At 48.3% G+C, this 57671-nt stretch carries 47 protein-coding genes and 2 pseudogenes (1 of these 49 running past the window's edge); 25 read left to right on the top strand and 24 right to left on the bottom strand.

Annotated features, from left to right (window positions below; translation table 11 throughout):
- Both ACYVIY_RS25305 and ACYVIY_RS25300 read left to right on the top strand, forming a co-directional pair.
- Nucleotides 1-556, top strand: the 3' portion of a protein-coding gene (locus ACYVIY_RS25305; RefSeq protein ID WP_460979319.1) for a response regulator. The gene continues 461 nt to the left of window position 1, outside the view; the window shows 556 of its 1017 coding nt (coding positions 462-1017); the start codon falls outside the window, past its left edge; it ends in the stop codon at nt 554-556.
- Between the two features lie 367 nt (nt 557-923).
- Nucleotides 924-2984 carry a sigma 54-interacting transcriptional regulator gene (locus tag ACYVIY_RS25300; RefSeq protein ID WP_460979318.1) on the top strand — a complete coding sequence of 687 codons (2061 nt, stop codon included), beginning with the start codon at nt 924-926 and terminating at the stop codon, nt 2982-2984.
- Between the two features lie 68 nt (nt 2985-3052).
- Here ACYVIY_RS25300 and ACYVIY_RS25295 read toward each other — a convergent pair whose 3' ends face one another.
- Entirely contained in the window at nt 3053-5626 is a 2574-nt protein-coding gene (locus ACYVIY_RS25295; protein ID WP_460979317.1) for a tetratricopeptide repeat-containing sensor histidine kinase, read from the bottom strand.
- Nucleotides 5627-6502: 876 nt separating this feature from the next.
- On the opposite strand from ACYVIY_RS25295, the gene ACYVIY_RS25290 reads away from it, so the two are divergent.
- Entirely contained in the window at nt 6503-6901 is a 399-nt protein-coding gene (locus tag ACYVIY_RS25290) for a response regulator (RefSeq protein WP_460979316.1), read from the top strand.
- 274 nt (nt 6902-7175) lie between these two features.
- On the opposite strand, the gene ACYVIY_RS25285 is transcribed toward ACYVIY_RS25290, so the two are convergent.
- Nucleotides 7176-7415, bottom strand: a complete 240-nt coding sequence (locus ACYVIY_RS25285) for a hypothetical protein (protein ID WP_460979315.1) — start codon at nt 7413-7415, stop codon at nt 7176-7178.
- 214 nt (nt 7416-7629) lie between these two features.
- Here ACYVIY_RS25285 and ACYVIY_RS25280 point away from each other — a divergent pair, with 214 nt between their 5' ends.
- Nucleotides 7630-8613 (top strand): site-specific integrase, encoded by a 984-nt coding sequence (locus ACYVIY_RS25280; RefSeq protein ID WP_460979314.1) that lies wholly within the window; start codon nt 7630-7632, stop codon nt 8611-8613.
- A gap of 515 nt (nt 8614-9128) precedes the next feature.
- On the opposite strand, the gene ACYVIY_RS25275 is transcribed toward ACYVIY_RS25280, so the two are convergent.
- The 8 genes from ACYVIY_RS25275 to ACYVIY_RS25240 form a co-directional block, all read right to left on the bottom strand.
- A complete protein-coding gene (locus ACYVIY_RS25275) occupies nt 9129-9542 on the bottom strand; it encodes an ester cyclase (RefSeq protein ID WP_460979312.1) in 414 nt (137 codons plus the stop codon).
- 520 nt (nt 9543-10062) lie between these two features.
- Complete coding sequence (locus ACYVIY_RS25270; protein ID WP_460979311.1) at nt 10063-10275, bottom strand: hypothetical protein; 213 nt, start codon at nt 10273-10275, stop codon at nt 10063-10065.
- Nucleotides 10276-10339: 64 nt separating this feature from the next.
- The gene (locus ACYVIY_RS25265) at nt 10340-10612 is read right to left on the bottom strand and encodes a hypothetical protein (RefSeq protein ID WP_460979310.1); all 273 of its coding nucleotides are present in this window, start codon (nt 10610-10612) and stop codon (nt 10340-10342) included.
- Nucleotides 10613-11070: 458 nt separating this feature from the next.
- The gene (locus tag ACYVIY_RS25260; RefSeq protein ID WP_460979309.1) at nt 11071-11304 is read right to left on the bottom strand and encodes a hypothetical protein; all 234 of its coding nucleotides are present in this window, start codon (nt 11302-11304) and stop codon (nt 11071-11073) included.
- An 87-nt stretch (nt 11305-11391) separates the two neighbouring features.
- Nucleotides 11392-11586 carry a hypothetical protein gene (locus ACYVIY_RS25255; protein ID WP_460979308.1) on the bottom strand — a complete coding sequence of 65 codons (195 nt, stop codon included), beginning with the start codon at nt 11584-11586 and terminating at the stop codon, nt 11392-11394.
- 142 nt (nt 11587-11728) lie between these two features.
- Nucleotides 11729-11881 carry a hypothetical protein gene (locus ACYVIY_RS25250; protein ID WP_460979307.1) on the bottom strand — a complete coding sequence of 51 codons (153 nt, stop codon included), beginning with the start codon at nt 11879-11881 and terminating at the stop codon, nt 11729-11731.
- A gap of 63 nt (nt 11882-11944) precedes the next feature.
- Nucleotides 11945-12178 (bottom strand): hypothetical protein, encoded by a 234-nt coding sequence (locus ACYVIY_RS25245; protein WP_460979306.1) that lies wholly within the window; start codon nt 12176-12178, stop codon nt 11945-11947.
- A gap of 105 nt (nt 12179-12283) precedes the next feature.
- The gene (locus ACYVIY_RS25240) at nt 12284-12811 is read right to left on the bottom strand and encodes a hypothetical protein (protein ID WP_460979305.1); all 528 of its coding nucleotides are present in this window, start codon (nt 12809-12811) and stop codon (nt 12284-12286) included.
- Between the two features lie 270 nt (nt 12812-13081).
- On the opposite strand from ACYVIY_RS25240, the gene ACYVIY_RS25235 reads away from it, so the two are divergent.
- Nucleotides 13082-13228, top strand: a complete 147-nt coding sequence (locus ACYVIY_RS25235) for a hypothetical protein (protein WP_460979304.1) — start codon at nt 13082-13084, stop codon at nt 13226-13228.
- A 215-nt stretch (nt 13229-13443) separates the two neighbouring features.
- Here the strand turns inward: ACYVIY_RS25235 and ACYVIY_RS25230 are convergent, their stop codons facing one another.
- Complete coding sequence (locus ACYVIY_RS25230) at nt 13444-13812, bottom strand: hypothetical protein (RefSeq protein ID WP_460979303.1); 369 nt, start codon at nt 13810-13812, stop codon at nt 13444-13446.
- A 522-nt stretch (nt 13813-14334) separates the two neighbouring features.
- Between ACYVIY_RS25230 and ACYVIY_RS25225 the strand changes: the two are divergent.
- The 5 genes and pseudogenes from ACYVIY_RS25225 to ACYVIY_RS25205 all read left to right on the top strand — a co-directional run bounded on the left by ACYVIY_RS25225 (nt 14335) and on the right by ACYVIY_RS25205 (nt 16990).
- A pseudogene (locus tag ACYVIY_RS25225) lies at nt 14335-14781 on the top strand (plasmid pRiA4b ORF-3 family protein).
- A 48-nt stretch (nt 14782-14829) separates the two neighbouring features.
- Entirely contained in the window at nt 14830-15033 is a 204-nt protein-coding gene (locus ACYVIY_RS25220; RefSeq protein ID WP_460979302.1) for a hypothetical protein, read from the top strand.
- Nucleotides 15034-15099: 66 nt separating this feature from the next.
- Complete coding sequence (locus ACYVIY_RS25215; RefSeq protein ID WP_460979300.1) at nt 15100-15675, top strand: recombinase family protein; 576 nt, start codon at nt 15100-15102, stop codon at nt 15673-15675.
- Between the two features lie 59 nt (nt 15676-15734).
- Nucleotides 15735-16793 carry an ISKra4 family transposase gene (locus tag ACYVIY_RS25210; RefSeq protein ID WP_460979298.1) on the top strand — a complete coding sequence of 353 codons (1059 nt, stop codon included), beginning with the start codon at nt 15735-15737 and terminating at the stop codon, nt 16791-16793.
- Complete coding sequence (locus ACYVIY_RS25205) at nt 16790-16990, top strand: hypothetical protein (RefSeq protein ID WP_460979297.1); 201 nt, start codon at nt 16790-16792, stop codon at nt 16988-16990. Before ACYVIY_RS25210 ends, ACYVIY_RS25205 begins: the two co-directional genes overlap by 4 nt.
- Before the next feature lie 233 nt (nt 16991-17223).
- Here the strand turns inward: ACYVIY_RS25205 and ACYVIY_RS25200 are convergent, their stop codons facing one another.
- From ACYVIY_RS25200 to ACYVIY_RS25185, 4 genes are all read right to left on the bottom strand, one after another.
- Nucleotides 17224-22212, bottom strand: coding sequence for an immunoglobulin domain-containing protein (locus ACYVIY_RS25200; protein ID WP_460979295.1), 4989 nt, complete (start codon nt 22210-22212; stop codon nt 17224-17226).
- Between the two features lie 207 nt (nt 22213-22419).
- Complete coding sequence (locus tag ACYVIY_RS25195) at nt 22420-23298, bottom strand: helix-turn-helix domain-containing protein (protein ID WP_460979294.1); 879 nt, start codon at nt 23296-23298, stop codon at nt 22420-22422.
- A gap of 1151 nt (nt 23299-24449) precedes the next feature.
- Complete coding sequence (locus ACYVIY_RS25190) at nt 24450-25019, bottom strand: PIN domain-containing protein (RefSeq protein ID WP_460979293.1); 570 nt, start codon at nt 25017-25019, stop codon at nt 24450-24452.
- Nucleotides 25016-25465 carry a helix-turn-helix domain-containing protein gene (locus ACYVIY_RS25185; protein WP_460979292.1) on the bottom strand — a complete coding sequence of 150 codons (450 nt, stop codon included), beginning with the start codon at nt 25463-25465 and terminating at the stop codon, nt 25016-25018. Before ACYVIY_RS25185 ends, ACYVIY_RS25190 begins: the two co-directional genes overlap by 4 nt.
- A 674-nt stretch (nt 25466-26139) precedes the next feature.
- On the opposite strand from ACYVIY_RS25185, the gene ACYVIY_RS25180 reads away from it, so the two are divergent.
- Nucleotides 26140-27528 carry a serine hydrolase domain-containing protein gene (locus tag ACYVIY_RS25180; protein ID WP_460979291.1) on the top strand — a complete coding sequence of 463 codons (1389 nt, stop codon included), beginning with the start codon at nt 26140-26142 and terminating at the stop codon, nt 27526-27528.
- Between the two features lie 129 nt (nt 27529-27657).
- On the opposite strand, the gene ACYVIY_RS25175 is transcribed toward ACYVIY_RS25180, so the two are convergent.
- A complete protein-coding gene (locus tag ACYVIY_RS25175; RefSeq protein ID WP_460979375.1) occupies nt 27658-27789 on the bottom strand; it encodes a winged helix-turn-helix domain-containing protein in 132 nt (43 codons plus the stop codon).
- A gap of 360 nt (nt 27790-28149) precedes the next feature.
- Here ACYVIY_RS25175 and ACYVIY_RS25170 point away from each other — a divergent pair, with 360 nt between their 5' ends.
- On the top strand, nt 28150-28575 hold the full coding sequence (locus ACYVIY_RS25170; RefSeq protein WP_460979290.1) for a YybH family protein: 426 nt from the start codon (nt 28150-28152) through the stop codon (nt 28573-28575).
- A 465-nt stretch (nt 28576-29040) separates the two neighbouring features.
- On the opposite strand, the gene ACYVIY_RS25165 is transcribed toward ACYVIY_RS25170, so the two are convergent.
- The 4 genes from ACYVIY_RS25165 to ACYVIY_RS25150 all read right to left on the bottom strand — a co-directional run bounded on the left by ACYVIY_RS25165 (nt 29041) and on the right by ACYVIY_RS25150 (nt 30834).
- A complete protein-coding gene (locus ACYVIY_RS25165) occupies nt 29041-29244 on the bottom strand; it encodes a helix-turn-helix transcriptional regulator (protein ID WP_460979289.1) in 204 nt (67 codons plus the stop codon).
- Complete coding sequence (locus ACYVIY_RS25160; protein ID WP_460979288.1) at nt 29241-29639, bottom strand: hypothetical protein; 399 nt, start codon at nt 29637-29639, stop codon at nt 29241-29243. Before ACYVIY_RS25160 ends, ACYVIY_RS25165 begins: the two co-directional genes overlap by 4 nt.
- Before the next feature lie 295 nt (nt 29640-29934).
- Nucleotides 29935-30402 carry an RES family NAD+ phosphorylase gene (locus ACYVIY_RS25155; RefSeq protein ID WP_460979287.1) on the bottom strand — a complete coding sequence of 156 codons (468 nt, stop codon included), beginning with the start codon at nt 30400-30402 and terminating at the stop codon, nt 29935-29937.
- Nucleotides 30403-30405: 3 nt separating this feature from the next.
- Entirely contained in the window at nt 30406-30834 is a 429-nt protein-coding gene (locus tag ACYVIY_RS25150; RefSeq protein ID WP_460979286.1) for an antitoxin Xre/MbcA/ParS toxin-binding domain-containing protein, read from the bottom strand.
- A gap of 285 nt (nt 30835-31119) precedes the next feature.
- Between ACYVIY_RS25150 and ACYVIY_RS25145 the strand changes: the two genes are divergently transcribed.
- From ACYVIY_RS25145 to ACYVIY_RS25130, 4 genes are all read left to right on the top strand, one after another.
- Entirely contained in the window at nt 31120-32367 is a 1248-nt protein-coding gene (locus tag ACYVIY_RS25145; RefSeq protein ID WP_460979285.1) for an MFS transporter, read from the top strand.
- Nucleotides 32368-32706: 339 nt separating this feature from the next.
- Nucleotides 32707-34248, top strand: a complete 1542-nt coding sequence (locus tag ACYVIY_RS25140; protein WP_460979283.1) for a sensor histidine kinase — start codon at nt 32707-32709, stop codon at nt 34246-34248.
- Nucleotides 34249-34892: 644 nt separating this feature from the next.
- Nucleotides 34893-35480, top strand: a complete 588-nt coding sequence (locus ACYVIY_RS25135; protein WP_460979282.1) for a helix-turn-helix transcriptional regulator — start codon at nt 34893-34895, stop codon at nt 35478-35480.
- Between the two features lie 64 nt (nt 35481-35544).
- Nucleotides 35545-36723, top strand: coding sequence for a hypothetical protein (locus ACYVIY_RS25130; RefSeq protein ID WP_460979281.1), 1179 nt, complete (start codon nt 35545-35547; stop codon nt 36721-36723).
- Between the two features lie 675 nt (nt 36724-37398).
- On the opposite strand, the gene ACYVIY_RS25125 is transcribed toward ACYVIY_RS25130, so the two are convergent.
- A complete protein-coding gene (locus ACYVIY_RS25125; RefSeq protein WP_460979279.1) occupies nt 37399-37644 on the bottom strand; it encodes an HNH endonuclease in 246 nt (81 codons plus the stop codon).
- Nucleotides 37645-38544: 900 nt separating this feature from the next.
- Between ACYVIY_RS25125 and ACYVIY_RS25120 the strand changes: the two genes are divergently transcribed.
- The 6 genes and pseudogenes from ACYVIY_RS25120 to ACYVIY_RS25095 all read left to right on the top strand — a co-directional run bounded on the left by ACYVIY_RS25120 (nt 38545) and on the right by ACYVIY_RS25095 (nt 49303).
- On the top strand, nt 38545-42168 hold the full coding sequence (locus ACYVIY_RS25120; RefSeq protein ID WP_460979277.1) for a choice-of-anchor Q domain-containing protein: 3624 nt from the start codon (nt 38545-38547) through the stop codon (nt 42166-42168).
- 288 nt (nt 42169-42456) lie between these two features.
- A complete protein-coding gene (locus tag ACYVIY_RS25115) occupies nt 42457-44337 on the top strand; it encodes a hypothetical protein (RefSeq protein ID WP_460979276.1) in 1881 nt (626 codons plus the stop codon).
- Between the two features lie 372 nt (nt 44338-44709).
- Nucleotides 44710-47544: a choice-of-anchor Q domain-containing protein gene (locus tag ACYVIY_RS25110; protein WP_460979275.1), complete on the top strand. Its 2835-nt coding sequence runs from the start codon at nt 44710-44712 to the stop codon at nt 47542-47544.
- A gap of 381 nt (nt 47545-47925) precedes the next feature.
- A pseudogene (locus ACYVIY_RS25105) lies at nt 47926-48443 on the top strand (transposase); the annotation flags it as partial.
- On the top strand, nt 48442-48744 hold the full coding sequence (locus ACYVIY_RS25100; protein WP_460979376.1) for a helix-turn-helix domain-containing protein: 303 nt from the start codon (nt 48442-48444) through the stop codon (nt 48742-48744). The pseudogene ACYVIY_RS25105 and the gene ACYVIY_RS25100, both read left to right, overlap by 2 nt.
- The gene (locus tag ACYVIY_RS25095; protein ID WP_460979274.1) at nt 48731-49303 is read left to right on the top strand and encodes a glycosyltransferase; all 573 of its coding nucleotides are present in this window, start codon (nt 48731-48733) and stop codon (nt 49301-49303) included. The genes ACYVIY_RS25100 and ACYVIY_RS25095 overlap by 14 nt, the downstream gene beginning before the upstream one ends.
- Before the next feature lie 372 nt (nt 49304-49675).
- Here ACYVIY_RS25095 and ACYVIY_RS25090 read toward each other — a convergent pair whose 3' ends face one another.
- The 3 genes from ACYVIY_RS25090 to ACYVIY_RS25080 form a co-directional block, all read right to left on the bottom strand.
- Complete coding sequence (locus ACYVIY_RS25090; protein WP_460979273.1) at nt 49676-50647, bottom strand: site-specific integrase; 972 nt, start codon at nt 50645-50647, stop codon at nt 49676-49678.
- A gap of 122 nt (nt 50648-50769) precedes the next feature.
- Nucleotides 50770-51258 carry a DUF5004 domain-containing protein gene (locus ACYVIY_RS25085; protein WP_460979272.1) on the bottom strand — a complete coding sequence of 163 codons (489 nt, stop codon included), beginning with the start codon at nt 51256-51258 and terminating at the stop codon, nt 50770-50772.
- A 19-nt stretch (nt 51259-51277) separates the two neighbouring features.
- Entirely contained in the window at nt 51278-52249 is a 972-nt protein-coding gene (locus ACYVIY_RS25080) for a RepB family plasmid replication initiator protein (protein ID WP_460979271.1), read from the bottom strand.
- Nucleotides 52250-52904: 655 nt separating this feature from the next.
- Here ACYVIY_RS25080 and ACYVIY_RS25075 point away from each other — a divergent pair.
- The 3 genes from ACYVIY_RS25075 to ACYVIY_RS25065 all read left to right on the top strand — a co-directional run bounded on the left by ACYVIY_RS25075 (nt 52905) and on the right by ACYVIY_RS25065 (nt 57633).
- Nucleotides 52905-53747: a hypothetical protein gene (locus tag ACYVIY_RS25075; RefSeq protein ID WP_460979270.1), complete on the top strand. Its 843-nt coding sequence runs from the start codon at nt 52905-52907 to the stop codon at nt 53745-53747.
- An 871-nt stretch (nt 53748-54618) separates the two neighbouring features.
- Complete coding sequence (locus ACYVIY_RS25070) at nt 54619-56778, top strand: Eco57I restriction-modification methylase domain-containing protein (RefSeq protein WP_460979269.1); 2160 nt, start codon at nt 54619-54621, stop codon at nt 56776-56778.
- 81 nt (nt 56779-56859) lie between these two features.
- Nucleotides 56860-57633, top strand: coding sequence for an IS110 family transposase (locus tag ACYVIY_RS25065; RefSeq protein WP_460979268.1), 774 nt, complete (start codon nt 56860-56862; stop codon nt 57631-57633).
- The last annotated feature ends 38 nt before the right edge of the window (nt 57634-57671 follow it).

Genomic DNA, 57671 nt, shown 5'->3' with positions numbered 1-57671 from the left:
TCAGCCAGTTAATTGGAATAATTGGTTGATTAAGCTGCTAGCGTATTTTCAGACTCACATACCATTCGATTTCATTCAAATTACCGTTGACAGGAAGCAGCCTTCTAAAGCTCACAGATTAAATTGTTACCTGAGAATCGCACAAGACGAATTCCAGTGTGCTCCAATCGCTGATTTTACAGGAGAAAACAGCCAGAAATCCCTGTTACGACAAGACGATTGGATTGCCTCAACTAATTCCCCTGATAGCGATGGTGATAATGATGGTTATAGCCATCTATTAATTAAAGACCTTATTATCAACACCTACAAGTACAAATCAAATCTCAATACATCGGTTTATACAGCAAATAATGGTCAGTTTTTGCTCGATTTTTATAGTCAACATGATCAGCTTTACCATGAACACCATTGGACACTATTGGAACAGTTGAAACCTGCACTAACAGTCACAGTAAATCAAATGCTGGCATATGACCAACTTGTGCAACAGACCGCGCAGTTACACGATGAAAATGTGTCTCTACGCCAGCGGGTGAGTAAACTGATTGGCTAGGTATCTCTCAGATATCGATTGGTGATCAATAAAAATTCAATAGTTAGTAGCCTTTTCAGCCTGTTTTCAAAATGACCTATTCCAGAGACTATAACATTGGATTCAACAGTAGCTTCTAGGTACGACCTATTTGGAGAAATCCAGTTTTTTGGAGAATTATTGATTTTATGGAGTGTTTTTTTTGTGAATTTTCAGAGGAATGAAGGGAAAGTAGGGTATAGAATGGGGAGAATTAAAATTTTTTAATTGTGCTCTTCGTAAGGAAGGTATGCGATTTCCATAATTAAGACCTACTATATAATAAAAGGTATAGTTGTTGTCGTACTAACTTATCCTCTTTTCACAGTAACTCAAACTGTAACGTCTTATGCATACTTCCTCCATCGCAGGACAAAGCTCGTTAGAGCCTTATACTATATTAATTGTCGAGGACGAGTATATCATTGCCAACGATTTACAGCTCATACTTGAGCAGAATGGGTATGTTGTGCTTGGTATTGCAACATCAATGCGCAAAGCAATTGATATGATCAGCCAACATCAGCCGAAGTTGGTGTTGTTGGATATTTATCTAAAAGGCCGGGAAACAGGTATTGATTTAGCCCATCAGCTGGAAGAACTAGGCATTCCATTTATTTATATTTCGGCCAATGACAATCCAGGGGTATTAGAGGCCGTAAAAGCTACTCAACCGAGTGGGTACATTGTTAAACCGTTTAGGGAGCAGGATATTTTAACGGCTATTTCGATCAGTCGATACAAACAAGCTCATAGTGTTGAAGTAAAACTTCGGGAGGAAAAATTATTACAAATCGATCTTTCAGAAGCATTATCTCTTTCAGAAAGCTGGACCGATCGACTCACAAAAATTGCCCAGTTGTTTCAACCTTATATTCCCTTTGATTTTTTAACGGTTCGGTACCAACAGCGAGGGAGAAGTTCAAGTTTTCATTATTACCGAGTTGGCTATCAGGAATTTAATGTGCTGACGCTAGAGGATATCCTTCAGTTACCTAGCGATAAACGAACCGGGGAAATTCAGGATCAAATTACCTTCTTTCCTGAACAATTCTCTCGTTTTAACTTTGAGAGTTTTGATGAGTTAAATCGAAAAGATCCTTTTGTTCAAATCTTGGCAAAATCATTTCGTTTGGCAGGTGCTATGGTTGCCCCATTCCAATTGAGTAATGGTGATCGATTTTTGCTTTGCTTTCTAAGTCGAAACCAGGATGCGTTTAAAGTAACTCATCAGGCGCTGCTTGAACGTCTTGAGCAGCCGCTAGTCTTAACGCTTGAACGCGTTCTTGCCTATGAGGAAGTTGCCAGACTAAGTGAAAAACTGAAGCAGGAAAATTCCTATTTACAGCAAGAAGTTCAGAAATTCACTGAATTCGAGGAGATCATTGGCTCCAGTGAGCCATTACAAAATGTGTTCAGGCTGGTTAGTCAGGTCGCTCATATTGATACTACAGTTCTACTTTTAGGAGAAAGTGGAACGGGCAAAGAATTAATAGCCAGAGCAGTTCATCAATCATCTTCGCGTAAAGGGAAACTGTTAATAAAAGTAAATTGTGCTGCGCTTCCGGCCAATCTGATTGAGAGTGAGCTTTTTGGCCATGAAAAAGGGTCGTTTACCGGTGCCTTTGAAAAGCGAATTGGCAAGTTTGAACTGGCTCAAGGTGGGACTTTACTGCTGGATGAAATAGGTGAATTATCACTGGAATTACAGGCTAAACTTTTACGAGTTCTCCAGGAAAAAGAAATAGATCGAATTGGCGGTAAAACACCCATTAAAACGGATGTTCGGGTGATTGCAGCCACGAACCGAAATCTGGAAGATGAAGTACGAGCCGGTCGGTTCCGGTTAGACCTCTATTATCGGTTGTCCACCTATCCAATTATTATTCCTCCGCTCCGAGATCGTTTAACAGACTTGCCTTTATTGGCTACCTACTTCGCCCGAAAAATGGCCCAGAAACAGGGTAAGCCATTTCTTGGCTTTGCCGATAATGTAATGCCTTCCTTACTGAAATATAACTGGCCAGGTAATATTCGGGAGTTGGAAAATGTGATTGAACAAGCCGTGATTCTTAATTCTGGCCAAAGTCCTGTCGAGCTAGGTCGATCCCTTGGTAAATCACTAATGGGCGAACCTCATTCCTACTACCAGCCAACTAGTCAGCCTATGGCAATTCCACAGTCTAGTAGAACTGAAAGTTTGCCTGTTGATTTTGAATCCATGCTAAAGAGCCAACAGGAAGTGGAAAGGAATTATATATTGACCGTTTTACAACAAACTAATGGCCGAATTCGTGGCAGTGGTGGTGCCGCTGAACTGTTGAACCTAAAACCAACCACACTAGAATATCGAATGGAAAAAATGGGGATTCGTAAGGTATTAATCATGAATCCTCCTCCAACCGATTGATACTTTCCATAGAGATTCAACAAGGGCTACAAATGGTAAAGGGTGATTGAATTAGGGATAAATGTATTTTAGTTCTCCTCGGTAAATATCAGGCTAATCAGCACGCCGGTTTCACTTGTTATTGTCAATGAAGCATCCAATTGTTGACTAAATCCTTTTATTAGCGTCATTCCCAGCGTACGGCTTTGCGAAATGTCAAAGCCAGGAGGAAGTCCCACACCGTTGTCAGTAATTATAAGTTCGTAGGTATTTTCAGACAATCGCCTGAGCGTTAGTATAATCGTTCCAGGTGTATCTGCTGGGAATGCATATTTTAAAGAATTGGTGATCGCTTCATTGATGATTAGACCAACAGGTATTGCCTGGGTAACTTCTAAATCGATCGATTCTACGTGTAGCTCAAAAAAATGCTGTTGGTCGAGTTTGTATGAATTACGCAAGTAAACCACGACTTCTTGAATGAAGGCTCCCATGTCAATGCGGGCCATGCCTTCAGACTGATAAAGTTTCTGATGAATCATGGCCATTGTCTGCACCCTGTGTTGACTTTCCCGGATGGCGGTAATAGCTGCACTATCGACCAGGTAACTGGCCTGCGTGTTTAATAAGCTCATGACCACTTGCAGGTTATTTTTCACCCGGTGGTGGATTTCCTTCAATAACCATTCTTTCTCCGTTAGCAATTGTTGTAGGCTACTGTTCTTTTGATCGATTTCCTGCTGTCTTGCCTGAAGTTCGATATGTTGGGTTTGTAAGATTTTTTGTTGATCCAGGAGTTGTTTATGGTTGAGTTGCTTCAAACGATACCGATTATAGCATAAGCCTAATAAGGCTAAAAGTAAAATGCTTCCCAAAATGAACGCATTCCGTTGCGTCTGATGAGACCTGTTTTGAATTGTCAATAGATCTATATTTTTTTCCCGAAGGGCAATCGTTTGCTCCTTCTTTTGAGTTTCGTATTCTATAGTCAGCCGGGCAATCTGCTGGCTTTTTTTTTCATTAAAAATGGAATCGGTTAAAGTCTTAAACTTTTGGAAGTGTTTAATAGCTGCTTTATAATTTCCCTGTGCCGAATCTACTTTGAAACGCATTAATTGGATTTCAAGCTGCTGACTAGGAATGATCCGCTTTTGAGATATGGACAATAGCTGGTGAAGAAATGGATCTGCTTTTTTAAATTGCGCATTATCTACATAAAACTGACTAATTCGTTGCCAGGCAGAGCACTGAAATTGTAAGGCAACCTGTTTACTCCAGGCCACACTAGCGAGGTAATATTGTTCTGCTTTTTTATACTGTTTTAAGGCGCTGTAACAGTCCCCATAACTTTGATTGAGCAGAATATTATCTTCATACGTGACTGATTTAATTTTGCCTGAAATCGTCTGTAAAAATTGTAAGGCTTCCTGAGGCTTACCTAATTTCAGAAAGGTAATTACCATACGAGCAATAAGGCCGACTTGAATGACAAGTTCACCTTTCTGATGGCTAACGGCCAGTGATTTTTGATAATACGCTAAGCTTTTTTCATACTGGTTAAGTCCGAAATAAGCATTTCCTAATCTGAAATAGGCATAATCTAACTCAGCCGATTGCCCATTTTCCTCTTCGGCTTTTACAACCTGAAGTATGTAAAACAATTTTTGATTTAAATCGCCCTTGGCCTGACTTAAATCGGAGAGAAAGTAATTTGTATTGGAAAGATAGCCGTATTCGCCTGGTCGATTGTACACACTTGAAATCGCTAATTTTTGATAGGCTGTTGTTAATGCTCTGAAACCAATGGCATTTTGAATAGCTAGGGATTGAGCAGCCTTTTGATCGGCTCGCCCGGTTTCTCCGCCATCTAATTGGAAGTGCTCAAAACCCATTTCTAATAAAATCAACAGTTCCAGCGCCTTACTCCTGATTTGACGGGATAGCGATAATGCTTTTTCCAGCGCTTTCATATTTTCCCGGCAATCGTCGCAATAGGTAGTTGTTGCCATTCGCAGCCAGATCTTAACTTCTCCCAATCGGTCCCCAGCTATTTGCCGTGCATGGATCAGCTTCATAAAACTGTCCTTCGCTCTTGGCCAATCTTTGTCGAGGATATAGGCGATCCCCATTAAGTTCTGACTCTCCTCCGCCAAAGGCTTATGACCAATTGCATGACAAAGCCGTTCGGCCTGTAGGAAGAAATAAATAGCAGTGTCGCGCTTGGCATAGCGAAGTTGGGTCGGTCGAAGAAATCGTTTCCCCTGCTCAAGGAGTAATCTTATTTTGCTCGAATCACTTAGTTCCTGGGAGATGCGGGCAACTTCACCAGCATTTTGTCGCTCAAGTTGATAGATAGCCTTTAGATATAAAGATTTGTCAATCCCATGGTTGTAGTGGATCGTGCGACTTAAGAGTTCAGCTAATTCATAGAAGTGACGAGCACTGTCCGACAATGCTTTGTCCTTTATTGAGCTACTTAAATAGAATTCACTTAAACGGAGTAATGTCCGTACCTGATTTGTATCGGTTACGGTTTTAGTGACCGATCTGAGAAGTCGATCCACTTCTTCTCTTGAAGCAGAAGATTGAGCCTTACCAAAACTTGCAACTAGGAATAACCATGCTAAAGACAACAGAACACCTCTCGATCCATACGAAGGCATATAATTGGAAGATTATACAAATTAGTCTACTAGATGAACAGACAGAGTTTGGTGTTCAGGTATATACAGGCAAATAGGCCTGCAAGAATCAAGCCTTGACTAGAAACCGCTTTTCTAAGGGATTGAGGGGTGTGTTTGTCAAGGGTTGGTAATGCGCAACAGATTTCGAGAGAATACCGGTTGATGGCCTTATTAGGACTTTAAATAATCGTTTAAGGCTATTTAACTGATGAAATTATACTCTTGAAACGACCCAGGTAGTTTGAGAAAAGGACAATAAAATAAAGAGAATTCTCCGAACTAGACGAGAACCGGCAGGTTTTGAGCCTAATACTTACAAGGCAAAATTGGGCAAATCCAAATTATTGGATATTTCCAAATAACTGTAGGTCGAATAGATATTTTTTATGACTTAAAACTCAACTCTTCGACCAGATTTATGCGCGATCTGGATCTGGCATCCTGGCTCTTGACTGCTACTATTTTAATTCCTATTCGCGGAAAATTTTTATAAGGAATGATTTAGTAAATTGAGAACCTTAGCTTACCTATTATGGACGGAATTATGTAAAGTCTCACATTACTAACATTTTGGAGTTACGCCTATAATTTGGACTTATACGATGGACTAATTCATCGATATCCAAGATGAAATGCGGTTATAAGGTGTTTTAGGAGCATTTTGAATCTTTTCTTCGATGGCACATGCTTTGATTTAGTAAGACCATTTATGTTAGGATAGTCTATTTTTTCATCTCCTATACTAGTGAAGTAGTATTAAATAAATATCAATAGGGAAAGGTTGCCATTGATATCAATCATTTCACCAATTTTTAAGAATTGAAGAATAGTCCAATTTCGGCTAAAACTAAAAACATGAGGAACATTACGGATTGGATATTAATTGTAGAGGACGATGAAGACGATCGATTGATAATTAACCAGGCTTTCGAATCAGTTTGTCCAGATCTTCCTCGCGTATTTGCTGTAGACGGTGAAGAAGCTCAACTTTTCATACAAGCTCCACCTTTTCCCTTATTTGTATTGTCTGATTTAAATATGCCTCGTCGAAACGGTCTGGAGTTGCTTCAGCAATTTCGACTCCAATCCGTTTTTAAAACTATCCCATTCGTAATTTGCACTACTTCATCCTCTGAGGAGGATCGAGATAAATGCTATCATGCTGGCGCCAATGCTTTCGTTTACAAACCGGTTCAATTCAGTCATCTTACGAAATTGGTCCAAAGTTTGGTTAATCTTTGGGCTCCACACTGAGTTAATAGACTTCTACCAATAAAAAAAGGTTCTTCACTGTTTCATATACTTTCATTCGTATCCAGTATAAAGTAACAACGTTGCCGAAATGAGTATAGCGTAATGGTAAGGCTAGGAAATGTACAATTCTCGTACCTCAAATTCACGATAGATTCTTCGCATAAATTTATTGTTAAAGTTAAAGTGTTTATTCCTACCCAATCGTTCAGGAAAACGCTTTGATAACTGGGTGAAACTGGGTCTGGCCAAGAGTTCCGCTAGTGGGTGCTCTTGGTTACTCGGTAAATTTAAGTGGTGTTACTAATCGCCATTCTGACGCCGGATTTTTACGCTCAAACATGATGTTGAAGGCGAACTCTGTATTGTCTTCCTTAACCTCAGTCAGCTTATATACTTCTGGCTGCTCCTGATCAAGCTGCTTGTAAAGGGCGACTTTATACCGGGTACTTCGGATATACTTTTGGTTAAGACGCTGGGCTAATTCCTGGGTAAAGCGTAAGGAGATTGAATGCATGCTTATAATTTGATTTGTATAGGTACAACGAGCGAGAGTGCTGCAAAAGTCTTCCCATGAAAACTGATTCCTCTACGTAAAAATGAACTATAATACTAGTTACTCGTGATAAATCTTAATTATCACAACTAATCTTAATTTTGTTGAAACGAATACGTTTTGATCGAAATTAGTCGAAACGCTGAGCGCTGAACCTCTTATCCCTTTCCAACCCATGAGTGAAACCGACAGGTCTCTCCAAGCCGTAACAATTATTCCAACTCCCGAGCAAAGCTTGTCGCTGAGGGTCGATGAACAAATTCATCAAGAGGCTAGGGAGTATTTACGAGCAGGCCTGCAAGGTTCGGCCAATTCCCACCGAGCCTTTCTGACCGACCTCAAGCAGTACTCAGCCTGGTGCCAGCAGAACGGCTACGAGCCAACACCCTTATCAGCGGTTGCTCTGGTGGAATACGTGACCTACCTGGGACGAACGCGATCCTTCTTTACCATTCAACGCCACCTGGCCACCATCGCCAAACTTCACCGCCAGCACCGAGTGGACTCGCCGACTACCGATGAACAGTTCAAGGTTTTCATGAAAGGCTTTAAGCTCAAAAAGACCGTGCGCCAGAAACAGGCCCCTGACTTTTCCCTCAAACAGCTGCGCCAGGCTTTAGATGGGCTGCCGGCCACGCCAACCGGCCTACGTAACCGGGCCATTCTGCTGCTGGGCTTTACTGGTGCGTTTCGACGCAGTGAACTGGCCGAGTTGAATGTGGAAAACATCCTCATCGATGAGGCCGGGCTGGTCATTCGCCTGGAGCGGTCGAAAACCAATCAATTTGGGGAAGTGGAAGAAAAAGCGGTTTCCTTTGCCAGTGAGGCCGAGTACTGCCCTGTCGGTGCCCTCAAACAATGGCTGGCGCTCCTTCACTGGGAGCAGGGCCCGTTGTTTGTGCGGATTCGGAAAGGGGAACAACTGACCCATCAGCGGCTGTCGGATGAGTGGGTGAATCGACTGGTTCAGCAACATCTAGGCGAACACTTTACTGCTCACTCGCTGAGGGCCAGTTTTGTGACGATTGCCAAAGCGAATGGGGCTGACGATATGGAAGTGATGAACCAGACCAAGCATCGAACGACCACGATGATCCAGCGCTATGACCGGCGTCGCAACATTCGTAAGCATAATGCTTCGGGCAAACTAGGCCTGTAAAGATTATCGTTTTCCGAACGCACGTTTAGAAAATGTAAATTAACTAAAGTGACCTTTTATGCACAGTTAGGCAGATGATAAAATAGCTAAGTTTTTGCTTTTAGTTACTTATTCAAAAAGTGGGAGTAGACTCGTAAAGACCAAGTCCGTCTGGCTATTTATCTATGCCGGCGGCAATGCGTAATGCCCGTTGCACATCTTCTCAGTAGTAACCGCTGTCATAGCCAGTAGCTAGGCGATCACAGATCGTCAGAACATCATTAGCAGCATCGAAGCGCAGCTTTTCGGGAGCTGGTTGAGAGGGGAGTTGATCAGATACGGCTTGTATGCCAAAAACAGACAGTAGTAGAGACTACGAAAAACCCCACAGGTATGACCAGTGGGGCTGAAATAACGTACCAGTTTTAAAACGTCTGTCTAAGCGCTTTATTGTGTACCTCGAAACACCAGAGGCCTTATTTAGCACTTTATTTCTACAAGCTCGTTGGCTAACCGGGCACGAAGAAAACCCCAGCTCAACCCATCACACCCACTTGTTGCAAGAGACCAACCGTATCCATGATGATCCGGCTTTCAGAAAATAAGTTGTTTTTAACTACATCAATCACCACGCCCCACACTTCAACTCGTTTATGGGTGGCCGGTATGCCCATGAAATCCCCCTGATGGGTACCCGTCCAGCTAAATCGGGTAACCACCTTTTCCCCTTCGGCAATTTGCTCATGTACCGTCCAAGCCATGTCGGGAAATCCGATAAACATGGAATTAAGGGCAAATTTCAACCCTTCCCGGCCCGGTCCCTGGCCAGGAAAGGGCAGCTGTTCAATAAAATCTTCGGCGACCATCTTATCCGCTGCCGCCAAATTTTTCTGATTGATGACTTCTTCAATAAAGGCAGTCATAAACTGTTTGTTTTCTTCCAGACTCATAGTAATGGACTTGTTGATTGCTTGCGATCGGTCGAAATATAGGCCAATTCCTTTACTTGATTCCTATTGGTCGACCGTTTAGCGGGTTTATGGGGAACACCGAGCGGTTTACGGCGCGTAGCTCCTGAGGCTATATAGGGCACAGCCTAACAAACAGTGCAAATTCCCGACTTGTACCCAATAGATAAAATTTACGAACTTAATCTATGGCGTACTTACAGAAGTACTGTGCCAATAATTTGAATATTTTACAGCGGTATTTGGTCTCACAAACTCAGCTAAAATGGGAGACTTTTGGTTTGATTGGTGAGCTAACATTTTGAGACTTCATCTTAACTAGATTATCCTTTCAAAGCCAATCACCACCTCCATCGCCTAAAAGGGGCGATAAAGGAGACGGGCAACCAGTAAGAACCAAGCGGAAAAAGGTTAAGTGAAGTTGTGACCAATACACATACGCTGAGTGCCTTTTTATACTGTTTGCCAGTTAGTAGGAATAGCAGCTGTCCTCCAAACGGCATCACTTAACTACGCCCATAATTTTATGGATACCCTCTTCAATCGTTACGTTCAGACTCTTTCCAATCCAGTCCTGGAGATCAATGCCCCCGGCTTCACTACTTGTTGGGCTTGTTCCTTTACCGAGCACAGGACCCTCTAAAATGCGAACTGGAACCCGGCAAACAAACCCCGCATTGGTCTGGATGAAAAGGTAATTGAAAATAATCGTCATAGTGGGTAGGGGTTATTGGACTGAACAGACACTGGCTTTATAGTATGTAGTGAGTAGCTAAAATTCACCCAACTTGTGAAGGGGTATGGTAAGGGGCTACTAAAACGAAAAGGCTTTCTGTTAATTCGATCCGTTTTTTCTTGTAATACAGCAGAAGGTTGGCTGCCTTAGTATGCCTGCTTAGCACTACTTCTGAAGTTTCAGTTGACGAAAAGAAGGAAATCTCGTCAAACAACTCAGTGATAAACACATCGCATTGAGTAATTAAGGCTTCTAACAATTGCTTGTCGCGGACAAACTTGTTAAATTGGAATAACATCGCTTCTGAATCAGCCATTGTGATAGAGTTTATTCAAGTAGGGATTAAGTGTAGTTTTGCTTGTGGGCTATCTACCCAGCTAGTTTAGATCAAACACACCCTCAATCATCACCAAGATCTGAGTTGGGTTCTCGTCACAGAAAAAATCCCCTTGTACGGTAAAAACTTGGCTACCACCAGTCGATTTGGCAATCCTGACAATGTGATTCACATTAACCAAATAGTTATCGATGCCCCCATACTGGGACGAACGCCTTAGTTTGATAAATGGACTCATCGTATAAGAAAATTATTTATTGTTGACTAGCCAACGAAGTGGATAACGAGAGAACAATTGTAGTAACAATGAGGGCATAAAAAACCATCAATACTTTTTTATGCCCTCATTGTTACTTCCTATCTTGCCCGATTATAGGGGTTGATCTATTATTGAAAGCTCTTAGCCTGAGAACAGGTGTGCTATGCCTAAACTGACTCTACTCGCGAAATGTCAGATCCCGCTCTCGAACTAAGTCATTCGTCTCGGCAAACTCGAGCAACACACCGTAGTCTTCTTTCGAGCCAATGACGCCACCCCCTTCTTCAGCTGGATTGATGAAGACACACCGGCACCGGCGCTGGCCAAACGCATTCCTCCCAAAATCGAAATGAGCTATTTTGGGAGGATCATACACCACTTTTCCTAAAACTACTATCTGTCCTTTTCGCATCGTGTTGGGGTTTGAATGCCTCGACGGCTGACTAGTCCAGGGCGGGTGGCTGTCAGTAGACGCACCCGTCCAGCCCTCAATACCGACCTAGTAGCTGGAGCCTTTCTTCGCTTTTTTACTTAAGCTTGCCTGCTTGATGGCCCAGGCTTTGGCCTTCAGGGATTGGTGTAATGCTCGATCCCTGGGCAAAAAGGTGGTGCTGCGGTTCAGTGCGTTCTCAACGGCTAGCCAGTAGCCCGAATCAGACGTCTCGGGTATTTCTGAATAAACAGGTGGATTCATGACTGATTGCGTTAACGATCGGTTGGAAACAAACTAAGTTCAGGGAGGTATCCAGGAAAGCCCCAGGCCACTTGAAACCGCTGATCGATTCTAGCAACACCTCACGTTAGCCCAAATCGATCAGCGGTTTTTATCAGGCTGTTTATTTCTTCTTGGCTTTGGGTAGCAGACCCAAGACCGTTGGGCTGGCTAGGGGCTGCTGCTCGTACTTGGGAATTTTCGCCACGCCATGCTCCTTTGGCGCTTTGGTCGCGGCTTTCTTGTCGTTCCTGTTTTTTTTATCCTGATTAGCCATACAATAGAATTTAGAGGTTAATGCTCGTTCAAAGGGCCGTCATGACGGGGCCGGACTGCTGGGTTATTCGATGGCTAAGCCCCGAATATAATACTCCTGGCCCTTTGGCCCCTGGCGAAGATCGGCCAGCACATCTTTGCCCTGCCAGCTCACCGGATCAACCCCGTTGATCAGCAGGCTGCCCCGCATTAAGTGTAGTTCCGGTCCTCCTTTGATGACACTCATGATGTTGATGAGCACTTTGGGGATGACTACCTGATCGGTGACGGTGAAGAGTTCATTGAAATTGATTCGCATACGCTTGGTTGATTAAAAGATACTGCATTAGTATATAGGCGATGATAGTGGATAGACGAGTAAATCCAACAGTTGAGCGGGACTGGCCCAGGCTAGCCCAACCGTTTAGCGACTTGAGTTCGAATCGGGTCGTGAAATTAGGTAATGCCCGGCTTCCAGATAAGCGCGCATCAGATGCCGAAAGAAATAGATCCGATCCTGACCGATGAAAAAAGCTAGTTCATTCGGATGGGGACAGCAATACCATAAACCATTGGGAAAGTGGCCGCTACCTTTACCACGTACGTAGTTTAGATGGGGTGCCAAGACCAGCAAGTCCTGCTGCCGAAAAGGCGACGTGGTCGTGATCAGGAAGCTGCCCTGTCGCATCCGCTCTAACAGGCTGGTGATGTCCTCCCCCGAGGCACTGACCTCCTGGGTAAAGGTAATCCGTTGGCCAGCTTGTGCCGATTGGCGCAACAGATCGCTGACCGAGCGGATTAGTCTAAACCAGTGTATCTGACTTTGGCGACTAAAGGGGGTTGATGGCATAAATACCTTAGAGACAAACAGGCGAGCTAGCGTCTCCAGATGCGCAATGAGCTGCGGTTTCGTCCAAGCAGCGTCCGGGTAGTCGATCATCGATGGCGACATTTGACTGCCGGTTAGCACGCACGCAGCAAGGCTGTTAGTAACTCAACATGCGTAATCACCAAATGATTACGGAGCTGGACTTTATTTAGTCAGAATCAGGCCTTTTGTTCGGTAACGGACCTGCACGGCAGGAAACCTAGGGTTTACCCGCTGATTAGACCCACATCCGTTGGATGGATTGGGGATATACGACTGGTAAACCGGCGGTAGCCATCTGAACAAATTAAATCGTTTTGCGCTGGCCACCGTTCTGCTTTAAACTCTGTTGATATGGCACACGAAGAAAAAGGAAACAAAAACACCAAAAAGCCAGCCACCAAAGCGCCTAAGGTACAGGGTGTCCCCAGAATCCCCAAGTACGAGCAGACCGAATCCGGCATCAAACCGCCGGACCTGGCTCGTAAAGCGAAAAAATGATAAGTGGTTAACCGGGGTTTAGGTAAGTCGTTTAAAAGAGTACAGGGTTCTGTTGACACGGAATAAGCTGAGTCCTGAACTACGATCCTGGCTCACATTTTACTAGCTTACGCTGGCTGCCAATTACGGCGGTACGAAAAGGGGGAGTAACACATAATGCTACTCCCCCTTTTTCGTACCCTATCACTGAGGTAAGGTGTCCTGGTTAGCCTCCCTTATAAACGCTGAGCAGCCGGTTTGTCTAATGCCTTCATTGGCTCCTCAACCGACTTATCAATACGTATGGTAAACGGAACTTCCTTTGAGTCATCCAGCAGCCGTTTGCTGACCACAGGCACCAACTGGCTTTGCCCATGAACGTTAACGGCGGTCCAGTGCATGGCATCAAGGGATCGATTGGCTCCTTTCTGAGCTTCCGTGACTACCGGTTGATTGGTTTGTATTTCTTCGCCTAGCCGGTGAGCGTCCTGGCTGGCCTCTGGCTCCGTTGCAGGCCCAAGGCTATAGCTTTGCGCCCAGGAGTGGGTTGAGACAAATGTGAATGCAACTAAAAATAATACAAAAAATCTTGACTGTGTTTTCATAACGATGTCCACCAGTAGAGGTCGGATATAGAAGCAACGGAAGGAATAAAGATATAGTTGCAGTGACCTCATAATTAATAAATTGCACCAATATTTCTATAAAATGGCAGGATCGTCATCGTTCATAGTATCCTTATACATATTCAGCTTTTCTTGTTAGTCTCTGATGTTTTCAATGGGAAAAGTGCAATTTTATTGATTAAAAGTCTATTATCCTAACCGCATAAGAGCCTACTTTGAATACCTGTTCATTGACTAATTATTAATCAGTAGTTTTTGGCCAGTTAATGACTGCTGACTGATCAAACCGATCGCCCAACCGCTTAGCCGCAGCTGCGAGACCTTCCCGTTAATCGCTAATCGACGGGAAGTATATCCCATTTCATTGGAGAGGAGGATACATTGGGCATGTTCCGCACGACTGGGATTACTTCCCTTATAGGAGAGCATCAAAAAGTGTGGGGCAATCGATTCTTTGATAACTTGAGTAGGATCTAAAATCCTTGACGGCCCCACCTCGACATGAAAGCGAAAAATGTAGTCCAGCCGGCAACCCTTGACCCCAGAAGTGCAGTCTATCACTTGAAGGTACATATTCTGAATATTTCGCCAATGATCTACCGGCGCTTTATCGTTGACGGCAATACCCATATTGCCGAGCTACATCATTTGATACAGATGATAATGGGCTGGCAAAACCAGCATTTACACGTTTTTCATATCTGGGGAGTTGATTATGGAATTGCCTATGCTGGAGGTACCTATTATCGGGATGATCTTATTGAGATTTTTATTGGAAATTTAGGGTTGAGGGCTGGGGATCAATTTTTCTATGTTTATGATTTTGGCGATTACTGAAAACACGAAATTCGTGTCGAAAAGGTTGAGAATACCAGACCCGGGTATCGCCACCCGATTTGTACAGCTAGGCGAAGGGCATGTCCTCCGGAAGATGTCGGCGGGCCCTAAGCCTATCAGGCTGCTTTGATAGGTCAGTTCAGTTGGATTCAGGAAACCTTGTCAAACGTCTTCGAAAGTATCGAGAACGGGCAGGTTCCAGACCTTGACTTGGATAATGCGCCTTGGTGGTATCTTACGCATCGTAGTGAAGTGTTCGACAAGAAAAAAATGAACCGGGCCTTAGCCAAACTGTATCAAAAAAAGGGTGACGGTAAATTCTGGAAGACCTTGGGCGGTTACGATGCTTATTTTGATGAGTAAGGACAACACTTTCTGTATCAACATAACCAGATGGTTTAGTTGATACAGGCTGCGTACATTTAGCCTATGCAACAGGCCGTCATCTTCGTTCGGGTATCTAAAAAAGAACAGGACTACCACCGACAATTGGAAGACCTTCGCGCTGTTGCTCAAAACCAATCGGTACACGTCGTAGCTGAGGTTTCGGAAAAGATCAGCGGTGTCCGCACCAACCAGGAGCGGGGTGGGATACAGGAGTTGTTACAATTGTGTCGGCTGGGAGCCGTTCAGAAAGTGTTAGTTTGTGAGGTGTCCCGCCTGGGCCGGTCAACGGTCGAAGTCTTGCAAGTTGTGGACGAATTAACCCGACTCAACGTCAGTATTTACGTCCATAACTTCGGTATTGAGACGCTCAAAAATGGTAAGCGGAATCCGGTCGCTCAATTTATGTTTACCTTACTAGCTGAATTTGCCCGCCTAGAGCGGGAAACACTTCGGGAACGGATTCTATCAGGCATGGAAGAAGCCCGTCGGCAAGGCAAGAAAATTGGTCGGCCTGATGGGACAGTAGAAGAAAAAGCGACCTTTTTGAAAAAGTACGGTTCAGTAGCCCACAACCTACGCGCGGGCCTGAGTGTGCGCAAAACGGCTAAACTGTGCTAAGTGGCTGTCAACACCGTCCGCAAAGTAAAAGCACTTCTTTAACTCTTTCCTTTTTTGCCATGATCCTCAAACTGCAACTAGTGGCTTGCCCGTCGGACGAGCAGCCGCCTGCAACGGAAGCTATTTTTACCCTGAATCGGGACGAATTGACCTTAGGCAATCTGGGGCTAACGCTGGCTGAGTCCAAAGACTTGCTCAAAACGGTTCAGCAAAAGCTGATTGATACGCAGATTGCCAGCTATTTGCATGCTCATACACCCGTCAATTTACGTAAGAAAGGCACTTACCCCATTCGGCTAAAAACCTTGTTCGGCGATGTCACAGTCGATAGTCCTCGCTTCTATCGCCCATCCGAGGGAACCGGAGCCAAAACGTTTAGTCCCCTCAAAGATGTCTTCAGTCAGCACGTGACCCCTGAGCGGCTGTATTTGGAGACCAAATGGGCTAGCCTGATTCCCTATCAGAAAACCGCTGACCTGCTCAAAGAGGTGCTTCCAATGGATCAAAAACTCAATGCCACTACGATTCAGCACCATCTTCATGCCGTAGTGGAAGAGCAGGAAAAACAAATGGCTTCTGAAGCTACGTTTTTCAACAGTTGCTGTCAATTGGAACGGGAAGCGTTGCCACCTCCTGACCGCCCTCTGGTGGTGGGTATTGACGGTGGCTATGTTCGTCACTGGCACAAAAAAGCAAGTTTTGAAATCATTACAGGTAAGAGTATACCCGATGAAAAACCAGCTAAGTGCTTCGGCTTTGTGCAGGATTATGACACCAAACCCCGACGACGCGTGTTTGAGGTGCTGCGATCACAGGGACTACAAGCCAACCAATCGGTTGAATTCTTTACGGATGGTGCGCCGACGCTTCGCTCATTAACGGCTTATCTAAATCCCGAATCCACTCATATTCTGGACTGGTTTCACCTGACGATGCGAATTACTGTACTTCAGCAGTATGCCTTGGGCCTAACTATAGCGGATGAAAAACGGGGAAAGGAAGTAGCCGAAACGCTCACCAGCATTAAGTGGCATCTGTGGCATGGCAACACAGAACGGGCTTTGGAAAAATTGACAACCTTGATGTACCCCTGGCCAATCACAGAGCGGATAAGTTGATTGGCCACAAATACGACAAGCTGAAAGTGTTGACCCGTTACCTGTATGATTTCAGCACGTATGTGCGTCAAAATTCAGCCTCTATCGTCGACTATTCCGAGCGGCACCGTTATGGGGAACGCGTCTCGACTGGCTTTGTGGAGTCGACGGTTAATCAGGTGATTGCCAAACGCTTTGTGAAGCATCAGCAGATGTAATGGAGTAAGAAGGGCGCGCATCTGCTGTTACAGGCTCGCACGAAGGTTCTGAATGAGGAGTGGGATGAATGTTTCCGAACCCGCTTTCCCAGTTTTCGACCACCGGCTACTGTGGCTGTCCCGATAGCGGCTTGACCCTACTTACCCCACACTTTTTGATGCTCTCCTACATATAACAAGCCCGGCGTTGGTAGCGCCGGGCTGTTGGTTTGAGAAGGGAGCTTCATATTTTTTTACGGCTTTACTACCTTCACGCTTTGGCGCTGAGCGGGAGTACCATTCCCCGCTTCGCTAACGATCTGCAACAGATATAAGCCTGAGCCTTGTCGCTGCATATCCCAGTCAATCAGTTGTTGAGCATCTGCCTGCTGCCAACGCTGCTGACGAATGGGCTTACCACTCAGATCAACCAGTTCGACTTGCAATACACGGCCCTCAACACCGCGCACTACTGCCCGAAGTCGATCCTGCTGAATCGGGTTCGGGGCTAGCTCTACTTGCAAAGGCGTTTCCAGCTGGACTACTTCTCTGGCCCGACAACTCGCATCTACCGTCAAGCGATAGGGGCCGTAAATGGTCACTGTACCCGCCTGATCGGTCGTTTTTAGATAGAAATTACCTTGCGTATTGGTTTGAGCATTGATTAGGGTCAGGCTACTCGTCGCTGTTCCTCTGAACAGTTGGGGCGTCTCCATGAGCTTGGGTGTGGTCAGGCTATTCTTGAACCACTCGTACTTGACCGGAGCGCCACTCACGGCAACGCTAATCACCGCTGTACCTCCTCTGCATACAGTGGGGTTACTGCCGCCTGTTACCGTTGTTGACGCAATTGATGAACAGCCGTTGCTACCAGTTATCGTTACCGAGTAGACACCCGCCGTAGTTACCCTAGCCGTGTTAGAGGTACCCTGCTGAGCGGCCCCATTGCTAAAGCTATAGCTATAGGTATCGCTGGGGGTAGTGGTAGCTGTAAGAGTTACGCTGGCGTTGGTAAAAGATAAGGGACCTGAATTGGTCAAGGTGATACTAGATACGCTGGTGTTGCCTGCTACGGTGGTAGTTTGCACGGCCGCACACCCATTGGTGCCTGTTGCAGTCACCGAGTAGGTACCCGGTCGGCTGACGCTCACCGTTGACCCATTAGCGCTAAAGCCTTCCGGTCCGGCAACGCTATAGGTGACCCCTTCAGTTGTACTGCCTGCAAGTAGATTGACACTGGTTTGGGAGCAGGTCAGCGTGCCGCTACTGCTCAACGTGACGTTCTGGGGAGCTACCGTGTTGCTAAATACCTCCGTTATGGCCGTAGCGGTACACCCATTAACGCCCGTTACAGTCACCGAATACGTACCGCTGGCGGTCACCGAAGCGGTAGCAGTGGTACCGCTCTGCGCGAAAGAAGAGGGACCCGCGAAGGTGTAGCGGCTCTGCTGGGCGGGCTTGGCCGTCAAGGTCACGCTGGGATTGGCACAGGTGATGGTGGCCGAACTGGTCAGGTTGGCCTCAGGAGCTACCGTGTTACTAGCGACTTCTGTAGTAGCCGTAGCCGTGCAACCATTCGCGCCAGTCACAGTGAGGGAATAAAGACCCTCTACCGTGGCCATCGCCATGGAGCCTCCATTCTGGCCCGTAACGCCTGGTCCGGCATAGCTATAGCTGAGCGGACCCGTGGTGCTACTGGTAACACTGAGGGTGACACTAGTTTGCGCGCAGCTCAGCGGCCCGTTGTTGGTCAAGCTCACGTTCTGGGGAGCGGTGGTGTTACTTTCTACGGTGGTGGTGGCTACCGTTGAACAGCCGTTGGCCGATGTAACGGTGAGGGAGTAGAGACCACCTGCCGTTATAAGAGCTGTTGCAGAAGCACCACTCTGATTGAGTCCGGGGCCGGAAAAGACGTAACTGCTCTGGTCGGCGGGCGTAGCCGTTAGCGTCACGGTGGGGTTAGCACAGGTGACCGTACCCGAGCTGGCTAGGTTAGCCTCAGGAGCCGTGGTGTTACTTTCCACCGTGGTGGTGGCCGTAGCCGTACACCCGTTAGGCCCGGCTACCGTCACCGTGTAGGTACCGGGCCCGTTAGCTGTGGCGCTAGCGGTTCCGTCTTGGGTGAGGGCAAAGGGACCAGCGAAGCTAAAGCTTAATGAGCCGGTGGTGCTGCTGGCTGCGGTAAGTAACACGGTTGGCTTAGCGCAGGTGATTGCTCCGTCATTCACTAACGTTACGTTCTGGGGAGCCGAGGTGTTGCCCTCTACCACCGCTGACACCGAAGCTGTGCAGCCATTTGGAGCCCTCACGGTCACTAAGTAAGTGCCTGATTCATTGGCCGAAGCAACGGAGCTTCCAGTCTGGCTCGTAACACCAGGCCCGCTAAAGGTGTAGCTCAGTGTACCGGTAGTGCTGCTCGAAGCAGTCAGACTGACCGAGGTCTTGGCGCAGGTTAGGGGACCATCGTTGGTTAAGCTAAGGTTCTGGGGAGCCGTCGTGTTACTCAAGACCTGCGTCGTGGCGGCAGCGGTACAGCCATTTGGATTCGTCACCGTCACCGAGTAAGGGCCTTCCACATTTGCTAGCGCAATCGAGGAGGAAGCTGTCTGGCTGGTTACGCCCGGACCATTAAACAGGTAACTGCTCCCCTCTATTCCACCATTCGCTGCGAGTTGAACGCTGGTTTTGATACAAGTAAGCGGCCCATCGTTTAGTAAGGTTACGTTTTCGGGAGCAGCCGTGTTACGGGTGACCTGGGTGACTAGGCTGGCCGAACAGCCGTTGACTCCGGTGACTACCAGGGTATACGCACCCGACTGGCTGATGGTGGTGCTGCTGGCATTGACGAGTTGATTGGTTGGACCACTAATGACAAAGCTGACGTTACCGGTGCTGCTACTGGCGCTGAGCACCGCCGTTGGCTGGGCGCAGGTCAGTACGTTGCTTACGCTTAAATCAATACCCTGGGGTGAGACGGTGTTGCTGACCACTTCGGTGGTGGTGCTGGTCACGCAACCGTTGCTCCCCGTCACGGTAAGACTATAGATGCCGGGGAGCGTTACCGTGGCGGTAGCTCCATTGGCCTGAGTGAAGCCATCGGGTCCCGAAAAGGCAAACGTTACGCCGGGAGTCGTGCTGGCTGCCTGTAACTGGACGCTCGCTTGCGCGCAGGTGAGCGTACTACTGGCATTTAAGGTAACATCTCCAGGCAGAGCCGTGTTACTGGCCACCGTTGTTGTCTGAACCGCTGAACAGCCGTTGGCACCCGTAGCGGTGACGGAGTAAAGGCCTGATGCGTTAACGATCGCCGTGCCTGATTGAGGGTCCGAACTCACCAGACCCGGCCCCGAGAAGCGGTAGTTATTGCCTCCCTCCGCCGTCAGGGTCAGGCTGGTCTGCGTGCAGGTGAGCGTTCCCGAGCTTACTAAGTTAATGGTCGGGGATGCGACGGTCAAGACGAAATTTCGGGACTGAGCAGAGCCGCCAGACCCGGTAGCGATGACAAAGTAACAACCCGCATCCTCGACGGTTACACTGCTCAGCGATAAGGTGGATGTCGTTTGACCGGCTACCGGGGACGACGAATTGGTTTTGTACCATTGATAGGTCAGGGTACCAGGCCCTTCAGCGGTTACCGAAACGCTGACCGCACCCCCCGGACAAATCGTACTACTTGAAGCGGGTTCTCCGGTAATAACGGTGGGTGGTAACGGATTCGGAAACGCAGTATAACTGGCGATGAACGCGTCCCGGTCCCCTTTGGTTTGTAGTGAATTGGTAGCGGGGGAAGGATCGAAATCGATGGTCAATTGACCTGAATCCGTAGAAAGTCGCTGAAAAGCACCGACTACGGTGGCTTCCGAAGAGCTTCCTGGGGCGATACCACTCCCATAATCAAAATTCTTGGCCCCAAAATTTAGGGCGGCTAAATAACTCCCCGTAGAGCTAAGCTTAAGGGCAAACACATCGGCACTGCCGGACATAGACGTAAAATTAGTTTGCGCTGCCGGATCGGGGTTCAAATCGGCGGTCCCGCTAAAACTGCCCGTTAGATAAACTCCTTCATTTGCGTCAAGGGCAATGCTCCCTGAGGCGTCATCGGTGGTCCCACCAATCTGTTTGGCCCAGCGGAAGTTGCCCGAAGCATCCAGCTTCCAGACATAGATATCGGACAGACCCGCACTTGTTAAGTTGGTTGCAGAACAGGGATTAGGATCAAAGTCTAAAGTGCCTCTGAAGTGCCCTGTAGCATACACGCCAGTATTAGTAGCTGCAATCCCGTTTCCCGTCGTAAGTAAGACAAAGGCAGTAGACGCGCCGCTTGTTGCCTTTGCCCATTGGTAAACGCCAGCTGCGCTTAATTTCAGGATGAACGCGTCCTGCAGCGAAGTGGAGGTGACATTGGCGGTGCTCGTGGGCGATAGATCAAAATCGAGTGTACCCTGAAAAAAACCCGTCAAATACACCGAAGAGGCATCGGGTGATAAGGCAATGCCCGACGACGCCTCGCCACTTCCCACGACACTATTGCCGAACGTCCCCGCCCAGTTTGTGCTCCCATCCGCGTTCAGCTTAAGCACGAAAACGTCGTTTGTAGGCGCCGCATTCCTGAATTCACCGGTACCGAAATTGATAACTCCTGTCCCCGTAGAAGGCCCCGTAAAGCTCCCGGTAACATAGATACCCATTCCGGCTCCATCGACGGCAATGGCTTTTCCTTCTTCTTGGGTCGTACCTCCGCCCCCTTGTCTGACCCCTCCATAGCTTTTGACCCACACATAATTACCATCCGTGTTGAGCTTAAGCACAAAGATGTCATTGCCACCCGTGGTCGGCAAACTATTTATTACGTTCTGATCAGGGTTAAAGTCGGTTGGGCCACTGTAAGACCCCGTTGTGTAGACGTTACCGGCATTATCGACGGCGATAGCCGTAGTCTGGTTCGAGCCTGAATTGGTGGTAATTCGTTTGGCCCAAAGCGTTGTGCCCGTTGGGCCTATTTTGCAGATGAACGCGTTTGAGCTTGACGTACCCGGTAATATAAACCCGTCGCCAAAGTCAATTGAGGTTCGATAGTAACCCGTTACGTAGCTATTACCCCCCTGATCTTTTGCTATGGCTACCGCCCGATCGTCTAACGAGCTACCGGCAAGCTTGGCATAGTTAAAGGTCTGGGCAGTTGCCGTTGACAGAGCTAGTATACAAAGAACAAGCAGTCCTAAATAGGTAAAAGTTTTATTCATACGCCAGAGCTGTTTAAAGCAGGTGAAACAGAAAATAGAAGGACAGGAAATAATTAATCTGCCGCGTTCGAAATTTGGTGGCCACTGTGCGGTTCCTCGCGCGGCGAGCGGCCGAGGCACAGTCAATAGTATCCCAATCTACAGCCAACGAGCTGGGCGTAAACCTAAAGCGATTAGCGCAGCAGCAGTGGTATAAAATTGCTATAATTACAGTAACTGTCGAAAACGCATGGGGCCTAGCCCATGCTGCTTGCGAAAAAGTTTGGTGAAGGCCTGTACTTCGTCGAATCCGCAGGCTGCAGCGACTTCGCTTATCGACAAAGAGCTGGACTGAAGCAAGTTGACCGCTTTTTGCAGTCTATGACGAAGCACATACTGGTAGGGGGATTCGCCGAATACCGCTTTGAAGGAACGTAGAAAATGATAGTCTGACAGACAGGCCACGGCTGCCATATCGCTCAACCGAGTCGGTTCGGTCAGGGTATCATGCACGTACTCTCTGGCCAGCAGAAGCCGCCGGTATACCTCTTCGCGGGTTGTTCGCTTCTGGGCAGTTAAACGGGCCAGGTGCCGACAGTGGATCAGCTGCTGCTGACAGAGGTGGAGGGCAAATTCGTAAAATAAATCGTCCGTCAGCGCATTGATCGCCAGCGACTGGGTCGAAATTTGGCGGGCTAGCGTAGCCAGACGCTGGCCCAACAGGTCGCGCCCGGCCGTAAATACCTGCTCATAGAAAACGGGCAAGACATCGGTACTTGTGGGCCTATCCAACAGGAGGGCAGTATCCGTTTGCAGCGTATGCCAGACATCCTTTATCTGGTGAGTCGACAGAAACACACAGACGCCATGCACCGGTGTCCGGCTGTCGATTTCAACTTCTACCTCACTACCGTGACTAACGACTACGAATTGGTTAGGCTGTACGATTCGCGGCTGTCCATTAATACGGTATGGCTCCACACCCGAAAGAACATATTTCAACGAGTAGCCCTGCAAGGAGCTTCGGCGGTAAAATGCCGAATTCGTCGAGTAGTTGATATGCGCCTGGTTGGGCGGGCATGGGCTTGATACCTGCCCTTCAATCATGCGCGAAAAAAAGGTACTCGGTGAAACCGTCATCGTATCTAGCAAAAAAATGCCACTGGTTCGCTGGCAGCAGGCCTAGCTAGCTTCTGCCTTTATATACTATTGACACCACCAGAGGGCGGAGCTCGCAACAAAACCCTGGACAAGCCCCTAAGCTACATCTTGCGCCCGACGACGACTTGTTTATTAAAATAAAGAAAGAGCTACGAACGCACTTAGTGGCTGTTACAGAATTAGCCCACCTGGCTAGTGGCAGCTGTTCCCGGGGTAGTGGTGCCGATGTATTACATCTATCTACTTTATCCTGCTCTTTTACCTTTTGTCTAAATACGGATTCTCCATAGGGAGCCCTTTCCAGTAACCACCCAGAAAAGAGAAGGGGTTGGGCAGTGGAGTCAGGAACCAAGTAGACAATTTCGTCGACCAATTCATCGCGCTAACTGGATTGCCTATCTGGGCTGTCGTCTTACCGTAACTAGTATGCCATTAGTTAACCAAAAGATGCTACTTTCTCATACATAGTTTTCGCTAAGTTGGTTTTATCAGAAAGTGAATTGTATAAATTATCTATTAGAAGGTATTGAAAACATAATCGCTTTAACCGCCCAAAAGTCACATTCTTTCCCTAAGATGACTGTCAATTCCGTATCAAATCCTGTCAATCCTGTCTCAAAAAATGGATTGAGGACCCAAAACCGCTGTTTTTCAGCACAGCCTCCACCGAGTAGCTGCTAGCATACAAACGGCTCAAGCACCATTCGTGTGTCAGCAACGCAGGTGACGCTTTCTTCTGCTGTTCTGGGTTTGGCCGGTGAGTAACCTAGTCATATGAAAACAACCAGCCCATAGGGCCTTTTGGCTTTTGAGGGGGAATGGTTTGGTGGAGCTACCGATTGTGGGTTGAAGCAGACATAGACTTTTGAGCCATCCCGGCTGATGCCCTTTAGTGAAAGCCGGAGACAGGATCAACGAGCAAAGCCAGAGGTGTTGCTGCAAGTGTATCGCCTCCTTTATTCTCAAAAATCGCTCATGCTTGAGACGAAGAGGAGTTCATAAATATGCAGATCTGATTATCCAATGCTTATAGGCTATTGGTTGACAAGATATGAATCCGTGCTCAAGATATAGAGGTAAAGAAGAAGATCCTGGCTTTACAACAAGCTAGTTAAGCGGTTCGCCGTTACTTTAAGACCTACTTTTTTGAAGTTCTCCAGGACTTGTCTTGGTGTCATGGCTGGCTTCTTCAAGTTGGAAACCTGTTGCTCAAAGGCCATCATGGCTCTTCTCGAGTCCAGATCAATCAGGTTAGCGATGAACTCGTCAGGGTGCTGGACTTCCAAATCGAAAAGGCTCACTATGGCACTAGGGAAGTCCTTGAGATTAGCCGTCACCAGGACGTCGGCCTGGCAACGAATCGCTGCTGCCAGTACATGGCAATCATCTGGGTCAGGTAAAGCCAGTGAGTCAATCAAGGCTTCGTAGTGAACAACGGTTGCATCAGGAAAGGCGTTGTTCATGGCTTGAGTTGTCCGTTCCAACTGATCAGCCGTTAGTTCAGGTCTGTTCAACAGCAGATTCCGGGTCCACTCCTGATGAATTCGATCTGTCCACTTAGGGCTGTATAACTCGACATCCGCTAAGTTTAGCAACAGATCTCGAATCGGTGCCGGGTAGAGTACGCAAGCATCAAGTAAGGCAACAAACATAGACGAATGGGTCATTCGTAGCCCAGGTTGAGGTCTTGGGCTTGCTCAGCCAAAAACCGCAGGTTGGCTTTTCTGTTCGCTTTGTGCTGAGCTTCATAAGTCAGTAAGTCGTCGAGCAAGATTCGGCGATGGCTCCCTACCTTTTTATAGGGAATTACGCCTTTTTCCAGCAGCTTGACAATATGTGGCCTGGATACATTGAGCATATCGGCGGCCTGCTGGGTGGTAAGTTCAGCATCAGAGGGTACGAGCGAAATAGCTTTTCCCTCGGCCATGCTGGAGAGGATGAAGGAAAGCAGTTCGAGGGCTTTAGTGGGGATGGTAAACGATTGCTGGCTTTCCTGGATCTGGATGTTGATGCTATCGGAGGTTCTTTCCGCTAGGGCAGCGTTAAAACCAAAGAGCGATTCACGGGCTACGCGTTGCTCGTGTTGGGTAGGCTTCTCTAGCACAGCTTCCATTTGCTTTTTGTCTTAGGGTACAAAGTTACTAAACGAAATAAACGAAACAAAGTTCAAAAACGAAGCCTTGTATCGATCAGGTAAGCAACCATATAGAAAAACGGGGCGGTGGTCGGCTAGGCCAATACGCTTATCATTGAACGCTTCCTTAAACTGACTTTAGATGGCTGGTATGCTAGGGCTTTAGCCGCAGTGGCTGTCATCCGTAATTTGGCATTCCGGTGGGGGGGCACAGGACTGATAGTAAAAATAGCCTGATATTCTATAAATCACATTCTCATAAAAGGCTCCCATGTGAGACGATAGAGAGTTCTTGTATCTGCTGCTCAAATCGGGCGTTTATTGAGGTAAGATGAGTCTTACGGAGGAACTATCTTTTTCTCGCCCTTCGGAATACTCCATTCCCCTCCAGCTTATTCTTTACTGCGTCCTCCTATGCTCACTCTTTTGATCAGCAACCACCCAGATGCGTTAGAATTTGATTGCTCTTATAATGCGCCTACCCGCTAATGGTTTTATAGACTGGGATCGGCTATTTTTCATCTCAAATCCGGATTTGAATAGACTTGTCAGTTGTCTTTGATGTTTTTTACCGGGCGATCATGCATTTGTATGACCACCGGCAAGATCTAATTAGCTCTACCGCAACGCAATTTATTTACTGCACTCTTTCTATGTCAAAAAAAACACAGTTGCTCTTTTTTACGGTATGGATGATAGCGACAGTAGGCTTCGGACAGTCCAAACTCAACAAGCACGTAACTAAACAGATTAATGATTTGGTGACCAATCGGCTAAATGACATTGCACCGGGCTGCGCTATCCTTATCGCCCAAAATGGGCAAATCGTCTATAATAAGGCATTCGGCCACGCCAGTCTTGAACTCCAAGTTCCGGTCCGACCCACCATGGTTTTCCGAATTGGTTCTATAACCAAACAGTTTACAGCAGTTGCTCTCTTACAGTTAGTCGAGCAAGGGAAAATAGCGCTGACCGACAGTCTGCAAAAATTCATCAAAGGGTATCCCAAGAAGGGGCGCGTTATTACCATCGAACATTTGCTGACTCAGACTTCGGGCATAGCTGACTATCTTAACCTTGAATCGAATGTCCCAAATCCCTTCCGCATCGATTTTCCGACCCGTCAAATCGTTGATAGCATCCGCCACCAGCCTTTGTCGTTTGTGCCCGGTGCCAAATTTGAGTATAGTAACTCCAACTATTTTTTGATCGGTTACCTCATCGAGCAGGTCTCCGGCTTGTCCTACCCGGACTACCTTAAACAGAAGATATTTGACCCGATCGGGTTGACTCATACCTATTATGAAGTACCCGCTACCATCGTACCCAACCGGGTCCAGGGCTATGAGAAAATAGAAAATGAGTACCAGAATGCTGACTTTATCAGTATGGCGTTATTCTATAGTGCCGGCGGCTTGATAAGTACGACGGAAGACCTGTTCAGATGGAATGAAGCAATCAGGAAAGGGCTACTCCTGAAAAAAGAAACGCTGAAAAACGTGTTCCGACCTTATACGCTAGCGGACGGAACGCTTTCTGACTATGGCTACGGCTGGTTTATTCGAAAACTAGGGGGTAGCCAATCCATCGAACATGGTGGAAGTATATTCGGCTTCAGAAGTGAAGCCATCTTCTTACCCCAGGAAAACGTCTATGTGGTCGGATTATTCAATGGACGGCAACTGAATACGGATGAACAGGAGCTCTGTTATGACCTAACCAAACTTATGTTGGGGAAGTCAGCCTTTGCGGAAATGAGTCTAGAAGCTGAGATAGTGAACCGGTACGTGGGTACCTATAAAAACGCGCAGTACCGGGAGACGCTCAAAATAGAGAAAAGATCGGATGGGCGACTGGCTTGCACGCTCTCCAATGGATCCGGCACCAATATGGTGCTTTCGGCTCAATCGGAGACCAAGTTTGTGATACCTCAAGTAAGAAAGGTACCCACCACCATCGAGTTTGTAGTTGAAAATGGGCGAGCCGTTAAACTGATCTGGAAACAGGAAAATACAGGCGAATTCATTAGGGTTGAGGAGTGATCCCTACAATTGATTTTATGCAGCGACAAAGTATCGTCTCTTCATGACCTACTCTAGAAGACAGGGAGGTTTTTCCTGTCCGAAAATGGGGCGTTTTGTGAACCATCGTTAGTTATTTTAGTAGCTTGCTTAACAAACCAACCGGCAACCAACGCCCCGCAACGTAAGAATTTCAACCGACGGGTCTTCCTTCAAATACTTCCGTAATCTCGTGATGAATACGTCCAAGGTGCGCCCCTCAAAGTAACTGTCATCCCCCACAAACTGAGTAAAATGTGCCGACGCGCTAAAACCTCCTTGCTGAGACAAAAAGCTATTAATGTATATGCTGCTTAACTAAGGGATTAGTTAAAATTGTGAATCAGCAAGCTCTTGGCGGTTCACAAGCCTGGATGTACTCAGAACAAACGCACATTCAACTCAAACCTGCTCTAGTCTTTATGGGAACAAATAAGCTCATAATGAGTTGTTTATAAATGTAAAGGGTAAGGCAGGTCAGCGGCTTATTGCCAGCTTACGACCTCCCTGGCCGTTATTTATGAAGCAAGAGGGCTGTCTTCTCCCCTTTATTCGCTTGCTCAACATTTGTTTTTTCATTCGTGTCATTAAGCCAGTAAGACAATGAACACCGAAGAAGAAATTCGTCAGATTTACCAAGGGTGGTTTGCAGGAACGGCGGCAAAAGACATCAATGCGGTTATGGCCCATATTGCCCCCCATGTGGTTTCTTACGAACACGATTCCCCTTTACAATATGTAGGTATTGATGCGATTCGTCAGGTTTGCCAGCAGGGGTTTGATCTATCCAATGGCCAACTGCAGTGGGATATCCCGGATCTACAGATTCTGGTTCGGGATGATATGGCCGTTACCTGGGGCCTCAATCACATGCAAGCCAAAGCCCCCGATGGCACCACAATCGATAGCTACTCGCGGGGGACTCGAATCTTTCAGAAACTAAATGGGGCGTGGCAGCTGATCCACCAGCATGTATCCTATCCTTACGATGTTCAAACAGGCGAAGCGAAAACGGATTTGACACCGTAGCCCTACCCTGAGCAAAGGAATAGATGATTAACTCCCTATAATCTCCAGTCTACTCTTTGTTCTCAAATATGGCTCCAAAGTGAGACCCAGTTGCATTCATATCCGTGGCCATGAGCTTAAAACCAGACGATCCAACAACGGTTGTTTGTCGAAGCGGACACAACAAATCAACCCAGAAACTGCCAGGAGTTAAGCTTTCCCAGAACAACCCCGTATCCCTCTTTCACCGTTGACGATAGGCTTCAACTGCTTAGGAAGCCGTGAAATTGAACTGGATAAGGGAAACTTGTTGTTCACCACTACTTTCTTTTATCTATATGCAGACAATCAAGTCCGTATTTACCGATACTGGGCGCGGATTTGTGGGAAGTTAAGTTAATAAAATGGGTAGGCTCTACGAGCGGTTGATACATGTTGTAGTTTCAGTCGTTGATTCCTTTCTACCCTCATTCCGACTTGCCCCCATCACGACTCGGTATCATCCAGTTGAAACAACACTTCGACCGTCGTATCAAACGCTTTAGCCATCCGTAAGGCCAGGACCGTGGAGGGAATAAATTTCCCTGTTTCAATCGAATTTAACCCCTGTCGGGATATACCGATGTGTTTGGCTAAGTCAGCCTGTGTCCAGTTTTTCTTCGCTCGTTCCACCTTAAGCGTGTTTTTCATACCCCGTACTTTTTATTCGAAATAACCCAGCCAATAAAATAAAAGAGCCAGCAATACATAACCAGATACCCATAGCTGAACCAGTCGGGGTTGGCAATATCACACAGGCTCAGCAAAAACAACAGCATGATCAACATCACGGTCAATGAAAAACCAATCACCACGGCTTCTAATTGAACCCGTTGCTTGACTTCGTCCATGACCGAAAAGGCTTTGATAAATTTATAAATAAACAGGGCGAAGGTAATGATGGGCACAATTGCCAGTAGTAGTGAGACCGGCTGGTCAATGAGCCGATGTTTTAAGAGCCAGGTTGCGGGCAAATAGGTGGCAACATGCAGGAGAGCCAAGAGAACCGATTGTTGGTTAACGGTTGTTTTAGATTGTTCCATCATGGTCAATGATTTAGTTCTCTACAAAGATATGTAAGCATTTCTTTTTGTCAAGTATTATTGACAAAAAGTCATACAATATAGTTATTTATAGAACAATGATTTTGTCAAGTACTGAAGAGTGGCTCTCACTACGTGTCCTATATCCTGAAAGGGCTTGGTGAGTTGCGTTCTTGTATTGTCTACTTTACCCCGCGCCGATTGAGCTGGAGCGGATTCAAGCTTTACTGGCAGCTTGTCTTGACCTTTCTCTTAAAACGCTCCACAAAGAGACGAAGGGAATTACTGCTGCCTTGGCTTACTTCGACCACAGGCGGGGATCAATCACCAGAGGCTTCTCCTCAATTACCCGTATGGAGCCATAGCCACTATGGGCCGGATGCAGTAAGTAGTTAATCCCGGATGGCATCACCGAAGAGGGAACACCTAAGGCCAACACATCCGGCTTGGCGAGCCAATCGGCGAGAAGATGCTGACTCCGGTGGTAGGAGTTCTCCTGCCAGTAAGGTGGTAGGCGAGTCGCGTCCACGACTCGCTGGCTATCCTGGGGTAACTCCAGACTGAACAACCGGTAAGCGGGGAGTTCATCGTAGGGTACTTGGGGCATGTGTACCAGGATCTCGACTAAAGCTAAAGCGGGATGCTCAGCCGTATAGAGGATGCCAATACCCGGTGGATTCCAACGGCCTCCATTGAGCCACGTACCGGTAACATCCAGGGGACGGTCGGCATACTTCTGCCGCACTACGCGATAAACGATGGCCATACCTTATCCAAAGATACCATGGTCGATGCGGCCCAACACCCGGTCAACTAACGTATAGCCCGTGACGGTATCCAGAGCTTGTAAAGGGGTTTGGTAGTCCAACTCCCGTAAGGGTGAGCGTAGCCAGCCAAGAACGGTTTTGCTACGTTCTTCGAAGGTATCCAAAGCGTGCAGGAGCAGGTTCTCCAGCAGCAGCAGCCGCTCGGAGGCATCCTGACTGATGCGCTGATCAATCTTCAGCCGGTGCAGGTAAGAAGCCGATAAGCCCAGGGCCGCCGCCACTTCCTTATCGGTTAAGCCCACCAAACCGGCTACGCGGTCAGCCTCGGCGCGGAGCACCCCTTGTCGACTACGGGCGATGATTTCCTGCTCAGTCAAGAGCCGGGGCAATAAGGATGGGTTGGGGGCAATAAGCGGCAATGCAAGGGCCATAGCATGAAGTTTTAGACTAAGGTAACTACAAAAGTTCACTCCATCAAGTTCCTCATTCTAATTGATGTCGTCTCTGTGTTTAGCCTAATAGGGTAAGCTGATGGAGTAGAGTAGTATGTGTCTTTGTTAGAACGATACAAGCATGTGAGTCTGTGCCACAAAATGGGCGTTCAACGAAACACCAACTAAGTAAGATCATTTTGGTAAAACCAGCAAGATCCGGGTTTCTTGATCGGTCTAGCTGTCATTCTTTTGTAATCGTATAACACTACAGAAGATACTCAAATGACTAAAGTAAAAGGTGGATTCAAAAGGCTCGCTTGGTCAAATTTATCCGCTCAATTCTCCGAGCAACTGGCACTGGCTGCCGCCCCTTTGGTAGCCGTCTTGGTTTTAAAAGAGAATGCCGTCGGAACCGGCCTGCTTCAAACAGCGCAGACACTACCTTTTCTGTTGCTTTCCCTGCCGGCTGGATGGCTAGCTGATCAGTATTCGCATAAAAAGTTGATGGTGGGGGCTGAAGCCATGCGACTGTGTTCGCTTTTGCTGATCATCCTTTTACTTGCCTTATCCGCTATGACGCTTTGGTGGCTCGCCATGCTGGGTTTCTTAGGGGTGATCGGGACTGTGTGCTATAGTGTAGCCGCTCCGGCTCTGGTACCAACCTTGGTGAGTAGAAGCGAGTTACCCATAGCTAACCGTTGGCTAGAACTGGCCCGTAGCCTTGCTTATGCTGGAGGACCAGCTATCGGGGGTACTATTGTCGGTTGGTCCGGGGCACCGATTGCGTATGCACTAGCTGCCGTCTGCTCGCTGATAGCAATAAGTCTTTTATCTGGCCTAAGCAGCATTGCCGTTAAACAGAGTTCAAGCTCCTTGCCGACCAGCCTTAACGAAGCCGTAGCTTTCTGCTTTACCCACTCATTTCTACGCCCGATAATCGTTACCGGTATGGTATTTAGTGTTTCCTGGTTTATTCTCCAAGCGGTCTTTGTCTCTTGGGCAATAAGCCATCTTGGCATTACGGCCCAGGTGTTGGGGATGGTATTAGCTGGGTATGGAATAGGTATGATTACGGGGGCTATCGGTAGCCCTTTCCTGAGTAAGCATTTACCCTTGGGCTTTCAGATTTTAGCAGGACCGACCACGGCGTTTTTAGGATCGGTACTAATGCTGTTCACGGTGTGGTCAACGGAACCCCTATTGCCAGGAGCCGCCTATTTTTTGTTTGGCGCTGGGCCTGTTATCTGGTCGATTACCACGACTTCTCTGCGGCAAGCCGTTACCCCAATCCCAATACTGGGCCGAGTTTCGGGCGTGATGCTGTTAACGACTTTTGGTTGCCGACCGGTTGGCGCTTTACTCGGTGCCGTAACGGCTAGCCTTTTTAGTGTGCAAGCCTGCTTATTGCTTTCGGCTGTTGGTTTCCTATTGCAATTGCTAGTGATCAGGTTTTCTCCAATATTGGCCCTGCATCAATTATCCGATTTGGAGGAAGTAGCCATGGTTCCCCTGTTTGAAAGTGGAACATAATGGAACCAATCAACATTTAATTGCTCTGCACACTCTTTTGCTGATTTTCACACAACCTTCCTCAAGTTGAGACAAATAAATATTCATGTTTATAGATCAAGAGCGCCAGCAAATGAATAGGTTTATAAATTAGTTTTATCCTGGAAAATTACCTTACACGTTTCCCCTGGCAGACACGTAAGGCGACCCAGAGCCATTAAAGTCTACGGACACCCAATTACCTTCGCCAGGCGGTTATTTATCCAATTGAAGAGCTCTCCAAGATGGGGGCTTCTAGCCAACTGGGGACCCGAATATGCTCGAAATAAACGAACTTTGCGTCCTATAAAGCGTTCTATAATGCCCGCTGCTTTACCTGACCAAACTAAGTTAGACCAGCTCCTGCTCTTGGCCGACGATTTGCCCGTGATGGTTTGGGTCACCCAACCCGACGCTACCTGTGTGTTTCTCAACCAGCGTTGGTACGACTATACCGGGCAAAGCGCAACTGAAGCGTTAGGACTGGGATGGCTGGACGCTGTCCATCCCGACGATGCGAAGGCGTCAGGCGACATCTTCCTGGCTGCCAATCAGGCTCAGCAACCCTTCGTCCTGGACTATCGGCTGCGGGCCGCCGATGGCACCTACCGCTGGATGAACGATACGGGTCGCCCCCGCTTTGACGCCCGGGGAACCTTCATGGGCTTTGTCGGCTCGGTCACTGACATCCATGCCTTGAAAATCACCCAGCAGCGGTTACAAATGGCTATCGAATCGACCGAGTTGGGTACCTGGGATCTCAACCCCGCCACGGGCGAGCTGATCTGGTCGGATCAATGTAAAGCCCTCTTTGGCTTACCGCCCCAGGCCAGCGTCAGTTATCCGCTGTTTCTGCAAGGGGTGCATCCCGATGATCGGCAGCGAACCGACGCGGTGGTTCAGGCGGCCCTGCAAGGTCATCAGGACGGTTTTTATTCAATCGAGTACCGTACCATCGGTTTAACCGATGGCCAGTTACGCTGGGTTCGGGCGCAGGGGCAGACTTATTTTGACCAGCAGGGAGTGGCAACCCGCTTTGTGGGTATGGTGGTTGACATTACCCAGCATAAACTAACGAGTGACCTACTCGAACAACGCGTCGCTCAGCAAACACACCAGTTGCAGGTGGTCAATTATGACCTGCAACGCTCCAACGAGAACTTGCAACAGTTTGCCTTCATTGCCAGCCATGATTTGCAAGAACCCTTGCGCAAGATTCAGTCTTTTGGGGACTTGCTTCGGAAACAATATGCGGATCAGCCAACCGAGGGGCTACTGTATTTAGATCGAATGCAATCGGCGGCCAGTCGGATGTCCACGCTGATCAAGGATTTGCTGGACTTCTCTCGTCTCTCCACTCAACAGGAGGCCAGTGACCCCATCTCCCTGCAAACCGTAGTGGAGGGTGTGTTGACTACCCTGGAGTTTCAAGTAGAGGAGTTAGGCGCCCAAATCCGGGTTGATCTACTCCCTACTGTTGTCGGTAATGCCTCGCAGTACAACCAACTCTTTCAGAACCTGCTGAGTAACGCTTTAAAGTTCCGCCGTCCCGGCCAACGGCCCTTAATCGAAATTGAGGTGGGCTTACTGGCTGCTGAGAAGCTGCCTACTGGCGTCAAACCGGGCCGATCGTCAAGCACTTATCACCAAATAGCCGTCATTGATAATGGTATTGGTTTCGATGAAAAGTACGCCGACCGCATCTTCCAGGTGTTTCAGCGGCTACATGGCAAAAATGCGTATGCGGGTACGGGCATCGGCTTAGCCATCTGTGAAAAGATTGTCGCCAATCATGGGGGGGCTATTACGGCCACCAGCCAACCTGGTCAAGGGGCCACCTTCACCGTCTACCTGCCTGCTTAACTCCCTGGGTTATTCCCTGTTTTGTTGCTCATCCGGTCAGGTGGTCATTTTTGGATACACCAACCTCCTTCAGAGTCCATTCTCAAATAAGGCTCCTAACTGAGACGAGAGCGTGTCAATAATTCGGGCGTTTGGAGAGACAGTTTTTCGGACACATATTGTACGATTTTGGACAAAAAATCAACTAAACTATTTATAACCAACTCATTATTAGTGCTATATTTTGATGGCACAAATTTTGTCAAAGGCTATTGATATTGGGCAATAGCCAAGTATTATGAAAAAATTCTTGTTTTCACTGCTTTTCCTTTGGGTTCAATTCAGGTAAAATAAGCATGAGCTAGGTTAGGCGATGAGCGTTCTTAAGGAGGCCATTGCCCAGGATGCTAAAAATGAAAATGCAAAATCAAAGCTGTAGCGTATAAAGGCTAAGAGAGGGTAATGATATGCCGAAGGTTTTAACAGAGGGGGAATCCTCTGGGACAGTGAAAACCAGTTTTGTGCACAGCGGGCTGATCGCCAGTGCTGTACATTATTCGCCTTATGGATGCGATACCACTGTACATGCCCATCGCGACCCACATTTCAGCTTGGTCTTGAAAGGGGGAAGCAGCGAAAGGCTTGGCCAAAAGCATTACCAGCGGATGCCGGGGGACATTCATTTTTACCGATCGGGGGAATTGCACCAGACCATTCCTAAGGCCCTTTCTACCCATATCAACCTGGAACTCAACGAATCTTTTCTTAACCGGTACGGCCTGACAGAAGAGGACATGATAGGGGCTACGCGCAACCCAGCCCAGATGCGGGTCAGTTTGCTAAAGATCTATAATGAACTATCTGGACAGGAGCCCTACGTAAGCTCGGCGGTTCAGCTGATGCTGGGGAGCACGACTACAACTGGTAAGCTGGGAAAGACCCCGTCCTGGGTAGCTGTCATCCAGGTACTGCTTGAGGACCGTTGGAGCGAGTGGCCTTCTTTGGCTGATCTTTCTGCTGAGGTATCGGTGCACCCCGTCACGATATCCCGCTTTTTCCCGGTTTATTTCAAATGCACCTTGGGGGAGTATTTAAGGCGGCTGAAGATCGGCCGCAGTATTGGTTTGTTGTGCGATCCCTCGCATTCCCTTTGCACGGTAGCTCATGCCTGCGGATTTGCCGATCAGAGCCACTTTATCCGGACCTTTAAGGCCTATACCGGGGTGCTGCCCAAAAAGGTGCGTCTGCTTTAGGCTAATCTTGTTCTATTTTTGTCTGTTCTGGACCAGTAAGTTTGCCGAAAAAATTCAAACTTACATGAATAATCAAAGAGCATTTAGCCGTTTCGCCTCGATAATCCCATGGCTGATGGGTCTTTTTATCGTTCCTTTAGTTAGTTTCGCTCAGACCTTGCCAGTGATTCGCGCTAACACTAAGACCGTTACGATCGTTGACGGTACGCATCTAAAAAAGGACTATTGGTACCTGATGCCCGAGCGGAAGCCGGATTCTTATTACGTTGAATTTCCGGAGAATGCCCACCAGGTGAGCTTCATCACCGACCAGGATTCGATTTCCTTTGATGTGCGTTTTGGCCAAGAATATGATTTTGTGATTTTGTTGAATGGCCAAGACAGTTGCTATACCCGAATCCGCTCCGTCTATCGCAATAAGTCCAGTTATAAGCGGCTGGCTGTCCCTTCCAATCCTTCTACCGATACGCTAGAGTTCTCGGTGGGTGATAACGATAAGATCTATCTTCAAGGGCTGGTCAACGGAGCAAAGGTTCTGAATTTTCAGTTCGATCTGGGCGCGATGCCGCAAATCGTTAAAAAGAGCAGTGGCGTGAAGGCGAAGATGAAATTCGATGCTTCGGATGTGCTCACCAACAGCAAGGGTACCCATCGTATGCCGGCAAGTACGGGCAATACACTTAAAATTGGGAATTTGTACTGGGAGAAGGTAAGGTTTACCACCGCCGATAACCTTCGGGGCAAGGACGATGGTCTATTGGGCAACCTGTTCGGGGATAAGGTCATTGAGATCATCTATGACCAGAAGAAAATGGTCATCCATGACCAGCTGCCGGTCATAGGACCGGGGTACATAAAGCATGCGATGTTTCTTGAATATGGGATTGTACCGTTCATCAAAGCGGATGCCGTGGTGGATAAGGTGAGCTATTCGGATTGGTTCATGTACGACACCGGACATATGGGGAACGCAGGGGTAGCGGATTGGTTTGTTAACAAGATCGGACTGGGGCAGGCCAAAAAAAGAAAACAGGGTTCTCACCTTACGGTCGATCTGCCGGTATTGCAAGTGAGTGGTACGCGTTTTGAGAATGTACCTGTTTTTGTGGATAGGGCGGCTCCTGGGACCGGACATCAAAAGCTCGGGATAAAGATACTCAAGTACTATAATGTTATCATTGATAATCGAGGAGGTTTTATCTACATGCAGCCAAATGCGCTGATGGCTACCCGGTCGAAGTAGCAATTTAGGCAGTTGGAGAGTGGACTTGCTAACTTTTACTGGACAAAAAGATAAGTGACATTTGTCTGGAGAAGTAACAAGTCTCATCTCTCAAATCCTTCATTCGTGAGACATTTGATCTTGCTCAGAAAGGGCGTTTAGTAAACCTTTTAAGTTCAAACTAAACCATGCTGCCTTTATCTCAGAAAAGGTTCCTGCTTGAGACGAAGTGGTTTCTTTTCATTTTGTGTACTTATTTGGGTCGCCGACGATACTAAAAAATTGGGTTTGCTTCCAACCCATCTCCTAAAGAGGAGATCCTACTCCTAAACGTCTACCGCTATGAAACCACTCGTCCTCTTTTTTTCATGCTTTTAACCTTAGGAAGCTGCCGTACTGATCAGGTTGATGTCCGGGAAGAACAAGCAACGCTTTTGGGATATTGGTTCGCCACCGCCGAGAATGCCGCCGCCGCAGCTTGTGCAAGTGGCTACCGGATTCAAGCCGAGTCTGACCAGTACCGTACCCAAACCTTGCCTCCCCTTTGATAAGGCGACCTCTAGAGAGCTGACCGTCCGGATTCGGTATAAGCTTGTCGCTGGTGACTCGTGCCAAGGCAGTTCTCGATTGATAGAGGTCATCGCGATGCGAGAAAGGTAACGAAACGATACAGCTAGAACTGGCTCACTTAATGCTTCATTTCTTGATCAATATATGCTGTCTATGAAACGCTAAGTACCGTTTCTGCTGTACTGTAAAGGATCCTACATTCTTGGTGTAATCAAGGCCCCAAGCATCCATCACCTGCTTAATCGTTATATCGGAGACTACCACCTCGCCTTCATCCGAGAAAGATATCCAACCTTTGTCGAATAACTTATCCACGTGACGGGCTAGCAGAAGACCGTTGTATTTATCTAACTTCTCCTCATTGGGTTGCAACTACCAAAGCGGGCCAGATTTCAAATAGAAATGTAATGCCTTGATTGACAAGCATAAACGTCGCTTTTGCTTTGCCCTGTAGTCAAATGAAAACGTATGGTTAAAGTTGCCCAAAAAGACCATTTTAACACTTATTTACACCTATTTGGTTGACTCAAAGCGGGCTATTTGAAATCTGGCCCGCTTTGGTAGTTGCAACCATTACTAATTTCGCGATATGTGGCAGGGTTTCGCTGAAGAGTTTTTACATCCGTACGTGCCCGCGTGAACCGCCTAGATCAAACCGGCTCGTTTTGGTCAAAGTAACGGGAAGTAACGTGAGGAATACCCATTATGCACTTTGGAGATTTTGGGTAAATGATTTGATGAAATGCCAAAAATACGCCTCTCTGTCCAGGCTACTAAATGCCGTTTCTGGCGGTATTTCAAATACGGGCCAAAACCGTATTTAAACCTGAGCCACTGAGGGGGTGATGAATTGTCATCTCCTTAGCTATTTATAAGCTGTCGGATATCCGCGCTAAGCCCCGGCTTGTTATGCCCCCTGCCTCCGCTTATTCGTTCAGTTCATCACTGGTTAAGTTAACTTATTGAGACAGATGCAGCCCAGGCCACAAGGCTCCTTATGGGGCCTGCCCCCTCTGTTCCCTGAGGCCTACTTGAAGTAAAACTTTAAGATTGCGATCTGGAATAGCAGCCAAAAAATATGCTGTTTGACCTGAAATGCAACAATAGTACAAAAAATGGAACATTTGTGATAGACTTTGAGCATATCGCTACCCTACCTTTACCCGCACAATAAGCCTGCTTGCACCTGACGATCAATTGATGTAGAGTCGTGGGTGCACTAGTCAGGTTTAGCTTTTCTTCTTTCCCTTATTTATTCAACTCTGGTAGGATATGCGACATCTATTTACGTGTCTATTTGTCTTTATGACGGGCTTAGCCAGCCTGTTGGCTCAGGCCCAAACTCAACTCCCAGAGCGTGATGCGCGCCGGGATCGACCCCGCAGCCAGCCGGTACCTGCCCTGCTGAAGCGAGCTACTGCCCCAGCTAAAGCCACCATCACACGGCCAGTGCCTAATAGTCGGCTGGCCGCTGCCACAACGCAAACCTTTATCTACTCAGGGCAAATCGTCACCTGGACCGTACCCGCTGGGGTGACCTCCCTGACGATTGAAGCACGTGGGGCTCAAGGGGCAAATAATGGTAATTCAACCTACCCAGCTGGTAAAGGAGCCATCATCACCGGCACGGTAGCGGTTACCCCAGGTCAGCAGCTTAGCATTCTGGTAGGCCAGCAACCAGTTACTAGCGGCTTCAATGATGCTGGTGGCGGCACTTTCGTCGTTTCAGGCACTAACCAGCCGTTAATCATCGCAGGTGGCGGAGGGGGAGGGGGAAATGTTGATTCTGATCTAAAGCATGGACAGGCAGGCACCAGCGGAGGAGCGGGTGCTGGCGGAGGTGGCGCTGGCGGAACCGACGGACAGGGGGGCAAGTCGGTAAGCACTTATGGAGCGGGTGGAGGCTTGCTGACCGATGGAGAAGGAAATAATAATCGTGTTGGCAAGGCGTTCGTTAACGGCGGCGGTGGAAGCGGCGATGGATCTGCAGGTTTCGGCGGTGGTGGTTTTGGAAATAGATTCAATATTGGCGGTGGCGGAGGGGGCTACTCGGGTGGTGGTGCCGGAGGTACTCAAAGTGTTTATGGCGTTGGTGGGGGTGGCGGCTCGTTCAACGCGGGCACCAACCCAAGCAGCAAGACCGGTGCTACGGATGGCAACTCAGGCAGTGGGCTGGTGATTATTTCCTATGTCCAAACGCTGCCTATTTGCTACGTCAAGCAGGACGGCACGGGTGACGGCTCTTCGTGGGCCAATGCCTCAGGTGATTTACAGTCTATGATCAACGCCGAAGGTGTGGAGCAGGTCTGGGTGGCCGGGGGACGCTACCAGCCCGCTGCTGGAGCCAGCTTTGCCATGAAGACAGGGGTAGCCATCTATGGAGGCTTTGTAGGCACAGAGAGCAGCCTGGGTGAGCGTCCTTCGGTCAACCCCATTAGTAGCGGGCCTTCTTCCAGTACGCTGGCGGGCAACGGCTCCAGTGTCATCCGTAACCCTCAAGGGCTGACCAACAGTGCCCTCTTGGATGGCTTTGTCATTACCGGGGGCAACGCTACTGTACCGAGTAGCCTCCTTGACTATGGCGGGGGTATCTTCAACTTTAACAGCAGCCCCACTATAAGCAACTGTCTCTTTCAGGGTAATACGGCTAGAACAGGCGGGGCCCTCTTCAATAGCAACAACAGCAACCTTAGACTGATCAACTGTCTCTTTCAGGGCAATACGGCTGACAACGGCGGAGGTATCTACAATGATGGCGGCAACCATAGCTTGACCAACTGTATCTTTCATGGCAATACGGCGACTAACCAACGGGGCGGGGCCCTCTTCAATAGGAACAACAGCAGCCTGAGCTTAAGCAACTGTCTCTTTCAAGGCAATACGGCTGGAATAGGCGGGGGCATTTACAGTCAGGACAGCAGTGAACCTAGCTTGACCAACTGTACCCTGACCCGGAACCGAGCCACTCAAGGAGCCGCTCTGTATAACTCATCCAGCCAAGCAACTCTGACCAACACCATCCTATGGGACAATGAGGAAGCCACCGATAATGCCATTGTCAATTTCAACAACAACGGTATTATAGCCAACTACTGCCTGATTGGCCAAGGTGAGACTAGTTACTCAGGCACTGAGAACAAAGTAGCTACCCGCTCACCGTTCGTCTCCGAGACGGACCTGCGGCTCAACAGCTGCTCTCAGGCTCTTAACACCGGTGAACCGTCCAGCACCACCGCTACCAGCGGAGCCACCGATCTGGCCGGCCAGCCCCGCATCTACGGGCCTCGTATCGACATAGGCGCTTATGAGTACCAGAGCAATCCTACAGTTATTAACTTAACCAATCCTACAGTGACCACGGCTACGGTTGGTCAGTACTTCAGCCAATCCTTCTCAGCGAGTGGTGGACAAACTCCCTACAGCTATACGGTAGTGAGTGGCAACTTACCAGACGAGCTGAGCCTGTCTTCGGCTGGCCTGTTGGCGGGCACCCCTACCCAAAGTGGCAGTTACTCGGTTATCGTGCAAGCCCAGACGGAACAGGGTTGCACGGGCCTGAGTGCAGTCTACAGCCTGACTGTCAGCTACCCCATCCCGACCATTACGAGCTTTGGGGCTAGTCCCAACCCCGTCTGTGCGGGCAGTCCGCTGACCTTCACGGCTACGGTAGCCAACTACTCGGGCAGCTACAGCTACACCCTGACCAACGGGGTGGGCACCCCCATATCGGGTAGCTCGATTAGTGGCGCTTTCAGTCAGAGCTTGGTGGCTACTGGCTCAATCCCTCAGAACTATACGCTGCTGGTCAGCAGCCAGGGCCAGCAGGCTACGGCCACGACCAGTCCCAGTGTGAACCCACTACCACAAGTTTCTCTAACCAGCAGTGGTACGCTGACCTGCGCTCAAACCAGCGTCAACCTGCTGGCAACAGGAGGAGATCAGGGAGCCGGCTATCGCTTTAATGGGCCGGGGCAGTTCTCCCAAACCGGTTTTAGCCCCACCGCCAGCGTGACCAATGCCGGAATCTACTCGGTGACGGTAATCAACAGTACAGGCTGCTCAGCTACGGCCACTGCAGAGGTAACAGCCAACACAAGTGCCCCTGAGAATGTGACCTTGACCAACAACGGTCCTCTCTCCTTTACCAATGCCAGCGTAATGCTAACGGCTACGGGCGGTGAGGGCTACAGCTATAGCTTTAGCCAGGGCACTCAACAGGTCAATGGCAATACGGCCCGGGTAACCACAGCGGGTGTCTACTCAGTAACCGTTACTCGGCAAGACAACAACTGTGCAGCTACGGCTTCCACGACGGTACTAGGGGGCAATAACCCTACCGTGTGTAGAGGTGGAACGGCCGTAATCAGTGTAGCCGTTAGTGGTGCTCCGGTCAAGTACGAGTGGTACAAGAATACGCTTACCAGTCCTAAGCTGATGGAGACTCCTCAACTGTTCAGGGGTACAGCAACATCGAGCTTAACGCTGATCAATGCTCAGACTAACACGCAAGGCAACTTCTATCTGAAAACAACTGATCAATCTGGTACCGTGACCATCTACGGCCCGTATCGTTTAACGGTGGATGCGAGTTGCCGGGCTCGGGAAGTGGCTAGTCTGGAGACGCCTTTACAGGTCGAGCTAGCGCCTAACCCGATTCAACAGGATCGACTCAGAGCTATTGTACGCGGTGCTGAGGGGCGTTCGTTACAGATTGAGTTGGTTGATCTAAATGGTAAGTCAGTCCGTCAGCAGCACTGGCAGCAAGCCGAAAGCGGGCAGGTCATTGACTGGGATATGCAGGGGCAAGCTAGTGGAGTATATCTCTTGCAGGTGGTGATTGAAACGGGTAACGGTGTGCCAGCCCAACGACAGACCATGAAGGTGGTTAAACCCTAACTCAACAATCAATTATAAAAAGCCCGACCGGTCTGGTAGTCGGGCTTTTTTATGCACTTTACCTCCACTTAGTGTCTACGATGTTCTAATGCTTAGATGACTTGCTGAGCGGTAGAGTGCCTTAATTCTATAGCTTCTAATTCACAGTGAAGCTTTTTTAGGGTAGGTTGTGACACCTTTACATACAATCAATTACTACAGCTAGGCGAAACCACCACTCTATTGGGGCGTAATTTCCTGCTTCTTTAGTAAGTTTATACCTAAGAAACAGGTGTCTGCTAATAGACCATGTCCCGGTTTTTCTTGCTGTATATTCATAGAATACTTGTTCTTTTCTGCCTGTGGCCGCTGTTGACTCTGGCTCAATCGCCTAAAATCAAACAGGGATCAGCCCAGCGTGGCCAGCAGGACGCCTTTCTGCACCGCTTGGAACGAGCTATGCCCGCTAACCGGGTGATTAGCCTGTTCAACTATTTCGACACCTGCGCCGCCATCATCCACGACTCTACCCAGGCCGTTAGACTCTTAAATCGGGTCGATGCCCTGGCCGAACAGATCAACGATACCCAACTCAGCCGGTATGCCCGGCTGGTACGCAATACCCGCGCTAAACTTGACCCTAATCTCACGTACGGTCAGAAAGCCGAACTTTTTCTGGCAACGGGTCGACGGGCCGAGGCCGATGATGACCCGGAAATTGCGGCCGTCTGCCTACACTTTGCCGGGCAGTATTACTTTTTTAATGAAGAATACGGTCGGGCCTTTGAATACCTGCTGGCGGCTAACGGGGATTTTCAAAACGTGGGCTATAACAAGGTGCCTGGCATCAGCCGCTATCTTCATGAGCTTGCCGCCCGGTATTATCATTTCAAGGAGTACGATAAAGCGATTGCCTTACTGACCGAGACAGCCCGCTACCCTATCTATGACAACAGCACTGCGTTTCATACGTTCAACACGTTAGGCATGGTGTACATCAACCGGGGTCGGGAAACTAACCGCCCCGGCGACGGTCCGCTGTCCGAAAAGGCATTCCTGAAAGCCATTCGAGTCGCTTCTGCTCATAAAGATTCGTTATTGATTGGCATTGCAGCCGGTAATCTGGGTACGCAGTATACACTTCAGAACCGGTGGCCGGAAGCACTGCGTTCCTATAAACTGGCGTATGAGCTGACCCGCCGATTTGGCAATCGACGTGAATCGCCGGATGGTGAGGTTCGGCGAATCGCGAATGTGTTTTTTCAGCTGGGTCAGTTAGATAGCTGCCGGTTTTATCTCGCCTTATCAGAGAAATTCAGACGGCTGAATCGGCGAAATAATGTCCGTGACGGTCTGGACGATGAGTACAATCGGATGAATTACTACGATGTAGCCCGGCGCTATCATCAGGCCACGGGAAATTTAGCCCAGGCCTACCAGTACTCAGACAGTGTGATAACGCTGCGGGAGCGCATTAACAAGCGCTACAATGCCGACCGGATGTCACTGGTTAACCAAAAACTGCTGATTCAGCAGCACCAGGCGGAGGTAAGGGCCATTGAGCAGCAGAAAGCTACGCAGCGGAGGCAGTTCTGGTTTGTGGCGCTGGCGCTGGCACTGACGGCAGGGCTGTTTTTGCGACTCTATCAGTTGTCCCGACTCAAACGGCGGCAGGAAGCGGTCATCAATGCCGAACGCGAAAAGTCGCTGCGCTTGGAAAAACAGGTAGTTGAGCACCAGCTCCAGCAAGCCACGGCCAGCCTGTCTCAATTTATGGACAACCTGCGGGAGAAAAACACGCTTATCGATGCTATTTCCGCCGAACTTGCCCAACTCTCGGCTGCCGGCGACGCGGTGCAATCGGCTGAACCCTTACAGCAAACTCAGCAGCATCTACTCAATTCGAGCCTGCTCACTCACGACGACTGGCACGAGTTTCGACAGCGGTTTGACCGGGTACATCCTTACTTCTTTGCGCAGCTTCGTGAGCAATTTGCCGGTATCAGCCCGGCTGAAGAACGGTTGTTGGCCCTCTCGAAACTGCGGGTCGATACCCGACAAATGAGCCGGATGCTGGGCATATCGCCCGACTCGATCCGCAAAACCCGGTACCGGCTGCGCAAGAAGCTGACGCAGCATGGCCAGTCCTCGCTGCTGGAGTTGCTTAGCGAAACTCCGGGAGTCGCATGAAAATCTCTCATTATCAATTGGTTGATAATTTGTCCATGCGTTTGTCCACGCGTGTTTTTTTGTAAAAGGGAAGGGAAGCGCTTGCTTTAGGGCATCAACTCAAGCTCATGTTAATGAACCGCTTCTTTCTTTGTTCCCCAAGGCATACCAACCAGATTCTGTTCACATGGCTGCTTTAGGTTTGTCGCCCTACCTGGATCAGGATCAATGCCCACTATCAAATGACTTTGATCAGGTAGTCTAGCCTAACCAAGTCGATGTAAACATCTCCCCAGAGAAAGGTACCGGTTCAGCTGTAGATCCAGTCAGTAGTGGTGACGCTACCTCGTTCAGTTAATCTTCACTTAGTTCTTTACCCAACATTTAAATTGTATGCGACACGTTCTTACGGTTCTTTTCCTAGTCACATGCTGGCTCAGCCTATCGGCCCAAACCCGATTACCACAGCTAGAGCGTCGGAATGCAACACCAGCGACTACATCGGGTCAGCTGAAGCGAGTTACTGCCCCAGCTAAAGCCACCATCACACGGCCTCTGCCCAATGGTCGGCTAGCGGCTGCCACCTCGCAGACCTTTACCTACTTAGGGCAAATCGTCACCTGGACCGTGCCCGCTGGTGTGACCTCCCTGACCATTGAAGCCAGAGGGGCTGAGGGAGGGAAAAGTCCGGATTCAAATTTTCCCGCTGGCAAAGGAGCCATCATTACCGGCACCGTTTTGGTCACTCCCGGCCAGTCGCTGAGCATTCTGGTAGGGCAGAAACCAGTTAATGACGCCAATGGGGGTGGTGGTGGCACATTCGTCATTTCAGGCGCTAACCAGCCCCTAGTCATCGCGGGTGGCGGAGGGGGTGGTGGAGTTGATAACGATTCGGATCAAAAGCATGGACAGGCGGGCACCAGCGGAGGAGCGGGGGCTGGCGGGGGCGGTGCTGGCGGAACCGATGGACAGGGGGGTAAATCATTAAGCCTTTTGGGAGCTGGTGGCGGCTTGCGCACCGACGGAGGGAGTACCGGTAATTATGGTGGCAAGGCGTTCGTCAACGGGGGCGCCGGTGGCACCAATGGTAATGGTATTGGAGGTTTCGGCGGTGGTGGTTTTGGAGGTCTCATCGCTTATGGTGGTGGTGGTGGCGGCTACTCGGGTGGCGGTGCCGGGGGAACTAGAAAAACCCCTTCTGCCGGCGGTAGTGATTATGGCGTTGGTGGCGGTGGGGGTTCGTTCAATGGGGGCACTAATCCGAGCAGCAAGACCGGTGCTACGGATGGCAACTCGGGCAATGGGTTGGTGATCATCTCCTATGAAGTAATCTTGCCGATTCGCTACGTTAAGCAAGGTGGTACGGGTGACGGCTCTTCCTGGCAGCAGGCCAGTGGCAACTTGCAGGCCATGATCAACGCCGAAGGCGTACAACAGGTCTGGGTAGCTGGGGGGCGCTACCAGCCTGCTGCCAATAGCAGCTTTGCCATGAAGGAAGCCGTAGCCATCTATGGGGGCTTTGTCGGCACAGAGAGTAGTTTAAGTGAACGCCCTGCGGTCATTCCCGTCAGTGGTCAGCCCTCCTCCAGTACACTGGCCGGCAACGGCAACAGTGTCATTATCAATCCTACTGATCTGACGAACAGTGCCCGACTGGACGGCTTTGTTATCACTGGAGGTAACGCTGTCGATGGCGGAGGCATCTTTAATGCTTACAGCAACCCCATCATTAGTAACTGTGTCTTACAGGCCAATACAGCTTCGAGGTTTGGCGGGGGGATCGCCATTGCTTATAGCAACCCCAGCCTAGTCAACTGTGTCATACAGACTAATAACGCGGAGGGGGGCGGAGGCATCGCCAATATTAACAGCAATCCCAACCTAATCAACTGTGTCTTACAGGCCAATACGGCTATTGAGTATGGAGGGGGCGTCCTTAATGCTAGCAACAGCAGTCCTAGCTTGACTAACTGTGTCTTACAGGCCAATACGGCTAACTCTGGCGGAGGAATTTATAATTTTGAAAACAGTCCCAGCTTAATCAACTGCATCCTAAGCCAGAACCGGGCCGGTGCAGGAGCCGCTCTGTCCAACGAATTTAGTAGTCAGCCATCTATGATCAACACTATCCTGTGGGATAATCAGGAATCGATCGATAATGCCATTGTCAATACCAACAACAGCAGCGTAACAGCCAATTACTGCCTGATTGGAGAAGGCGAGAGGGACTACGCAGGCACAGGTAACCTAGTAGCCACCCGCTCGCCGTTCCTATCCGCGACGGATCTGCGGCTCAACCCTTGCTCTGAGGCCATCAACACGGGTGATCCAGCCAGCACCACTGCCACCAGCGGAGCCACTGATCTGGCCGGTCAGCCTCGTATCTTTGGGGGCCGCATCGACATCGGTGCTTATGAGTATCAGGCCAACCCCACTCAACTTGTGGTGAGCCTGGCCAACAGTGGACCTTTGTCCTTTACCAACGCCACCGTAACGCTAACGGCTACAGCTGGGCAAGGCTACAGTTACAGCTTTAGCCAGGGCACTCAACAGCCGACGGGCAACACGGCCAGGGTGACTACGCCGGGCATCTACTCGGTGACGGTTATCAGTAGTGAGGGCTGTACGGCAACGGCCTCCACAACGGTACTGGGCGGCAACAACCCAACGGTGTGTCGAGGTGGAACAGCGGTGATCATCGTAACTGTAGGAAGCGGTGTGGTGAAGTACGAGTGGTACAAGAACAGCCTGACCAGCCCCAAGCTGATGGAGACCCCCCAGCTGTTCCGGGGTACGGCAACGTCAAGCCTGACGCTCATCAACGCCCAATCGAATACCCAGGGCAACTTCTATCTGAAAACGACCGATCAATCAGGGACCGTCACTGTATACGGCCCCTATCGCTTGACGGTTGACGCCAACTGTCGGGCTCGGGAAGTGGCTCAGGTAGAGATCCCGTCACAAGTGGAGCTAGCTCCAAACCCGATTCAACAAGATCGACTGCGGGCTATCGTACGGGGTGCAGAAGGCCGTTCATTGCAGGTGGATTTGGTTGATTTGAGCGGCAAGCCGGTACGTCAGCAGCGCTGGCAGCAGGCCGAGGCTCATCACGTCATTGATTGGGATATGCAAACTCAAAGCTCAGGTATGTACTTGTTGCAGGTGGTCAGTGAAGCGGGGAACGGTGTTGCTGCTCAGCGGCAGAGTGTAAAGGTGGTCAAGCCGTAAGACTATAAAGATTATTAATTAAAGCCCTCTACCCGCGATCATACAGGTAGGGGGCTTTTTCTAGTTAGGCTACGTTGAGAATATAGCCAAAGCTAGGGTATCGTTGCTCTGTTTCTGGATGGATGGGTTTAAAAGTGTGTCAGGCCCACATTTAGAGCAGGATAGGCGAAGTTCTTTTTTCGGACTTCGTGTACGTCGTCAAATGAAAGTGGACAAAAGGGGTGAAAAGGGGAAGGGACAATTCAGTAATCGCACCGGCGACCCGGTTGTTTCACTCAAATCACCTTGGTTATGTCCAATTCAGTCAAAAAATCGCCTCCCAACCCTTCTAAAACGGCACAATCTGCTTCAACTACCTCCGAACGTAAGCCAGCTCTATCCATTATCAAAGACATTCAGCCGGACGCCGGCGCGGGACAAACCCGACGCCAATACTCCGCTGAGGAAAAAATTGGCACCGGCCACCCGGCGTATTGTTCTGGAAGGCTTGCAAGGAGAACAGTCGGTGGCCGAAATCTGTCGGCGGGACGGGCTCAACACCAATATCTACTACCGCTGGATCGGACTGCCGAAGCAGCAAGGAGTTTCTCGAAGCGGGTAAAAAGCGATTGGCCGGCGATACCACCCGAGACGCTACCGCGCCCGAAGTACAATCCATCAAGTCCGAAAATGAGGCTCTCAAACAACTGGTGGCCGAATTGAGCCTAGAAAATAGGGTATTAAAAAAAAGGTGGTCCGCCACCGCGGCTCAAGGCCGACGACTAATCGCTACCATCACATGACTCAGTCTGAGAAAATGCGGGGGCGCCCGTGCGGAAATCATTACACTGGTCGAGCAGTCGTCGTTGAGCGTTAAAGCCACCTTGAAGGAGTTAGGCATCAATCGATCTACCTTTTATGAGTGCCGGGCCGCCGGTGCGGTACAAACGATACTTACATGATGGCTTTGATGGCTTGGCCGATCCGACTTATCGTCGTACCAGTGCTTGGAACCAGTTACCACCCGCTGAAAAAGGGCGCGTTGTTGAACTAGCTTTCGAACGACCCGATCTGTCTTGCCGGGAATTGGCCTGCTATATTGATGATAATGAAGGCTGCGGGGCCGCCCGTGCGGTTTGTCTCGGAGTCTACGGTTTATCGTATCCTGAAAAGTCGGGGCTTAATCACAACCCCAGCTTATCGACTTATGGAAGCGGCTGACAGCCCTGATGTAACGGAATTTCTCCATCAGGGTTCCCCGCCCTTGCTGGTCACCTTCGGTAGCATGCCACTGGCTACCAAATTGAACATGCAGCAAGCCATAATCAAGTTGAGTAAGCAATTAAACACCCGGATAATCCTTATCAAAGGCTGGAGATTTGAAAGCACCACTGATTTGGAGCCGCATAAAACCATCAAAATCATTGAGTCTGCCCCGTATGAAAAATTACTTCCTTTGATGAAAGCAGCGGTTCATCATGGTGGAATTGGCACAATGGCGGAATGCCTGCGAGCGGGAATACCGTTCCTAACCTGTCCTGTGCTTTATCCGATGGGTGACCAACATTTCTGGGGCCAATTGGTTTATCAAAAAGGCTGCGCCCTCAAACCGATACCCCTAAAGAAACTTACCGAAAGTCAGTTAATTGCTGGCGTCAACGAACTGCTGACCAAAAAAAACCTTCATCGTAGCAGCCGACAAATGGCCGAACTGCTCCAAAGCGAGAATGGGATTGAGAACGCTATTACCCTGATTGAAATGCCAATTCTGCCTCTGTAATAACAAAACCTGATCCGGCCGATTCTAAAGTTTGTATTATCAGACGAAAGATAGCGTTCGCAGGAAAACACTTGTTTATCAAGTAACAAGATCAGAAATCATATAATGATGACGAATGGTCTTGCTACCTTTTACTGGACACAGTCATAAGCACGTTTTACAGTATTGCCCAGTAAAAAGCAGCTGGTTCAATCTTAGTAATATACTATTTTAGTAATAGAATTCTTGCTACTTATCTTAGCTATGTTTGTTGCTTTAGTGCAAAAGATGAATCAACTCTTATTCGTTCATGAAAACGCTTCATTAAGTGAACTGGTATAGCAATCTGATTTGATTATCAGCTTAAGGTGGTTGAATTGAAAACGGTCAGCGTTATAAGCCTAACTTCATGGCTGCGTTGTGTTTTATCACCTGCTGGACGCGGGTATAGCGGTCAATCATGGTCCGGGTGCGGTGCTTAGTCTGCTGCATGATCTGGGAGTCATCGGCCCCATTAATCTTGGCGATGGTCACAAACGAAGCTCGTAGGGAGTGGGCAGAATAGTCGTCACCCAGGTATAGCTTTACTGTACGGGCCACTTGTTTGTCTGACAGTCGGTTGGTGGTGACTTGTTCGCCTTTGCGGATGCGGACAAATAGAGGCCCCGTTGTTCGCTCCAGTATCTGCATATAATCCTGCAGGGCCCGCACCGGACAGGTATCAGGATCAGGACTAAAAAAGAGGGCTTTCTGCTCGATTTTTCCGTACTGGTTGGTTTTACTGCCCCGGTAGCTGAGGATCGCCCCCTGGCGGGTGAACTGAACCCCCTCGATATCGAGTGCTACTAGCTCTGAGCGCCGGAAGGCACCGGCGAAACCTACCAGCAGCAGGGCCCGGTCGCGCATACCCGTTGGCGTGGGCGGAATGGGCCGCACCTGGTCTTTATAATCGTGGATGTCAAAAGCGGGTGCCTGCGTGGCTTCGGTACCGATACTGCGCTTAATGCCTTCCAGGACTACGCGCACGGTCTCATCAGCTGACGGGTCGGGGTGTTTATGTAACCGGTGCCACTTGCGGATGGCGGCCAGCCGGCGTGACAGAGTAGCCCATTTGTGATTCGTGGCCTGATCGGATAAATAGGTGGCCAACGTAGCCGGGCTGATGGGCAAATCATCGATCCCTTGCTGGCTCAGCCAATGCCGCAACTGCTGGATGTCGGCGGAATAAGCGATGCGGGTGTTGGGGGCCCCTTCAATGCCCTTGCGAAAGTAGTTGGCCGTTTGCTGAGTAAGCTGCTCTGCTGAAGAGACCAAGGCCGTCTTCTGCTGACGGGGGCTGACACGAAGCATGGACGATTTCTTCATAAAGACTGTCGATTTTGACGCAATATACAGATCCACTGATTACGTCCAATAATATTAAATTATTGGACGTAATACATGAAAGTTAAATTGTAACACAACTCACGTCCGGAAAATCATTATACTTATTTCTTTGTCAGTGTGATCGTGTAAACGTAAGTATTACTATCTATGGAAGAATTGTACTCCGTGCGGTACCACGTCATCTGTCCAGATTGCTGATTTGTGACCGTGTAAAGAAGTGTATCATACAGCCCCTCGACATACAACTGCTGTCTGTCAACTCGCCAATTGGCGGTGGTAAAACCAAAGATCGTGGATACTGTCGTTTGACACGCTGACGAAGACGTAAGCCGGACTACGTGATCACTGGTAAATTCGTAACGAGTGGGTTCAACGCAATCTTTTCCAATGATCTGTTTGTACAGGTTTAAAACATCCGTTGTTGCCCCATATGTTGGCGACTGGACCGCCGGATCAGCTGTAATGCCTGTGATTTGCCAGCTACCCAGTAATTGAGCTGCATTAAGTATTGGTGCGGCATCCTCACTTGACTTATTACAACCAATAAGCCCGAACCATACCAGCACGTAGGCAGCAAAATACTTTTTCATGAAAACCTAACTAAGAAGACTATTCAGCTTTAGCCTTCTTATCTTTTTTGAATAGTACGCCGGCGATGTACCGAGTGGGTGTCGTTTTTACGTCAACCATCCCTTTTTGAATCATTACATCCAGTCGGATAAACTCCTGTAGCAAGAGTTCATTATTGATTATGTCGCGCATCTGAGCAGTGGTAAATCGATACTGTTGTAACATGATCTGCGAAGCTTTACTACGCAGATTTTCCGTGGGTTGGGCATATACACTATCTAGTTCTTCGTTGAACGCATCAAACGCCTTATTGTCTTTACGGGCCTGCCGCCGAATCGTAAAGATCAGATTCGCGATGAATCGTCCTTCACGTTTTTCGGTAACAAATACTTCTATATCAGTCTTTTGATTAATTTCATCGATTGACCTAGCGAGTACAGTCTGCTTAAAATTAGACCAGCGTGTGTATTGCTGCGCTTCCAGGTTATTCTTCAGTTCCTCAACACTAACTCGCCAGATACCAGTGTCAAGGTATTTGCACAGACGTGTATATAATAATTGCGAGTATTGACTATTTAAGGACAATGCAGCCTGCAACTGCAGCTTTGTATATCCTTTCGTTAAGTCAATCATGTAAGGAATCAGGTGCTTGTTGATTTCAACAGTCAACGTGCCACGTCTGTATCGGGCCATGGGAAATACAACTATCGAAATAAACTCATGCTGTGCAGGAGAGTCCAGATAAATCTGTCTCGACGTCAGTCGTTGTGCTACCCGTTTGTACGTAGAGTAGTTCACATCAGAGGACGAATTTGAAAGTTGAAGGTCTGCGATTGAAATCTCAAATGTCGGCGATTCATTAGGCGAAGGATCAGTCTGCCCCAGCCGCATAGTCTGAAGCTGCTTTAAATGCTTCAATATGATCCAGTAAACCCGACGTTCCAACAAATCAAAGTTGTTGCGTGAAAGCAACAGACGTAACGGCTCCTGAATATGAACAATTTCTGACATGGCTTGCACATGATTGTTAGGTAAAAATAGAGAATGAATCACGTAAAGCAAGATGGAAACTATCCATAATGTATATAATTTAATAAAAACCTACCTTTATCTTGCTTTTTTCAATAAAAGATCTGATAACCAATAATATACTAAAATAAGAAATTATACAGTTTAAATGTAATATAGTTAAAGATTTAAAAATGTATATAAAATATATTTAAAACTTATAAAAGCATTATGGCTTATATCTTACTTGCTTTAATTCTACTTTGTTCTTGCTCAGATCTACTTTCTTGATGCTTTAATAGTGTAATGTGGATACTTCTTTCTTGCTCGTATCTACTTTTTTAATGCTTAAGCCTACCTGTTTGATGCGTCAATCTACTTATAGCTTGCCTGAACCTACTTCTATATTGCTTTAGTAAATAGAGACACATTTTAGCAAATTGATTATCAGTCTATTATACACGACAAAAAAAGAGCACAAGTATCAATCTTCAAGTTTTCAATTTCAATACAAGTATTTGAAAATAACAAGTTGTAATTGATCAAGAGAGGTCATTAGAGTTAAAGAGATGCTAGACAGGTCAAAAGTTGAGGTCAAATGGTTGAAATTACAGATTAAAAGCATTTGTTTTACTCTGAGAGTAAAACAAATAACAAAATGAAGAAAAATGCTAAACTTTCTCCTGTCAGGTACGAATATCTGCTAACGAAACTGATGGAAGAAATCAATAGAACCCCAAAAATAGAACCTAATCGGGAGCAATGGGATATCGAAGGAAATTGGCAGGATTGCGGAGATATCAACTTTGTAGATAGTCAATACATGTCAAATTTTGCTTTGTGGAGAGACTTTGCTTGTAAGACAATCAAATTAATCAATTACAATAAGCCAGCGGTCCGGATGAGTTTTTTTAGTAAGCACAAATACTGGTTAAAAAAACCGCATGATCTGACCGATGAAGAGCGCTCAGATTATCTGACTGAGCATATCAGCAATTTATATGCTTCTATCCACAAATTACAGGAGTTTAGTGCTACCACTTCCCCATTAGGTCTCGCCGAGATGAACCAGCGGATCGACACTATGCGTCAGGAAATAGAACAATGGCAACTTATTAAGCAACAGCCAACTAGCTATGATTTATCTGTATCAACCTACCAACGAGGGTACGCTTATCTATACATAAACTACAAATTCATGCTTCCGAACGGGGATTATGACAATGAACAGGAACATCTGCTGCATCATACCCGTGATCGCCTGGGTAACGTGACCAAGCAAAAGCAAAACATTGTTTTTGTTAATATGGCTGAAATCAATAGGGTACACCCCCAGCAAAACAAAGAGATCGAGAATTACCTGAAGAAATTTTCGATCAAAAGTTCATTCGGTCCTAAATGGCTTTATGCCCGCCCGCGGATTGAGACAGATGGACAGGCTTCATTTGGATTGAATAATTCAGCAAATGATAATGCCCAGTTAGACCTCTTCAGTGAGTGAAGCACATACAAAAAACTATCTGAAAGCAAGAACAAAGTAGGTTTGCGAAAGGTCACAGTCTCAATACCTACTTCGTTCTTGCTTTACTGATCGTTTGTAAGCTGCAATTGGTAACACAGCTCTTTGTGCCCCAAAAAACCTACTTTTTTGATGCTTTAACTCATGAAGTCAGTTCAGCAACACAGAGGAAGATGCGTTAGTGGCCTTTAAAACGTAATCTAATAATCTATGTTATTCCTTACGAAGGCATAGTAAGCTGGATATACTCCACTATATAGTATTTTAAGGAGAAATAAGCAGCTGTTTTATCACTTTACCAATATGCACCCCTTCTAGTGAAGCATATATCACCTGATAAAGTTGCGTTTAAAACCCGACATTCGTCTTGCTTTAACAGTTATTGAGTCAGGGCATTTCTTAGATTCTTGGCCAAAACATTATGATTTTACCGGCATAGACGAAAGGGAGCGGGGTGCTTTCTTTAACTAGGGGTAGCCTTGTCATACCGCCCGTAAAGTGGTATCTTTATAGTGTTACTTCTGCGCGGCTCCGACGTGTTACTTCGGGCAAGATCAGGATGCGTCAACGCCGACATATCCCCGCTGACCGCATGCAGGTCAGCCAGCCGAACTGTGTTCAACTCACTTTGTTTGGCTCCGGTACAACCGCCCTTTTTTCCTCGCTCGTTACGCTGAGTTTGCCCCAGGTTACGGTAACTGACGCACCAAACTCTGACTGTATTAATACAGATTCGACGGACTCAGTTACTAAAAGGGTACTGAATAGCCGGAATTATCGACTTTCTGCTGAGTGGCTGACTATCAGGACCACGCCGGAACGGATACGAGCTAACATTACGGCAATTCGATTAATGAAGCAGCTTATCGGGCAGAATCGGGAAGCGACTACCAATGAGAAAAATCAGTTAGCAGAGTTTTCCGGCTGGGGCGGTCTGTCATCAGTTTTTGACAAAGAAAACCGGTACGCGTCAATCATTGATGAACTACTAACGACTGAAGAGCGGCAGGCTGCAGCAGCCTCCTGCCTGACTGCTTTCTACACACCGCCGGCTATTACTAAGGCAGTTTGGCAGGCCGTAAAGCAGTTTGGTTTTACAGGAGGCCGGGTACTGGAGCCGGGAGCAGGAATCGGGCATTTCATCGGACTGTCACCCATATCTATCAATGAGCAAACCTCTTGGGTTGGCGTTGAAAAAGATCTAATTGCCGGTCAGATTTTCCAACTACTTTACCCAGACGCTACCATTGAGATAGGCGGTTTGGAGCAGGCCGATTTAGCCTATAACTCATTTGATCTTGTCATCGGAAACGTACCATTCGGAGCATACAGCGTATATGACCGGCAGAATTCTGATTTATCAGCTTACCCGATTCACAACTATTTTATCGGAAAGTCGGCGCGATTAGTAAAGCCGGGTGGCCTACTTGCGCTGATTACATCATCCGGTACACTGGACCAGAGCGAGACAAAATTCCGGCAGTGGCTGAGCCGGGAGGCAGAAACCGAACTGATTGGGGCCATTCGCCTACCTTCCTGCGCTTTCGAGGATTATACCGGCACCAGCGTAACGGCCGATGTACTGTTTTTACGACGACGCAACGGAATAAACCGGCAGTTTGCTGGTCATTCTTTTGAACGTACTGCCAGCGTCCGCAGTCGTGAGGTCGAACAGGATGGAGAACTTTTGACCAACAATCTGACCATCAACGAATATTTTGTCAATCGGCCCGATATGATGCTTGGGCAGATGGTATGGGCGGATGAAGTCGGGAAGGGCGGATTATACCGAGCTGACCGTCCAACGCTCTATCTATCGCAACCCGATGAGCTAGCCGACCGGCTGGGCAAGGCCATCAACCAACTGCCGAAAAAATTTTTATCAGCCACTACCGCAGCGATTGAGCCAAGCTTGCCAAAGGCTGATCCAGAGGTTCAGTTTACGGGCGTCATACGCATTAAAGGACGGGCGTACAGCCAGACGACGATCATAAAGAAATATGTGCGGCTTCGTGATGCTTTAACGACCCTACTGACGGCCGAGCGGAGTCATCAGACCGATAGTGAAATCAGCGCATTACGCGGTCAACTCAATACGCTGTATGACGAATTTACAGCCTTCTTTGGGTTTCTGACCGGTAACCGCCATCTGTCATTCCTGGAAACGTTCGACCCTCAGTTTGCGCGTGTTCAGGCGTTAGAGATTCCCACCAAAAACGAAGGTAAAGTTCGGCTGCATAAAGCAATGATATTCTGCGAACGGGTAGCAACGCCACTCCCCTACCCTACGTCGGCGGCATCGATAGGCGACGCGGTAAATCTGTCAAACTGGTTTCATGGCAATTTGAATCTGTCGGCTATAGCAAAGTGGCTTTCCTTATCCGAAGAGGCTGTTACCGACCAGTTGCTGACCAACGGATTATCGTTTCTCGACCCTCTTACGAGCTGTCTGATTGAACGAAACGCGTATTTGTCAGGTAACGTGCGGCAGAAATTACGCGTAGCCGAAGAAAAGGTGCGCCACGACCCCCGCTACCAGGCAAACGTATACGCCCTACAGCAGGTTGTTCCGCCAACTGTACCGCTTGCCCTGATTTCCTTTGGGTTGGGGTCAGTCTGGTTACCGGATACCCTGATTACCAGCTTTGTGCGGGAAACGCTACAACTACCTGAATTAACAGCCCATTACAATCAGCGAAGCCAGCAGTATGAATTAGATACGCCTACGCACTTCTATTCGTCACTGAATCAGTCGTTGGGGACGTCGCACCGGACAGCTTTGCAACTGATCGAAGCCGCGCTAAACAGTCGCAGCGTTGTCATTACAAAAACCGTTACACAGGACGGCAAAGAACCGCCACGGCCTTTAGGTTTGAAGGCCGGTAAGATTTCCAGATTGGGTAGCTTGCCGATGAATGAAAAACAGAGCGGGCTACCCTATCGCACGGCAAGGTTCCTAGGCCTATGGTCCGATTCAGGCCCCCCTCTGTCTCTATCTGTCCGGCTCGAATAGAAATGTGGGACATCAGGCCCGTTAGTAAGGTATTGAGCGCAAAACAGGTAGGCTTTCGCTAACTCTAAGCTATAAAATCTCATGGACATTCGCTATTTTGTGGGTATCGATATTGCCAAAGCCACCCTGGATTGGGCGGTCTTCGACGGTAAGAAGATAGTACTACAAACCAGCACCGCTAACACCGTCGCAGGTATCAAAACGGCCTTACGGCTGCTGAAAGCCTTGCCCGAGTGGAGACCAGACCTGGGTGTGTTCTGCATGGAGCACACAGGTATTTACAATGCCCATCTGCTCGACTTTCTCCACAAACTCCGTTTGCCCATCTGGTTGGAAAGCAGTTTACAGATCAAGAAAGCCGGGGGGCTTCAACGAGGCAAAACCGATTCAATTGATGCCCAACGCATTGCAGAATACGCGTTTCGTTTTCGCGATCAGCTTCGGTTGTGGGAACCGCCCCGCCAGGTTGTCCAAAAGCTAGCCCTGTTAAGCGCTGTCCGTCAACGCCTTATCAGCGTGTACAACCAGTTGGCTGGCCCTTTGGCTGAACAACAGGGCTTTATCGACCCAGCCTTGCAAAAACAGCTCAGTAAGAGCTGCCAGATATCGCTAACCGCCCTGGAGAAAGATCGAAAGGCAATTGAAAAAGCCATCGGCGTACTTATTGAAGCCGATTCACGCCTGAGCCAACTTTTTGACCTGGTTACCTCGGTTCCCGGCATCGGCACGGCTACCGCTACGGAGATCGTCATTGCTACTAACGAAATGAAAGCCATTACTGACCCCAAGAAGATGGCCGCTTCGGCCTTTAGATTTAGGCCGTTGTACGATTCTAAGATGCGTCGTGTAACTTAGAGATACTCACAGAATGTGAGCGACCAACCCCGGCAGGA

The sequence above is a fragment of the Spirosoma knui genome (assembly GCF_054780635.1).
This window is presented reverse-complemented; position numbering and strand designations above follow the sequence as displayed.

Excerpts from the sequence above, each read along its gene's own strand:
- ACYVIY_RS25300 (WP_460979318.1), top strand. The coding sequence starts at position 924 with ATGCATACTTCCTCCATCGCAGGACAAAGCTCGTTAGAGCCTTATACT.
- ACYVIY_RS25295 (WP_460979317.1), bottom strand. The coding sequence starts at position 5,626 with ATGCCTTCGTATGGATCGAGAGGTGTTCTGTTGTCTTTAGCATGGTTA.
- ACYVIY_RS25290 (WP_460979316.1), top strand. The coding sequence starts at position 6,503 with ATGAGGAACATTACGGATTGGATATTAATTGTAGAGGACGATGAAGAC.
- ACYVIY_RS25285 (WP_460979315.1), bottom strand. The coding sequence starts at position 7,415 with ATGCATTCAATCTCCTTACGCTTTACCCAGGAATTAGCCCAGCGTCTT.
- ACYVIY_RS25280 (WP_460979314.1), top strand. The coding sequence starts at position 7,630 with ATGAGTGAAACCGACAGGTCTCTCCAAGCCGTAACAATTATTCCAACT.
- ACYVIY_RS25275 (WP_460979312.1), bottom strand. The coding sequence starts at position 9,542 with ATGAGTCTGGAAGAAAACAAACAGTTTATGACTGCCTTTATTGAAGAA.
- ACYVIY_RS25270 (WP_460979311.1), bottom strand. The coding sequence starts at position 10,275 with ATGACGATTATTTTCAATTACCTTTTCATCCAGACCAATGCGGGGTTT.
- ACYVIY_RS25265 (WP_460979310.1), bottom strand. The coding sequence starts at position 10,612 with ATGGCTGATTCAGAAGCGATGTTATTCCAATTTAACAAGTTTGTCCGC.
- ACYVIY_RS25260 (WP_460979309.1), bottom strand. The coding sequence starts at position 11,304 with ATGCGAAAAGGACAGATAGTAGTTTTAGGAAAAGTGGTGTATGATCCT.
- ACYVIY_RS25255 (WP_460979308.1), bottom strand. The coding sequence starts at position 11,586 with ATGAATCCACCTGTTTATTCAGAAATACCCGAGACGTCTGATTCGGGC.
- ACYVIY_RS25250 (WP_460979307.1), bottom strand. The coding sequence starts at position 11,881 with ATGGCTAATCAGGATAAAAAAAACAGGAACGACAAGAAAGCCGCGACC.
- ACYVIY_RS25245 (WP_460979306.1), bottom strand. The coding sequence starts at position 12,178 with ATGCGAATCAATTTCAATGAACTCTTCACCGTCACCGATCAGGTAGTC.
- ACYVIY_RS25240 (WP_460979305.1), bottom strand. The coding sequence starts at position 12,811 with ATGTCGCCATCGATGATCGACTACCCGGACGCTGCTTGGACGAAACCG.
- ACYVIY_RS25235 (WP_460979304.1), top strand. The coding sequence starts at position 13,082 with ATGGCACACGAAGAAAAAGGAAACAAAAACACCAAAAAGCCAGCCACC.
- ACYVIY_RS25230 (WP_460979303.1), bottom strand. The coding sequence starts at position 13,812 with ATGAAAACACAGTCAAGATTTTTTGTATTATTTTTAGTTGCATTCACA.
- ACYVIY_RS25215 (WP_460979300.1), top strand. The coding sequence starts at position 15,100 with ATGCAACAGGCCGTCATCTTCGTTCGGGTATCTAAAAAAGAACAGGAC.
- ACYVIY_RS25210 (WP_460979298.1), top strand. The coding sequence starts at position 15,735 with ATGATCCTCAAACTGCAACTAGTGGCTTGCCCGTCGGACGAGCAGCCG.
- ACYVIY_RS25200 (WP_460979295.1), bottom strand. The coding sequence starts at position 22,212 with ATGAATAAAACTTTTACCTATTTAGGACTGCTTGTTCTTTGTATACTA.
- ACYVIY_RS25195 (WP_460979294.1), bottom strand. The coding sequence starts at position 23,298 with ATGATTGAAGGGCAGGTATCAAGCCCATGCCCGCCCAACCAGGCGCAT.
- ACYVIY_RS25190 (WP_460979293.1), bottom strand. The coding sequence starts at position 25,019 with ATGACCCATTCGTCTATGTTTGTTGCCTTACTTGATGCTTGCGTACTC.
- ACYVIY_RS25185 (WP_460979292.1), bottom strand. The coding sequence starts at position 25,465 with ATGGAAGCTGTGCTAGAGAAGCCTACCCAACACGAGCAACGCGTAGCC.
- ACYVIY_RS25180 (WP_460979291.1), top strand. The coding sequence starts at position 26,140 with ATGTCAAAAAAAACACAGTTGCTCTTTTTTACGGTATGGATGATAGCG.
- ACYVIY_RS25170 (WP_460979290.1), top strand. The coding sequence starts at position 28,150 with ATGAACACCGAAGAAGAAATTCGTCAGATTTACCAAGGGTGGTTTGCA.
- ACYVIY_RS25165 (WP_460979289.1), bottom strand. The coding sequence starts at position 29,244 with ATGAAAAACACGCTTAAGGTGGAACGAGCGAAGAAAAACTGGACACAG.
- ACYVIY_RS25160 (WP_460979288.1), bottom strand. The coding sequence starts at position 29,639 with ATGATGGAACAATCTAAAACAACCGTTAACCAACAATCGGTTCTCTTG.
- ACYVIY_RS25155 (WP_460979287.1), bottom strand. The coding sequence starts at position 30,402 with ATGGCCATCGTTTATCGCGTAGTGCGGCAGAAGTATGCCGACCGTCCC.
- ACYVIY_RS25150 (WP_460979286.1), bottom strand. The coding sequence starts at position 30,834 with ATGGCCCTTGCATTGCCGCTTATTGCCCCCAACCCATCCTTATTGCCC.
- ACYVIY_RS25145 (WP_460979285.1), top strand. The coding sequence starts at position 31,120 with ATGACTAAAGTAAAAGGTGGATTCAAAAGGCTCGCTTGGTCAAATTTA.
- ACYVIY_RS25140 (WP_460979283.1), top strand. The coding sequence starts at position 32,707 with ATGCCCGCTGCTTTACCTGACCAAACTAAGTTAGACCAGCTCCTGCTC.
- ACYVIY_RS25135 (WP_460979282.1), top strand. The coding sequence starts at position 34,893 with ATGCCGGGGGACATTCATTTTTACCGATCGGGGGAATTGCACCAGACC.
- ACYVIY_RS25130 (WP_460979281.1), top strand. The coding sequence starts at position 35,545 with ATGAATAATCAAAGAGCATTTAGCCGTTTCGCCTCGATAATCCCATGG.
- ACYVIY_RS25120 (WP_460979277.1), top strand. The coding sequence starts at position 38,545 with ATGCGACATCTATTTACGTGTCTATTTGTCTTTATGACGGGCTTAGCC.
- ACYVIY_RS25115 (WP_460979276.1), top strand. The coding sequence starts at position 42,457 with ATGTCCCGGTTTTTCTTGCTGTATATTCATAGAATACTTGTTCTTTTC.
- ACYVIY_RS25110 (WP_460979275.1), top strand. The coding sequence starts at position 44,710 with ATGCGACACGTTCTTACGGTTCTTTTCCTAGTCACATGCTGGCTCAGC.
- ACYVIY_RS25100 (WP_460979376.1), top strand. The coding sequence starts at position 48,442 with ATGAGTGCCGGGCCGCCGGTGCGGTACAAACGATACTTACATGATGGC.
- ACYVIY_RS25095 (WP_460979274.1), top strand. The coding sequence starts at position 48,731 with ATGGAAGCGGCTGACAGCCCTGATGTAACGGAATTTCTCCATCAGGGT.
- ACYVIY_RS25090 (WP_460979273.1), bottom strand. The coding sequence starts at position 50,647 with ATGAAGAAATCGTCCATGCTTCGTGTCAGCCCCCGTCAGCAGAAGACG.
- ACYVIY_RS25085 (WP_460979272.1), bottom strand. The coding sequence starts at position 51,258 with ATGAAAAAGTATTTTGCTGCCTACGTGCTGGTATGGTTCGGGCTTATT.
- ACYVIY_RS25080 (WP_460979271.1), bottom strand. The coding sequence starts at position 52,249 with ATGTCAGAAATTGTTCATATTCAGGAGCCGTTACGTCTGTTGCTTTCA.
- ACYVIY_RS25075 (WP_460979270.1), top strand. The coding sequence starts at position 52,905 with ATGAAGAAAAATGCTAAACTTTCTCCTGTCAGGTACGAATATCTGCTA.
- ACYVIY_RS25070 (WP_460979269.1), top strand. The coding sequence starts at position 54,619 with ATGAAGCAGCTTATCGGGCAGAATCGGGAAGCGACTACCAATGAGAAA.
- ACYVIY_RS25065 (WP_460979268.1), top strand. The coding sequence starts at position 56,860 with ATGGACATTCGCTATTTTGTGGGTATCGATATTGCCAAAGCCACCCTG.